The organism is Shewanella sp. NKUCC05_KAH, assembly GCF_019345585.1.
Classification (GTDB): Bacteria; Pseudomonadota; Gammaproteobacteria; order Enterobacterales; family Shewanellaceae; genus Shewanella; species Shewanella oncorhynchi.
Window position 1 is genome coordinate 1 of the sequence record NZ_JAHKQZ010000021.1, and the last position, 57,671, is coordinate 57,671.

General features: G+C 44.9%; 62 protein-coding genes (1 of these 62 running past the window's edge). 40 read left to right on the forward strand and 22 right to left on the reverse strand.

The features are described from left to right. The 5 genes from KO533_RS17665 to hemC form a co-directional block, all read right to left on the reverse strand. Positions 1–1,509: retention module-containing protein (locus KO533_RS17665; RefSeq protein ID WP_219255416.1), on the reverse strand; the 1,509-nt coding region annotated here is incomplete at its 3' end. Positions 1,510–1,942: 433 nt separating this feature from the next. Then, positions 1,943–3,109, reverse strand: coding sequence for a heme biosynthesis HemY N-terminal domain-containing protein (locus KO533_RS17670; RefSeq protein ID WP_219255418.1), 1,167 nt, complete (start codon positions 3,107–3,109; stop codon positions 1,943–1,945). After that, positions 3,106–4,287, reverse strand: coding sequence for a uroporphyrinogen-III C-methyltransferase (locus KO533_RS17675; RefSeq protein WP_219255420.1), 1,182 nt, complete (start codon positions 4,285–4,287; stop codon positions 3,106–3,108). The genes KO533_RS17670 and KO533_RS17675 overlap by 4 nt, the downstream gene beginning before the upstream one ends. A gap of 60 nt (positions 4,288–4,347) precedes the next feature. After that, on the reverse strand, positions 4,348–5,088 hold the full coding sequence (locus KO533_RS17680; protein WP_219255422.1) for a uroporphyrinogen-III synthase: 741 nt from the start codon (positions 5,086–5,088) through the stop codon (positions 4,348–4,350). 4 nt (positions 5,089–5,092) lie between these two features. Continuing rightward, positions 5,093–6,025 carry a hydroxymethylbilane synthase gene (hemC, locus tag KO533_RS17685; protein ID WP_105250441.1) on the reverse strand — a complete coding sequence of 311 codons (933 nt, stop codon included), beginning with the start codon at positions 6,023–6,025 and terminating at the stop codon, positions 5,093–5,095. A gap of 202 nt (positions 6,026–6,227) precedes the next feature. Here hemC and KO533_RS17690 point away from each other — a divergent pair, with 202 nt between their 5' ends. Beyond that, a complete protein-coding gene (locus KO533_RS17690) occupies positions 6,228–8,639 on the forward strand; it encodes a class I adenylate cyclase (protein ID WP_219255424.1) in 2,412 nt (803 codons plus the stop codon). Positions 8,640–8,722: 83 nt separating this feature from the next. On the opposite strand, the gene cyaY is transcribed toward KO533_RS17690, so the two are convergent. Further along, on the reverse strand, positions 8,723–9,052 hold the full coding sequence (cyaY, locus tag KO533_RS17695) for an iron donor protein CyaY (protein WP_105250439.1): 330 nt from the start codon (positions 9,050–9,052) through the stop codon (positions 8,723–8,725). Positions 9,053–9,131: 79 nt separating this feature from the next. Here cyaY and KO533_RS17700 point away from each other — a divergent pair, with 79 nt between their 5' ends. The 7 genes from KO533_RS17700 (at position 9,132) to KO533_RS17730 (ending at position 14,556) form a co-directional block, all read left to right on the forward strand. Next, positions 9,132–9,323, forward strand: a complete 192-nt coding sequence (locus KO533_RS17700; RefSeq protein ID WP_173496190.1) for a lipoprotein — start codon at positions 9,132–9,134, stop codon at positions 9,321–9,323. Positions 9,324–9,380: 57 nt separating this feature from the next. Beyond that, positions 9,381–10,625 carry a diaminopimelate decarboxylase gene (gene lysA / locus KO533_RS17705; RefSeq protein ID WP_168825915.1) on the forward strand — a complete coding sequence of 415 codons (1,245 nt, stop codon included), beginning with the start codon at positions 9,381–9,383 and terminating at the stop codon, positions 10,623–10,625. A gap of 76 nt (positions 10,626–10,701) precedes the next feature. Then, positions 10,702–11,529: a diaminopimelate epimerase gene (dapF, locus tag KO533_RS17710; RefSeq protein WP_105250436.1), complete on the forward strand. Its 828-nt coding sequence runs from the start codon at positions 10,702–10,704 to the stop codon at positions 11,527–11,529. Continuing rightward, the gene (locus KO533_RS17715; RefSeq protein WP_131523371.1) at positions 11,526–12,155 is read left to right on the forward strand and encodes a DUF484 family protein; all 630 of its coding nucleotides are present in this window, start codon (positions 11,526–11,528) and stop codon (positions 12,153–12,155) included. The genes dapF and KO533_RS17715 overlap by 4 nt, the downstream gene beginning before the upstream one ends. A gap of 57 nt (positions 12,156–12,212) precedes the next feature. Then, positions 12,213–13,133, forward strand: a complete 921-nt coding sequence (xerC, locus tag KO533_RS17720) for a tyrosine recombinase XerC (RefSeq protein ID WP_131523372.1) — start codon at positions 12,213–12,215, stop codon at positions 13,131–13,133. Continuing rightward, entirely contained in the window at positions 13,133–13,864 is a 732-nt protein-coding gene (locus tag KO533_RS17725; RefSeq protein ID WP_113940844.1) for an HAD-IA family hydrolase, read from the forward strand. Before xerC ends, KO533_RS17725 begins: the two co-directional genes overlap by 1 nt. A 113-nt stretch (positions 13,865–13,977) precedes the next feature. Continuing rightward, entirely contained in the window at positions 13,978–14,556 is a 579-nt protein-coding gene (locus tag KO533_RS17730; protein ID WP_113940843.1) for a HupE/UreJ family protein, read from the forward strand. A gap of 29 nt (positions 14,557–14,585) precedes the next feature. Here KO533_RS17730 and KO533_RS17735 read toward each other — a convergent pair whose 3' ends face one another. From KO533_RS17735 to KO533_RS17775, 9 genes are all read right to left on the reverse strand, one after another. Continuing rightward, complete coding sequence (locus tag KO533_RS17735; RefSeq protein WP_105250431.1) at positions 14,586–15,089, reverse strand: ATP-binding protein; 504 nt, start codon at positions 15,087–15,089, stop codon at positions 14,586–14,588. Positions 15,090–15,221: 132 nt separating this feature from the next. Continuing rightward, positions 15,222–15,977 carry an iron-sulfur cluster repair di-iron protein gene (ric, locus tag KO533_RS17740; protein WP_219255426.1) on the reverse strand — a complete coding sequence of 252 codons (756 nt, stop codon included), beginning with the start codon at positions 15,975–15,977 and terminating at the stop codon, positions 15,222–15,224. Positions 15,978–16,294: 317 nt separating this feature from the next. Beyond that, positions 16,295–18,376, reverse strand: a complete 2,082-nt coding sequence (gene flhA / locus KO533_RS17745; RefSeq protein WP_113940840.1) for a flagellar biosynthesis protein FlhA — start codon at positions 18,374–18,376, stop codon at positions 16,295–16,297. Positions 18,377–18,391: 15 nt separating this feature from the next. After that, positions 18,392–19,522, reverse strand: coding sequence for a flagellar biosynthesis protein FlhB (gene flhB / locus KO533_RS17750; protein WP_168825897.1), 1,131 nt, complete (start codon positions 19,520–19,522; stop codon positions 18,392–18,394). Further along, positions 19,519–20,298, reverse strand: a complete 780-nt coding sequence (gene fliR / locus KO533_RS17755; RefSeq protein ID WP_198573123.1) for a flagellar biosynthetic protein FliR — start codon at positions 20,296–20,298, stop codon at positions 19,519–19,521. The genes flhB and fliR overlap by 4 nt, the downstream gene beginning before the upstream one ends. Position 20,299: 1 nt before the next feature. Then, positions 20,300–20,569: a flagellar biosynthetic protein FliQ gene (locus KO533_RS17760; RefSeq protein ID WP_006083412.1), complete on the reverse strand. Its 270-nt coding sequence runs from the start codon at positions 20,567–20,569 to the stop codon at positions 20,300–20,302. A gap of 4 nt (positions 20,570–20,573) precedes the next feature. Further along, complete coding sequence (gene fliP, locus KO533_RS17765) at positions 20,574–21,308, reverse strand: flagellar type III secretion system pore protein FliP (RefSeq protein ID WP_131523383.1); 735 nt, start codon at positions 21,306–21,308, stop codon at positions 20,574–20,576. Next, positions 21,305–21,664 carry a FliM/FliN family flagellar motor switch protein gene (locus tag KO533_RS17770; protein WP_131523384.1) on the reverse strand — a complete coding sequence of 120 codons (360 nt, stop codon included), beginning with the start codon at positions 21,662–21,664 and terminating at the stop codon, positions 21,305–21,307. The genes fliP and KO533_RS17770 overlap by 4 nt, the downstream gene beginning before the upstream one ends. Then, complete coding sequence (locus KO533_RS17775; RefSeq protein WP_219255428.1) at positions 21,657–22,538, reverse strand: FliM/FliN family flagellar motor C-terminal domain-containing protein; 882 nt, start codon at positions 22,536–22,538, stop codon at positions 21,657–21,659. The genes KO533_RS17770 and KO533_RS17775 overlap by 8 nt, the downstream gene beginning before the upstream one ends. 1,038 nt (positions 22,539–23,576) lie before the next feature. Here KO533_RS17775 and KO533_RS17780 point away from each other — a divergent pair. From KO533_RS17780 to KO533_RS17810, 7 genes are read left to right on the forward strand one after another with little or no spacing between them, the layout of a single operon-like run. Then, positions 23,577–24,887, forward strand: coding sequence for a sigma-54 dependent transcriptional regulator (locus KO533_RS17780; protein WP_113940835.1), 1,311 nt, complete (start codon positions 23,577–23,579; stop codon positions 24,885–24,887). Positions 24,888–24,915: 28 nt separating this feature from the next. Beyond that, positions 24,916–25,254 (forward strand): flagellar hook-basal body complex protein FliE, encoded by a 339-nt coding sequence (gene fliE, locus KO533_RS17785; protein ID WP_131523386.1) that lies wholly within the window; start codon positions 24,916–24,918, stop codon positions 25,252–25,254. A gap of 12 nt (positions 25,255–25,266) precedes the next feature. Beyond that, positions 25,267–26,943, forward strand: a complete 1,677-nt coding sequence (gene fliF / locus KO533_RS17790) for a flagellar basal-body MS-ring/collar protein FliF (RefSeq protein ID WP_219255430.1) — start codon at positions 25,267–25,269, stop codon at positions 26,941–26,943. Between the two features lie 16 nt (positions 26,944–26,959). Next, positions 26,960–27,946 (forward strand): flagellar motor switch protein FliG, encoded by a 987-nt coding sequence (locus KO533_RS17795; protein ID WP_251073491.1) that lies wholly within the window; start codon positions 26,960–26,962, stop codon positions 27,944–27,946. Next, positions 27,946–28,656, forward strand: coding sequence for a flagellar assembly protein FliH (gene fliH / locus KO533_RS17800; protein WP_113940832.1), 711 nt, complete (start codon positions 27,946–27,948; stop codon positions 28,654–28,656). The genes KO533_RS17795 and fliH overlap by 1 nt, the downstream gene beginning before the upstream one ends. Then, positions 28,634–29,983 carry a FliI/YscN family ATPase gene (locus KO533_RS17805; protein ID WP_113940831.1) on the forward strand — a complete coding sequence of 450 codons (1,350 nt, stop codon included), beginning with the start codon at positions 28,634–28,636 and terminating at the stop codon, positions 29,981–29,983. The genes fliH and KO533_RS17805 overlap by 23 nt, the downstream gene beginning before the upstream one ends. Further along, complete coding sequence (locus KO533_RS17810; RefSeq protein ID WP_168825887.1) at positions 29,961–30,386, forward strand: hypothetical protein; 426 nt, start codon at positions 29,961–29,963, stop codon at positions 30,384–30,386. Before KO533_RS17805 ends, KO533_RS17810 begins: the two co-directional genes overlap by 23 nt. 85 nt (positions 30,387–30,471) lie before the next feature. Here KO533_RS17810 and KO533_RS17815 read toward each other — a convergent pair whose 3' ends face one another. The 3 genes from KO533_RS17815 to flgA form a co-directional block, all read right to left on the reverse strand. Further along, positions 30,472–30,927 carry a flagellar protein FlgN gene (locus tag KO533_RS17815; protein WP_028761850.1) on the reverse strand — a complete coding sequence of 152 codons (456 nt, stop codon included), beginning with the start codon at positions 30,925–30,927 and terminating at the stop codon, positions 30,472–30,474. Beyond that, positions 30,920–31,201, reverse strand: coding sequence for a flagellar biosynthesis anti-sigma factor FlgM (gene flgM, locus KO533_RS17820; RefSeq protein ID WP_113940828.1), 282 nt, complete (start codon positions 31,199–31,201; stop codon positions 30,920–30,922). The genes KO533_RS17815 and flgM overlap by 8 nt, the downstream gene beginning before the upstream one ends. Positions 31,202–31,301: 100 nt before the next feature. Continuing rightward, on the reverse strand, positions 31,302–32,039 hold the full coding sequence (flgA, locus tag KO533_RS17825; protein ID WP_219255432.1) for a flagellar basal body P-ring formation chaperone FlgA: 738 nt from the start codon (positions 32,037–32,039) through the stop codon (positions 31,302–31,304). A gap of 96 nt (positions 32,040–32,135) precedes the next feature. Between flgA and flgB the strand changes: the two genes are divergently transcribed. The 25 genes from flgB to KO533_RS17950 all read left to right on the forward strand — a co-directional run bounded on the left by flgB (position 32,136) and on the right by KO533_RS17950 (position 52,176). Continuing rightward, positions 32,136–32,486: a flagellar basal body rod protein FlgB gene (gene flgB / locus KO533_RS17830; protein ID WP_168825885.1), complete on the forward strand. Its 351-nt coding sequence runs from the start codon at positions 32,136–32,138 to the stop codon at positions 32,484–32,486. 8 nt (positions 32,487–32,494) lie between these two features. Then, on the forward strand, positions 32,495–32,911 hold the full coding sequence (gene flgC, locus KO533_RS17835; RefSeq protein WP_113940825.1) for a flagellar basal body rod protein FlgC: 417 nt from the start codon (positions 32,495–32,497) through the stop codon (positions 32,909–32,911). Positions 32,912–32,913: 2 nt separating this feature from the next. Next, a complete protein-coding gene (locus KO533_RS17840) occupies positions 32,914–33,576 on the forward strand; it encodes a flagellar hook capping FlgD N-terminal domain-containing protein (protein ID WP_113940824.1) in 663 nt (220 codons plus the stop codon). A 22-nt stretch (positions 33,577–33,598) separates the two neighbouring features. Beyond that, entirely contained in the window at positions 33,599–34,801 is a 1,203-nt protein-coding gene (gene flgE / locus KO533_RS17845; protein WP_113940823.1) for a flagellar hook protein FlgE, read from the forward strand. Between the two features lie 14 nt (positions 34,802–34,815). Beyond that, a complete protein-coding gene (locus KO533_RS17850) occupies positions 34,816–35,550 on the forward strand; it encodes a flagellar basal body rod protein FlgF (RefSeq protein WP_219255433.1) in 735 nt (244 codons plus the stop codon). Between the two features lie 11 nt (positions 35,551–35,561). Continuing rightward, on the forward strand, positions 35,562–36,347 hold the full coding sequence (flgG, locus tag KO533_RS17855; protein ID WP_006083393.1) for a flagellar basal-body rod protein FlgG: 786 nt from the start codon (positions 35,562–35,564) through the stop codon (positions 36,345–36,347). 10 nt (positions 36,348–36,357) lie between these two features. Beyond that, positions 36,358–37,020, forward strand: coding sequence for a flagellar basal body L-ring protein FlgH (gene flgH, locus KO533_RS17860; protein ID WP_219255435.1), 663 nt, complete (start codon positions 36,358–36,360; stop codon positions 37,018–37,020). A 14-nt stretch (positions 37,021–37,034) separates the two neighbouring features. After that, positions 37,035–38,147: a flagellar basal body P-ring protein FlgI gene (locus KO533_RS17865; protein WP_113940820.1), complete on the forward strand. Its 1,113-nt coding sequence runs from the start codon at positions 37,035–37,037 to the stop codon at positions 38,145–38,147. Beyond that, on the forward strand, positions 38,147–38,554 hold the full coding sequence (locus tag KO533_RS17870) for a rod-binding protein (protein WP_113940819.1): 408 nt from the start codon (positions 38,147–38,149) through the stop codon (positions 38,552–38,554). The genes KO533_RS17865 and KO533_RS17870 overlap by 1 nt, the downstream gene beginning before the upstream one ends. Continuing rightward, the gene (gene flgK, locus KO533_RS17875) at positions 38,551–39,924 is read left to right on the forward strand and encodes a flagellar hook-associated protein FlgK (RefSeq protein WP_113940818.1); all 1,374 of its coding nucleotides are present in this window, start codon (positions 38,551–38,553) and stop codon (positions 39,922–39,924) included. The genes KO533_RS17870 and flgK overlap by 4 nt, the downstream gene beginning before the upstream one ends. Positions 39,925–39,935: 11 nt before the next feature. Then, complete coding sequence (gene flgL, locus KO533_RS17880; protein WP_219255437.1) at positions 39,936–40,853, forward strand: flagellar hook-associated protein FlgL; 918 nt, start codon at positions 39,936–39,938, stop codon at positions 40,851–40,853. Between the two features lie 12 nt (positions 40,854–40,865). Next, the gene (locus KO533_RS17885; protein ID WP_219255439.1) at positions 40,866–41,879 is read left to right on the forward strand and encodes a hypothetical protein; all 1,014 of its coding nucleotides are present in this window, start codon (positions 40,866–40,868) and stop codon (positions 41,877–41,879) included. Between the two features lie 144 nt (positions 41,880–42,023). Further along, on the forward strand, positions 42,024–42,836 hold the full coding sequence (locus tag KO533_RS17890; protein ID WP_006083386.1) for a flagellin: 813 nt from the start codon (positions 42,024–42,026) through the stop codon (positions 42,834–42,836). A gap of 216 nt (positions 42,837–43,052) precedes the next feature. Then, entirely contained in the window at positions 43,053–43,856 is an 804-nt protein-coding gene (locus KO533_RS17895) for a flagellin (RefSeq protein WP_113940815.1), read from the forward strand. A 220-nt stretch (positions 43,857–44,076) separates the two neighbouring features. Beyond that, on the forward strand, positions 44,077–44,895 hold the full coding sequence (locus KO533_RS17900) for a flagellin (protein ID WP_113940814.1): 819 nt from the start codon (positions 44,077–44,079) through the stop codon (positions 44,893–44,895). Between the two features lie 302 nt (positions 44,896–45,197). Next, entirely contained in the window at positions 45,198–46,544 is a 1,347-nt protein-coding gene (fliD, locus tag KO533_RS17905) for a flagellar filament capping protein FliD (protein ID WP_113940813.1), read from the forward strand. 13 nt (positions 46,545–46,557) lie between these two features. Further along, on the forward strand, positions 46,558–46,938 hold the full coding sequence (gene fliS / locus KO533_RS17910) for a flagellar export chaperone FliS (RefSeq protein WP_113940812.1): 381 nt from the start codon (positions 46,558–46,560) through the stop codon (positions 46,936–46,938). Further along, entirely contained in the window at positions 46,907–47,233 is a 327-nt protein-coding gene (locus KO533_RS17915; protein ID WP_219255441.1) for a hypothetical protein, read from the forward strand. The genes fliS and KO533_RS17915 overlap by 32 nt, the downstream gene beginning before the upstream one ends. Then, a complete protein-coding gene (locus KO533_RS17920) occupies positions 47,223–48,398 on the forward strand; it encodes a flagellar hook-length control protein FliK (RefSeq protein WP_219255442.1) in 1,176 nt (391 codons plus the stop codon). Before KO533_RS17915 ends, KO533_RS17920 begins: the two co-directional genes overlap by 11 nt. A 16-nt stretch (positions 48,399–48,414) precedes the next feature. Continuing rightward, on the forward strand, positions 48,415–48,882 hold the full coding sequence (locus tag KO533_RS17925; protein ID WP_198573110.1) for a flagellar basal body-associated FliL family protein: 468 nt from the start codon (positions 48,415–48,417) through the stop codon (positions 48,880–48,882). Positions 48,883–48,893: 11 nt separating this feature from the next. Beyond that, entirely contained in the window at positions 48,894–49,610 is a 717-nt protein-coding gene (locus KO533_RS17930; protein ID WP_113940808.1) for an RNA polymerase sigma factor FliA, read from the forward strand. 23 nt (positions 49,611–49,633) lie between these two features. Beyond that, complete coding sequence (gene motA / locus KO533_RS17935) at positions 49,634–50,491, forward strand: flagellar motor stator protein MotA (protein ID WP_113940807.1); 858 nt, start codon at positions 49,634–49,636, stop codon at positions 50,489–50,491. Continuing rightward, a complete protein-coding gene (locus tag KO533_RS17940; protein WP_219255444.1) occupies positions 50,491–51,411 on the forward strand; it encodes a flagellar motor protein MotB in 921 nt (306 codons plus the stop codon). Before motA ends, KO533_RS17940 begins: the two co-directional genes overlap by 1 nt. 34 nt (positions 51,412–51,445) lie before the next feature. Then, positions 51,446–51,880, forward strand: coding sequence for a pilus assembly protein PilZ (locus tag KO533_RS17945; protein ID WP_113940805.1), 435 nt, complete (start codon positions 51,446–51,448; stop codon positions 51,878–51,880). 8 nt (positions 51,881–51,888) lie between these two features. Then, positions 51,889–52,176: a hypothetical protein gene (locus KO533_RS17950; protein ID WP_113940804.1), complete on the forward strand. Its 288-nt coding sequence runs from the start codon at positions 51,889–51,891 to the stop codon at positions 52,174–52,176. 64 nt (positions 52,177–52,240) lie between these two features. On the opposite strand, the gene KO533_RS17955 is transcribed toward KO533_RS17950, so the two are convergent. The 4 genes from KO533_RS17955 to prmA all read right to left on the reverse strand — a co-directional run. Further along, the gene (locus KO533_RS17955) at positions 52,241–55,255 is read right to left on the reverse strand and encodes a UvrD-helicase domain-containing protein (protein ID WP_219255446.1); all 3,015 of its coding nucleotides are present in this window, start codon (positions 55,253–55,255) and stop codon (positions 52,241–52,243) included. A 312-nt stretch (positions 55,256–55,567) separates the two neighbouring features. Continuing rightward, positions 55,568–55,873, reverse strand: a complete 306-nt coding sequence (gene fis / locus KO533_RS17960; protein ID WP_006083371.1) for a DNA-binding transcriptional regulator Fis — start codon at positions 55,871–55,873, stop codon at positions 55,568–55,570. Positions 55,874–55,889: 16 nt separating this feature from the next. Further along, positions 55,890–56,858 (reverse strand): tRNA dihydrouridine synthase DusB, encoded by a 969-nt coding sequence (gene dusB, locus KO533_RS17965; protein ID WP_105250428.1) that lies wholly within the window; start codon positions 56,856–56,858, stop codon positions 55,890–55,892. Positions 56,859–57,032: 174 nt separating this feature from the next. After that, positions 57,033–57,671 carry the 3' portion of a 50S ribosomal protein L11 methyltransferase gene (gene prmA, locus KO533_RS17970; protein ID WP_105250427.1) on the reverse strand. Its footprint extends 243 nt past the window's final position, so 639 of the gene's 882 nt are visible here — the last part of the coding sequence; its start codon lies beyond the right edge, outside the window; it ends in the stop codon at positions 57,033–57,035.

Here is a 57,671-nt window from a genome sequence, read left to right on the forward strand (position 1 = left end):
GTCGACGTCGGTGACGGTTAAGGTGCCGGCCACCGTTTGTACTGTGCCTGGCAGGGTGTCGGAATCGCCGTCTTCGGTGACGGTGCCGGCATCGCTGTCGCCGTTACCGACGGTGATGTCAGCGGGATCGTCGACAGGGTTAACATTAATGGTTAGTGTTGCTGTTGAACCAGTGTTAGTGGTGTAGGTAATGACAGGTACTTGGCCATTCCAGTTTGCATTAGGCGTAAAGGTGTAAGAGCCATCGGTATTGATGACTAAGCTGCCGCCTTCAAGTTCAACGGTGGTGCCCGCAGTAACAGTATCGCCGTTCACGGTGAAGCTAACGACCGATAAGGTGTTATCCACATCGCTGTCATTGGTGAGCACGTTACCGGTGGCAACGGTATCTTCATCAACGGTATTGGTGTCGTTGGCTAATACAGAAGCATCATCAACCGGGGTCACATTAATGGTTAATGTGGCTGTTGAGCCAGTGTTAGTGGTGTAGGTGATGACTGGTACTTGGCCATTCCAGTTTGCATTCGGCGTGAAGGTGTAAGAGCCATTGGCATTGATGACTAAGCTGCCGCCTTCCAAGGAAATGGTGGTGCCAGCGGTAACAGTATCGCCGTTCACGGTGAAGCTGACAACGGAAAGGGTGCTGTCGATATCGGAATCATTATCAAGCACATTGCCAGTTGCTGCAGTGTCTTCTGCAACTGTGGCGCTGTCATTTGCAAGGATGGAAGGATCATCGACAGGGCTGATATTAATGGTTAGCGTTGCAGTTGAGCCCGTGTTGGTTGTGTAGGTAATGACAGGTACTTGGCCATTCCAGTTTTCATTCGGCGTGAAGGTGTAAGAGCCGTCGGTATTTAAAACTAAAACGCCGCCTTCGAGAGTCACTTCTGTGCCTGCTGCGTAGGTGGTACCGCTGATTTCGAAGCTCACAACACTTAGAGTGGAATCCACATCAGTGTCGTTATCGAGCACATTGCCAGTCGCTACAGTATCTTCATTGGAAGTGTTGCTGTCATTAGCCAGTGCTGAAGGTGAGTCTGCTGCAATGGTGAATTGTGGAATATTAACCGTCGTTCCAGTCAGTGCTTGGCCGCTTGTTGAGTAGCCTGAAGCTGCAATGGTTTCTGTGCCGCTACGGGCTAGAGTGACATAGCCCGAGTTACCATCACTGCCTGGTGTGTTACCTGCTGCGGTTTCTGGTAGGTTCTGAGTTGGGTCTTCACCGGATGCAATAAGATCTTGTAATGCTTGAATTTCATCTAGGGCTGCTTCGTTAGCCGTGCCAGAGGCTGCTGCAGTAGTTTCGCTGGGCGCGACTTCATTTGATAGCTTAGTGCCATCATCGAAGGTAATTTCATAGGTTGCGTTTTCGCCAATATGGAGCACAGCACCTTTAGGGAGTTGTTCGCCATCCTTAGCGGGTTGATTTGAACCATCAACTTCGACATTGATTTGCCCTTTTACTAACTTAAGCAAACCTTTCTTTGATGTAATTACCGATCCCATAGTAAGCTCCCAACAGCCAAAGTGTGTTAATCCATAGACGCACAAGTCCAACAAATATGTCGCACTGTGATACAAGTGGTGGAATTTTAGCTAACGAAACGACTTAAGTCAATTTTTTGACGCGCTTGTGTTGCCTGCTCTTATGCGGTTTTACGGATCTTAATACGCAAAAGTGACAATTTTTAGACCTGTAACTAGATGTAGTAGCTATATCTATAAAAAGGGCCGTATTTAGTACTTTTTAACTCTAAGATTAAGCATAGTTATAAGAAATTAATCTGGATTGGGAGAGTGGTTTTTACGGAAAAGAAGCGACACGATCTAGTTTTTAACATTTTTGGCAAGTTAAGTGGGTTTTAATATGCCAGCATTGGCAAGTGCCGTGATCTTTCGTTACTCAAATCACGGCGACTAGGTTGCAGGCATTGTAGAACTACAGATTAACCGCCTGACGATAACTTTGATTTGCGTTACCTTGTTCGCCTAACTGTTCTTGAATCCGCGCAAGCGCCAACCAAGAGGCTTTTGTGGGTTCGAGTCGGCAAACATTTTGCCAGCAGGTTCTGGCTTCTTTCATATCCCGTGTTTGCTGATAAAGTTTAGCTAAGCACATCTGGTAGTCGGCATTATTCTCATGGGTGATTTCATGCTTGAGTAACTGCTTACGGATTTCCGTATCTTGGGCTGTCGTTATTTCTGGAATGACTTCTAAAAGTGCAGATTCAGGAGCAGTACGTAATTTTTTCGAGAGTAGCTTCAGCGCTTGCTCTTTGCGATTAAAGCGGCATAAACCCACAGCATAAATCGCCAAAAACTCAGACTGATTGCGCTCACTACGAGATAACCACTGCCAGCATTGTTCTAAGGCTTCTTCGCCTTTAATGGTTGCGGCTTTGAGTAAAGCGCAGTGAGTGATTACATTGAGTTCATTTAGCTGGGTGTCATCTTGGATCTGGCGTTTCTTCAAAATAGGTAATAATAGCTTGAGCGCATCCCAATCCTCTTGCGCTCGATATAACTCGAGGGCGAGTTTGAGTACCGGTGCTTTGCTCTTACTTGTGGGGGCTAATTTATCGAGCTCGGCGCGGGCTAAAGCTAACTCTCCTTGTTTTAACAGATATCGAGTACGCGTGGTTGCGACGGCATTCGCGGCCAGCGGTTGTGTTGCTGCACGGTCAAGATATTGATCACGCTCTGCTATTTTCTGTTGGTACTGGGCAGCACGAGCCGCTGCAAGTAAATTAAGTGCAGGGAGTTCGCCATTGTCGGCGCCTTTTATCATAGCGCGTTCTGCTGCTGGCCAATCTTCTTCTGCCAGAGCCAATGCACCCATTAAGGTATGCTTTTTCGCGGAGCGACGGCGCCAGTGGCGAGGAATAAAACGGCTACGCAGCATGAGATTAATGGCGCTAATCACCAACCATTCTAGTACTTGGAACATGGCATAAAATACAATTAAGGCAATGATCCCAAAGACTAAACTGGTCTCAACCTGGTAGTCACCTGCCGCAATGTATACATAACCTGTGTTGCCCACCAACCAAGGGCTAATGCAGAGCCCTATTAGTATTATCCCTAAGAAAATTAGTATCTTGATCATAATGGCACATCCTCTGATGAGGTCAGCTCACCATAGCTTGTCAGCTGTAATAGCAGAGGTTTTGCGGCAAAGGATTTCAGAGTAATAGGATCAAGTTCTAATGTCGCCAATTTATCGATTTTGGCGATGGCTTCAGCAGTGCTGTGATCTTGAGTATCAAAATAGGTTTGAATCCACTTACGCACCATCATTAATGATTGGTGATAAGCGGCTCTGTCGTAGCGGTATAAAGCAAGTTGAGATTGCAGCAGTTTATGACGAATGTTTTCAACCAGATACCACTGTTGCTCAGGAGCAAGTAAAGCGGGTGCATCGGCGGTTCTATGGCGTATGGTGATAAAGTCTTGGGTTAACGCTTTCCACGTCTTCCCTAAGTTGCTCTGCCAGTCATTTAAATCGCCAGTAATGTTTGTATCTTCAGGGGCATCGGTTTCTGCATCGGTGCGATTAAGTGGCAGCTTATCGAGTTGCTCAATTAAGGCATCGAGGGCTAATACACTACCATCAATATCTGTGGTTTTAATACTTGCAGTCGCGGCGATATCTTTTGCCAGAGCTTTACGAATAGGTAGCAAAGCGGGATTGTTCATGGCGGCGATGGTTTCATCCGCCGACTTTAATAGATCGGTGGCGGTGCGGGGATCTTTTTCTAACCAAAGTTTACGGCCCGCCATGTTTACTAGATATTCGGCTTCTGACGCCATCCAATGCGTTGGACTGCGCTGGGCAAGTTTATTGATCCTGTCCTGCAGTTGATTTTGGTCTTCTGCCAATTTTGTTAATTCTTGATAGGTCTTAGCATCATTCAGTTGTTGCTGTTCAAGCTGGCCAATACGTTGATTGGGTTGTAGCAGGGCTTGCTGTAATTGATCCTGCAGGGCGATATTTTTCGCATTCTGCGCTAGCAGTTGCTGTTGCATCTGTTGGTACAGCATAAAACCACCGCCAAGGGTGCAAGCAGTTAAACCCAGCGCTAATAACACTCCAAAGCGAATCGCCCATGAACTTCTATTGGGTACTGCTGTTTGACTCGGCGTGCTTGAAGGTGTGGCTTTGGCTGTTTGGGATTCAGAAGATGGCGCTGAAGTTACGGGCGTGTCATCAGTCGTTATTGATGGTTCAATAATAGAGGTAGCCTGTAATTCAGGGCTCTTTGCGTCGTGCTTGTTGTTATCCATTTAACAGTCCTTGAAAACATGCTACTGCCGAAATTCGAGTTAAATCGGGCTAAATAGCGCTTAGAGTTTAAGGGCGTTTAGCACGGCTTTGCTGTTGGCGGCATTGGCATTGGTGACTTGGGTTATACCAAAGGCGTGAGCTTGAGCTTCTACTCGGTTACTTGGGACTATGATATGACATGAGCGCAGCCATGCAAATAACTCTTTTGGCACTAGATTAATCAGGTTATCCAGTACTTCACCGCTGGTGACGACAATAGTGTCGATGCCAAACTCTTGCCATTGTTGTGCGATCTGTTGTCCATTGAGTGGTGGACAAGCCCGTTGATATACTTCCCAATAGCGCACTGTTGCCCCGCGCTCAGCCAGTCGTTCAGCTAAGGCTTCACGGCCACCAACGCCACGTATGATCGTAATCTGCTTACCTTTAATATCTTGCAAAGGCGCGAGCGTGAGTAGACCTTCGGTCTGCTGACAATCATCTGGGGCTTCGAGGGCTTTAATGCCGAGTTGATTTAATGCTTCCCAAGTCGCATGACCTACGGCGAAATATTGAGCTTGAGGCCAGCCTTTTATTCGAGAATGAGCGGTTGTTAAGGCATAGTCGGCAAAGCTGACTGCATTAGCGCTGATACAGATAATCATATCGGCGTGTGCCAGTGGGTGCGAGTTATTCGTTGTGATGGGCGGCGTTGCTTCGACACACAGTAGAGGTGTAACCCAATGGCTAATGCCTTGCTGATTCAAGGCATCGATCATGGACTGATTGCGCCCTTCTGGGCGCGTCAGTAAGACTTTCATCGACTTAGGCTTTAGCGTAAACAGCGTCGAGTATGCTTTTTGCGCCTTTGCTCAATAGCTCTTCGGCAAGGGCAACCCCTAATTGCGTGGCGTCGGTTTTTGGACCTGTGATCACGCCTTCGATGATTTCACTACCATCAGGGTTACCGACTAGGCCGCGTAATGTCATCTCATCACCATTGATTTCGGCAAATGCGCCAATCGGCACTTGGCATCCACCTTCTAGGCGCGTGTTCATCGCGCGCTCGGCAATCACACGGTAGCGCGTTTCTAAATGTTCTAATGGTGCCAGTAGGGCCTTAACGCGTTCGTCATTGGTGCGACATTCGATACCCACAGCACCTTGGCCGTTGGCGGGCAAGGATTCTTCAGCAGAGATAAAGCTAGCAATCCGCTCAGACAATTTCAGGCGAATTAAGCCAGCAGCGGCAAGAATAATGGCATCGTATTCGCCGTTATCAAGTTTAGCTAAACGAGTGCCTACGTTACCGCGTAAATCTTTGATAATAAGGTCAGGGCGTGATGCGCGCAGTTGGCATTGACGACGTAGGCTCGAGGTGCCCACAGTTGCGCCTAATGGTAATTCGCTGATCGTTTTATATAAATTCGATACAAAGGCATCGCGGGGATCTTCGCGCTCGCAAATGACTTCAAGGCCTAAGCCTTCGGGGAAGTCGACGGGTACGTCTTTCATTGAATGCACCGCGATATCGGCAAGATCGTCTAACATGGCGACTTCAAGCTCTTTGACGAACAAACCTTTACCGCCCACTTTGGCTAGCGGCGTATCTAAGATAACGTCGCCTTTAGTGCTCATTGGCAGCAATTCCACCACAATACCGGGGTGAATGCGTTCTAATTCGGCTTTAACAAATTCAGCTTGCCACATGGCCAGCGGACTCTTGCGGGTTGCGATACGTATGCGGTTCTCAGACATGCCTAGTTTCCATCAAAGATCTTAGTTGCGCCAATGCTAACATTGGCAAATCGTTTATGTAAGGAAGCCGTATCGATTCTTTGAAGTTGGCGATGTTCTAGATACCGTGAAAGTGTGACGGGCTTCACGTTTAGTTGCTCGAGTTTGTAAAAGTGTTAACATGAGCACATTTCCCATAAGTGCTTAAGTGTTGTGTTTTTGAATGGATCGGCAAATACAGTTTCCTGATATAGCAGAAAGACTTAATAAGGTACGTATTGCACGCGCCCTAGCTTTGCTATCGCCGCTACAAAAACACTTATTCCATTTGATCCCTTTTTTAATTCACCAGAACGGTGTTCAGTATCCTGGCTATCATGCCGCCAATACGCCCTGTGGAATTAACGAGTATCAGGTTGGTGAGACTGAGTCCCAGGCCTGCGATGTGTTCTCGCTGCCTTTTACTACTCAAGAAGCGGATATCAATGCCTTTGAAGGCGTTTATGCGATGGGGAGTACTGGCAGTTTTGGCCAAAATGCCAAGAGCGATGTCGATGTTTGGTTAGTACATAGGGCTGATCTGTGTTCTGAGGATTTGGCGCTAATCAAGATTAAAGCGACTCGATTGACTGCTTGGTTTGCCGAGTATCAGTTTGAGGTGAATTTTTACTTAGTTCATCCGCAGCAGTTTTGTGGCGGTAAAGCCGTTCGTGGATGTCAATCAGCAATGGCCCATGAGCATAGCGGTAGTATGCAACATTGGTTATTACTTGAAGAGTTTTATCGCAGTCAAATTCGTTTGGCGGGTAAAACGATTGCATGGTGGCCTGACGCTAAACTCAATCCTGCGCTCTTGTCCCTAGGCGATGTACATGAATTACCTGCGAGTGAGTACTTTGGTGCTTCGTTATGGCAGCTCTACAAGGGCTTAGAAAAGCCCCATAAGGCGCTGATTAAAGTATTGCTACTCGAGGCTTATGCCAGTGATTATCCCCATTCAACTCTGCTTTGTGATCACTTATGGCAGAAAACGCTCGCCGGTGATTTTTCGACGTCGAATGATGCCTATTACTCTATCTATGAGATTATCGAAACCTATTTACTTAAGCAGAATGATACTCGCCGACTAGAGATAGTGCGGCGCTGCTTCTATTTAAAATGTGGCGTGCACTTGAGTCGAACCCAAGAGGGCAAAGATTGGCGTTATCCTAAACTGCAAAAGCTGGTGCAGGATTGGCAATGGCCAGATAGTCTGATTAGCACTTTAGACAATTGTGAACATTGGCATAGTGGCCAGCTCAATTGGTTTAACGAGCAACTGAATGAACTGTTATTAGCGAGCTACCAAACCTTATTACGCTTCGCATCGACACATGAGTTAAATGAAGGTTTGCGGATTGAAGATTTGGGAATGCTGACTCGCAAGTTGCATACCTATTTTAGTCAAGATGAAGACCAAATCGCTAAGCTGAATCTGCTGTGGAGTGCTTCAGTCGCTGAGTCCGAAGTGACTATGGTCTCAAGCTCCCGCGAGCGTCAATATTATTTGTATCGACAAGGGCCTCAGCCACAAAATTTGTTAGGCGAGTCTGCAATATGCAAGGGAAAAACCCCTTCAGCCTTAATGATTTGGGCATGTTTAAATGGGATCTCGACGCCGAGTACTCAATGGCATGAATATGGTCAGAGTAAGGCAAAGTCGAAACGGCTTACCGAAGCTTCTAAGCGGTTACTGAATTTTATCGACCACGATTGGCGTGTATCTAAACGTGACTTATGCCAGCCATGGCATTTTCGTAAGCTGATTTTCGTGCTCAATCTGGATTGCGATCCCACCATTGAATGGCAAGGACAGGAAATGATGGTCGATGTGATGAATGCGAACGTGTTCTCACTCGGGCGTAAAAAAGCCAATATGCTTGGTGCGTTAGATGCGATTTGCTTGAATAGTTGGGGTGAATGGCAGTGTCATCGCTTCGAAGGCGATACGGCGGTATTGCAAGCCTTAGCCTTTGTGACGCCGGGGCTAAGACGAGCCAGTTTACCTGTGGATATGGATGTGATCAGCTGTTCACAGAAGTTACGCCCACAGCTTAAATTAGCAGTGAAAAATCTACTAAAACAAACCATGCGTTTGTGCCAACAAGTGCAGCAATCCAGCACCTTAGTGCAGCCACTCCAGATAAGTTGTACTCGCTATGGGATCTTTTTTAATCCTTTAGGTATGGCTTATCAGGACTTGAGCGATGCCAAGTCATTTTATCAACAGTTATCCCGCAGTCATCTTGTACTATTGCCGCGGCCTGAATTAGGTGACGATCCCTTTTCGAGTATGCCGAAAGTGGTCCAAAACTATGCGGCTAAAGGCGCGATTCAGTATTTTCTACGCCAACGGGTCGATAACTTGGATGTATTTATCCTCGATGAGGAAAATCAACTAAGCCATTACGTGCAGGCGGGATCAAACATGGCCGAGTTGGTAAATAAAGTGAGCCATCACTATGTGTTCGATGAGCATTATGCTTCACGGGCCCGGTTTAATATTCCGCAATTTTTCCATTTAGTGCGGGTAGCCGGAGAGTTAACGGTGGCGCCTTTCGGTATCGATGTTAGCGATCAAGACACTGAGTTTTAGCTGGTTTTTAACATAAATAATGGGAGCCAAGGCTCCCATTATTGTTTTGTACTATTACGGTTTTGCACTACGACAGGCTTAGATTAGAAGCTAAGCTTAATGCCGCCTTGGCGCTCGATAGACTCTTGCACGAATGGCATAAATTCGCCGCCATTTCGTCCGTCCATCCATTTACCTTCAACAAAACCAAAGTGATATCCACCAAAGCGTGTGGCGACCCAAATCTCATGCAAAGGTTCTTGCTTGTTGATCACAATCTTAGAGCCATCAACAAATTCTAATTGCAATACGTTGCCACTGGCATCGATATCAAGATCGGCATCTTGCTCATCAATCGCAGTTTCAATCGCATTTTCTATGGCTTGGAACATGTCATCGGCGAGCTGGTGAAATTCTGTATCTGTCATGGCCATGCATTTCTGTCCTTTGCTTTCGTCAAGATGGGTGCGATTATAAGGCCATTAGTCACCAGATGCACAGATGTTGAGAAAAATGAGACTGTTTTTATTGTTATTGCTTGGTAGCCTATTCATTACTGCATGCGGCCAGAAGGGCCCCCTCTATCGATCTCCGGCCACAGAGGTGAATCAGCCTAAAAAGGTTGAGGCATCTAAACCTGATCCTGAAGTAGAAGAGATTAAAACCGAAATTCGAGCCATCGAAGTACAAAAAACACAACAATAATAGCAGCTATAACTATCATCACTATCGCAGCGATAAAGCGCAGTAAGGAATCAGACATTGGATCACTTTCTCTACCAACAAAATGCCCTGCACGCCGAAGGCTGCCAGGTCGCCGACTTAGCTCAAACCTATGGCACGCCGCTGTATATCTATTCCCGCGCCACGCTAGAGCGCCATTGGCATGCCTTTAATAATGCCGTGGCAGATCATCCACATTTGATTTGTTACGCGGTTAAAGCTAATTCGAACTTGGCCGTACTGAATGTGCTGGCACGTTTAGGCAGTGGTTTTGATATCGTTTCGGGTGGTGAGTTAGCAAGAGTGATTGAAGCGGGCGGCGATCCCGCCAAAGTGGTGTTCTCTGGCGTGGGTAAAACTGCGGCCGAAATGGAACAGGCACTTAATCTGGGAATTTATTGCTTTAACGTCGAGTCGAGCGCCGAGCTTGAGCAGTTAAATTTGGTCGCAGGTCGTTTAGGTAAAGTGGCGCCAGTTTCCTTGCGAGTCAATCCCGATGTGGATGCGGGTACTCACCCCTATATTTCGACTGGTCTTAAAGAAAATAAATTCGGTATCGCTATGGATGAGGCCGAAACCGTCTTCGCCCGTGCCCATGCTTTGCCACATTTAAAAGTGAAAGGTGTCGATTGCCATATCGGTTCGCAATTGACAGAAATTCAACCTTTCCTCGATGCAATGGATCGTATGCTAGCGTTGATCGATCGTCTGGCTGAACAAGGTATCGTCATTGAGCATTTTGATGTGGGTGGCGGTTTAGGTGTGACCTATGATGCTGAAACTCCGCCGCATCCTGATGTGTATGCCGCAGCCATATTGGCGCGTATGGGCGACCGTCAACTGAAGCTAATCTTCGAGCCGGGCCGTGCGATTGCCGCCAATGCAGGGATTTTTGTTACTCAGGTGCTGTATTTGAAAGAAAACAGCGACAAGCGTTTTGCGATTGTCGATGGCGCGATGAATGACTTAATTCGCCCAGCACTTTACAGCGCATGGCAAAATATTATCCCAGTCGTGCCAAGGGACTCTGAGGCCTATGAGTTTGATATTGTTGGTCCAGTGTGCGAAACCGGTGACTTTTTAGGTAAAGATCGCAAGCTGGCTTTAGTGGCTGGGGATTTACTTGCTGTGCGTTCGAGTGGTGCCTATGGTTTTGCGATGGCCTCTAACTACAACACGCGTCCTCGTGCGGCCGAAGTCATGGTCGATGGTGAGCACGCTTTCTTAGTGCGTGAGCGAGAAAAATTGTCTCAGCTCTGGCAAGGTGAGCAACTCCTGCCGTAAACTAGAAAAATTATATTGATTCAGGCGCTTGGTTTCATACTTAATGAGCGGCGCCTCGGCTTAAAGGATAAGTATCTTGATCCAATTCACTAAGATGCACGGACTGGGTAACGATTTTATGGTGGTCGATGGGGTCACGCAGAACGTGTTCTTTTCGCCTGAGCAGATCCGCCGTTTAGCCGACCGTAACTTTGGCATAGGTTTCGATCAATTACTGTTGGTTGAGCCGCCCTATGATCCCGATTTAGATTTTCATTATCGCATCTTCAATGCCGATGGTACTGAAGTCGAACAATGCGGTAATGGCGCCCGCTGTTTTGCCCGCTTTGTACGCAATAAAGGATTGACCAATAAGAGTAAAATCCGTGTTAGCACTTCATCAGGTAAGATGACTCTGCGTTTAGAGCGAGATGGCACCGTTACCGTGAATATGGGCGTGCCTATTCTTGAACCAAGTCTAATCCCCTTTAAAGCCAAGAAAGCCGAAAAAACCTATTTACTGCAAACACCACTGCAAACCTTTTTATGTGGCGCGGCTTCTATGGGCAATCCCCATTGTGTGCTCGACGTTGAAGATGTGGCGAGCGCCGCTGTTGCTGAAATTGGTGCCATGCTCACTAAGCATGAGCGCTTTCCCCGTGGTGTGAATGTGGGATTTATGCAAGTAGTGGATTCGGGCCACATTAAGCTGCGGGTGTATGAACGTGGTGCGGCCGAAACTTTGGCCTGTGGCACTGGCGCGTGTGCGGCCGTGGTTGTAGGTCAAGTGCAAGGGAAGCTCGGCCAGCAAGTGCGGGTGGATTTACCCGGCGGTACTTTAACCATCAACTGGGAAGGTGAGGGGAAACCTTTGTGGATGACGGGCCCAGCGCAACACGTTTATGATGGACAAATTCAGTTATGACAGAGCCCTTGATGCCGCAGACGAATGTGCCCTTTGATGAGTTGATTATTCGCGAGTATCTGCTGGATAATCCTGATTTTTTCAATCGCTATCCTGAGCTATTGCTGGCAATGCGTCTGCCCCATCTGGAGCGCGGCGCTATCTCTTTAGTGGAACGTCGTCAAGAAATGCTGCGCCAGCGAGTCAGCCAGTTGGAAGAAGAGATCACCAGTCTGTTAACGATGGCAGCGCGCAACGAGAAAATTTACCAATTCAATACTGAGTTATCCTTCCAGCTACTGAATTGTGCCGATCTAGTGTCACTCAAAGAAGTGTTGGCCGATAGTTTGAAATTACAGTTTAATTTCAGTCATGTGCGTTTGATCAGCGTGCTCGATGCCGATATGAAGGCAATATGGGATCAAAGACTGCATAAAGGTCACTATTTTGGTCGGCTAACGCAACAAGAGGCTAAACGCCTATTTGGTAGCGAAGTGGGATCGGTGGCACTGACTAAATTGTCGGAAGACAACCCGGTGATTTTTGCCATTGCTAGCCAAGATGTCACCCATTTTCATCCTGATATGGATAACATGCTGCTGGAACAGTTGCGGCGTTTACTGGCGCATATGCTTGCTAAGCTGTAACAGCCGTAGAGCGATTTTGTTCATCCAAGGCTTGGCAAAACCCATGAGGAAACCGATATGAGTACGCAAACAGGCGAAGTGTCGGCATTAAATACTCAATGGTTACAAACCTTTGAACGTTATCTGAGTACCGAGCGACAGTTGTCTGCCCATACAGTACGTAATTACCTTTATGAGCTTAATCGCGGTAGCGATCTCTTGCCCGAAGGCGTGCATTTACTCAATGTGAGCCGCGAGCATTGGCAGCAAGTATTAGCCAAATTGCACCGCAAAGGTTTAAGCCCGCGATCGCTTTCTCTGTGTTTATCAGCGGTAAAACAATGGGGTGAATTTTTGCTGCGCGAAGGCGTGATTGAGCTTAATCCCGCCAAAGGCTTAAGTGCCCCCAAACAGACCAAACCTCTGCCGAAGAATATCGATGTCGATGCTATCAGTCACTTGCTGGACATTGAAGGTACAGATCCGCTGAGTCTGCGTGATAAAGCCATGATGGAATTGTTTTATTCCAGTGGGTTACGTTTAGCGGAACTTGCCGCGCTCAATTTATCCAGTGTGCAATACGATTTGAAAGAAGTGCGAGTCTTAGGTAAAGGTAATAAGGAGCGTATCGTCCCAGTCGGTCGTTTAGCGATTACTGCGCTGCAGAATTGGCTCAATTGCCGAAAGCAGATCCCCTGTGAAGATAACGCCTTATTTGTGACTGAAAAAGGCAAACGACTTTCCCATCGCAGTATTCAGGCGCGCATGGCTAAATGGGGTCAAGAGCAGGCATTATCGGTGCGAGTACATCCCCATAAGCTGCGTCATTCCTTTGCCACTCACATGTTAGAAGCGAGCGCCGACTTGCGGGCGGTGCAAGAATTATTGGGTCATGCGAACCTAGCGACCACACAAATTTATACCAGTTTGGATTTCCAACACTTAGCTAAGGTGTATGATAACGCCCATCCTAGAGCGAAAAAAACACAGGATAAATAATGCGTTGCTATCTTAGACCTCAACATATTCAAGCGATCAGTTTCGATCTCGACGATACCCTGTACGACAATCTGCCGCATATTTTAAATGCCGAAGCTGAGCTGGCGACGTTTTTGTTGCAGACTTATCCATTATCGCAGGCGTGGCAACCCCATGATTGGCGCAGGCTAAAACTGCAACTTTTGCAGCAAAATCGTGAGCTCGCCCACGACACTAGCGCAGCCCGTTTAGCTACGCTTCGCCAAGGCCTAATACAGCTAGGGTATTCGGCGACTGAAGCCGAACGCGGCGCCGAGCAAGGATTAGCATGCTTTTATTTTTACCGCAGTCATTTCCAAGTGTCTGACGAAGTGCTCTTATTACTTAAGCGCTTATCGCAGCATTTTAGATTAGTCGGGATCACCAATGGCAATGTGGATGCCGAGCGGATTGGTTTAGGTGATGCCTTCGAGTTTGTGTTGCATCCAGGTAATGGCGTGCATATGAAACCCGCTAAAGACATGTTCGAATTGGCCTGCTCGCGGTTAAAGATTGCACCGCAACATTTACTGCATGTTGGCGACAGTATGAATGCCGACGTTCGTGGTGCTCGGTTGGCGGGGTGCCAGTCTGTGTGGCTAAATCCCAGTTTTGGTCGAGTCGATTCCTTACCGATAGCCGCCTTGTTGCCCCATTTAGAAATAGCCTCCCTCGACGCTTTGACAAAAGTATTGGCTATCGACGCAAACTAACTTAGCGTGCATTTTTAATCTGTATCTTTGGGTGATTGAGATCAAGGTTTGCCGGCCAAATTTGCACTAAAGTTAAGTTTTATATCACTAAAGTCACTGACTAAGGCTATTTTATGGCGCGTATCGGGTTGTTATTACTGCTCTCTTTATGTTGGATCGCGCCGGTATCGGCCCATGAGATCCATTCAGGTGGCGGTTTCATGTCGGGTTTTAATCATCCCGTATTGGGCTTCGATCACTTGCTGGCTATGTTGAGTGTGGGCATGTTGAGCACCCAGCTCGGTGGCCGCGCGATTTGGACTGTCCCCTTAGCATTTGTCACCTTTATGTTAGTGGGCGGGATTTTAGGTTTATATGCGATTGCCGTTCCCTTTGTTGAAATTGGTATCGCCCTTTCTGTATTGTTGCTCGGCCTTGCCATCGCTTTTGATCGCCAAATCCCATTGTTATTCGCCATGGCCTTTGTGGGCGTATTCGCGATTTTTCATGGTCACGCCCACGGCGCTGAAATGCCAGAATTAGCAAGTCCGGTCTTGTATGCCCTAGGGTTTTTATTTGGTACAGCAGTCATCCATTTAGGCGGCGTAATGATAGGCCTTGGAATGCAGCGGATGACAGGGCAACGCAATTTAATGCGCGTTACTGGCGTGGCGATTGCGGCCATGGGCGGCTATCTATTAGCAGGTTTTTAACGTAATAACAGGATATTAGATTTACTGGATTAACGCGCCTTGAGTTGCTTCATGCAAAGATGGGCGCGGCGCAGCAGTAGATTGACCTGCCGACGGCTCGCATGCATGTCGGCATCTCCCACCCTAAAATAACTCCCAGTGTAAGGATCGCTGCCGACGTAGATAGGTTTTAGCTGCTCAGGCGCCAGCGGTACGCGGATACGAATGAGTTTTTTGTTCATAATTTCAATAATCTGTACATCTGAAATCGCTAAAAGATTGTGACTCGTGCGACTCGGGTCATCGAGGATTTCCCAAAATTCTTGTAAAACAGGAAGCGGATTGGGAATGCCTTCAATACTGAAATGGCCACGCTCTTCCCGCACACCTAGGATGATTTCACCACCCAAAGTGTTGGCAAAAGAGCTATAAGTAGCCCAAATGTCTTCGGGTAATTGACCTTGGCCATCGCGGCCACCTGCGAGTTTAAATTCTACTTGGGCCGATTCGTGCAAATTGGCAATATCATCGAGTGCAAATGATTGAAATGTCATGGCAGCTTATCCGTCAGCGACACATGACTTGTTGTAGCACGTCAACAATTGAAAGGCCAGACTTAGGTCTGGCCTCAAGGTTAAGCGGAAAATCTGTAATTTGGAGCCGCTACGGGATAAACATTTAATCAATTATTGAGTCAGACCCAATGCCTTAGGAAAAAGAATATTGTTTTCTAAGTGAATATGCTGATGTAAGTCCGCCTCAAATTCCGCCAGAGTGGCATAACAAACACGCCATGTAGTGCACGCATATTCAGGTGGTGTGAAGTCGTTAGTGAGCTCGTGTAATTTTTGCAAAATCAAACCGACTTCTTCATGCTCATGTTGCATCGCATTGATGGGGTTGCCAATATGGCCAAAGCAAGCCTCAACCTGCTCTCCATGACTCATGGCGCGGATCGCCGGAAACAGTATTTTTTCTTCCTTCATTAAATGTGGCATTAAGTCTTCAACTAAGGCTCGTACCCAACCCGCAAAGGGAACGATTTCGGCATAGTGCTCACCGTGAGCGCGAATCATCTTTTCGGAATATTCGACTAATAAAGGGGCTTTTTCGCGCACGTATTGATGGTGCGTTGATTCTATATATTCGATAATTTGATCTAAGGGTAATTGATTTAATTCATCTTCTTTGCTACCGGTAAGTGTTGCGGCATTCAGCGCAGCAACCACTTTTGCGGGATCTACATCTGCACGCTCACAGGCGACCGCCAGTGATTTACCCCCGCCACAACAAAAATCGATACCAAATTGACTAAACACATGTGCGCGGCGAAAGTCTTCTGCCACTAGTTCACCTATTTTTCGTTCTAGCCAATGATTGTGTTGAGAATTAAACCCATGGGGTGGGAGTTGTGCATCTTTTGAGACAGAAGTAGCAGACATGAGTAGCTCCAGAGCAGCAATAAATTTACATTCATATTATTTGCATCTTTTAATTGTGGCAACTAAACCCGACTAAAATACTCAGTATTTGCTGATGATGTCACAGTTAGACGAGCGAAATATCTCTTTAAGGAGTAGAAGGGTATTGCTTTGATTGGAAATGAGATTGGAGCTGTGAGTTATCAATATTCTATAGGAGGTATGCAGTTGTGTTTTGCTGAGAGGCTTAATTTGTTGTGATGAGCGATGCAGTTAAGTTAGAGAGAGGTGTGTTGCACCTCTCTCAGCGGGTCTTGCTAAGCTACTGTGAGTAATGATTACCCTAGTTGTCCCGCAATCATAAGTTCTTTTGTTTCAGGGACTTCATTATAGGATAAAACATGAAGTCCGCGGGCGAAGGCTAATGCGTATCGCGCGAGGAAAGGCCTGAGTTGTGGAGAAACAAGTAGGATAGGGTTATAGCCTTTCTCTTTTGTCTCCGCGAGTAATTGGGGCATTCTTTGTTGTAGCTGCGCCAGTAGATTAGGTTCGATAGGGAAGCTATCCAACGCAACTCGGCCCTGTTGCTGCGATTGATTTAACGCTGTCATTAAGGTTTGTTCTAATTCTGCGGTCAGCGTAAGTACATTCAACTGCGGACTGCTGCCTGCGATTTGATGCAAAATACTATTGCGTAAAGCGCAGCGCACATCGGCGGCGAGTAGAACGGGATCTTTGGTTTGCTCGCTGCATTCCAGCAAGGTCGTTGCTATGGTGCGTATGTCTTTTAGCGGCACTTGCTCTTTGAGTAACAAGCGGAAAACTTTGAGTAACTGAATGGGGGTTAAACAGGTACTGAGTGATTCCGCTAGTTTGGGGGCTTGCTTACTGAGCCTGTCAGTTAATTGCATAATATCATCATGTTGCAATAATTCAGGCAGTGATTCGCGCAATAACTTACTGACATGAGTGGCAATGATTGTCGCATTATCGACGACCGAATAACCTAAATTGAGTGCTTTGGCTTTTAGTTCAGGCGTAATCCAAATCGCATCCATTTGGTAAGCGGGTTCCTTAGTTAAAATCCCATCAATTTTGCCGTACACAGGACCACTTTTTATTGCTAACAGTAGATCAGGCTCTAATTCGGCGATAGCTACTTGAGTGCCCATAAAGTTAATTTGGTATGCATGTGGTGCTAAGGCTAGATTGTCGCGCACTCTTACTTCCGATAGCAGAAATCCGATTTGTTCTGAAAGGGTACGTCTGATCCCTGTTAGGCGTTTTTGTAATTCTGCTCCTTTGGTTTTTTCGACTAGATGAACCAATCTATAGCCTAATCGTACTTCGATGATGTCGGTAAAAGGCAGGGATTCCCAGCTTGGCGCTGAAGGTTCTGTCAGGCTGGTTTCTATGAGTTCTTCAGTTTTCTCTTCAGTAAAGGAGGCCTTATTCTGGTTTTGTTTCCACGCAGCAAAGCCTAGTAGTATTGCAAAAGATAAAAATACCAGTGCTGGCATGCCTGGGGTGATACCGAGAATCGCCATCACAATGGCTGCAGTGGCTAAGGTTCTAGGGTTAGCCAGTAACTGTCGACTCAATTGGGTCGGCATTTCTTCTGCATCGGATACCCTAGTCACAATAATTGCGGCAGCAGTGGCGAGTAGTAATGATGGAATTTGTGCAACTAGGCCATCACCAATGGTTAATAACGCATAGGTTTTAAAGGCTTCTGTTGTACTCAGATCATGCATAAAGATGCCTATGCTGATCCCGCCAATAATGTTGATTGCTAAGATCAAGAGTCCTGCGATGGCATCTCCTCTCACAAATTTTGAGGCTCCATCCATGGAACCATAAAAGTCTGCTTCTCTGGCGACATCTTGGCGACGTAGGCTGGCTTGTTCGTGTGTGAGTGTGCCGGCATTTAGATCGGCATCGATCGCCATCTGTTTACCCGGTAGAGCATCCAATGTAAATCGCGCCGATACCTCAGAGATCCGCTCGCCACCCTTAGTGATTACAACAAAGTTAATAATCATTAGAATTAAGAAGATAACAGCACCGACGACATAGTTTCCGCCAATGACGACTTCACCAAAGGCTTGGATCACTTTACCCGCAGCATCGCCTCCTTCATGACCTTCAATGAGTACTACGCGCGTCGATGCAACGTTTAAGGTCAAACGCATTAAGGTCGCAAGGAGCAATAAGGTTGGGAATACAGAAAACTCTAATGGTCGCCGGATCGAGACGCTCACCAGCAGCACCATGACGGCAAGGACTATGTTAAATGTAAACAAAATGTCAAGTAGCCATGCAGGCAGCGGTAAAATCACCATTGCCAGAATAGCGAGCAGCATGACTGGAATGCCGATATAGCTGTAATTTCCTGAAAAGGTGCGAGAAAGCCAATTCATAGGTTAAGCAATCCTTTAATCGTGACGTAAATTAGGGGGAATAAAAAAATGTGGTAAAGGCTCAGGTTTCTGCTGTAAGCCCTTACGAGATGCTTTTATTTGCATGACATAACTTAATACGTGCGCTATGGCGATAAAAAGGGCACTGGGTATCTGTTGATCGACTTGCGTTGAATGATAAATAGCCCGCGTGAGCGGTGGGATATCAATAATTTCAATATCATGTTTTTTAGCGAGTTCTCGCATATAGAGGGCGAGTTCTTCGGTGCCTTTAGTGATGACGTAAGGCGCATCCGCTAAGTCAGGATTGTATTTTAATGCCACGGCATAGTGAGTAGGATTAACCAAGAGAACATCCGCTTTTGGAATGGTGGTATCTGCCCGAGAGCGAGCCATTCGTTGCTGTATTTGGCGGATTTTAGCTTTAATCTCTGGCTTACCTTCTTGCTGGGTATGCTCGTCTTTGACCTCTTGGCGTGACATACGTAATTCTTTGCTGTTATGCCAATATTGGTAAGGCACATCAATAAAGGCGATCACGAGCAGCCCAGTACCAAGATAAAACATGCCTTGCGACAGTAGATTGATGCCATCACGAACCGCTTCATCAATAGGGCGTTGATTGTAGCTAAGTAGTTCTTGTAAGTGACCATTCAAGAAAACCAACATAATTCCGATCAGTAACACAATTTTTAGGCATGACTTGAGTAACTCAACAAGAGATTGAGCGGAAAATATTCTTCCGACACCGGCAAGAGGATCGATTCGACTGTACTTAAAATTAGCATTTCCAAAATTAAATATCGGCCCCCCAGGTAAGGCTCCTGCAACTGCGGCCAACAGAGCAACCATGATGAATAGTGGGCCTAAGATGCTTAGCATTTCGACTAGGCTGGCGCCAAGATGGCGCATCATGATGTCAGGTTGATCTAACTCTGCCCGCGTGAGCAGCATATTGTATTTAGCTAATCCACTGACTCTCGTCGCAAACCAATCCGCATTACTGGTCAGCATGGCAGAGCAACCAACGACCAGTGCTGCGGAGGCAAGATCTTTAGAGCGTGGAACTTGGCCTTCTTCTCTCGCTTTACGCTTTTTCTGCGGTGTAGCTTCTTCTGTTTTATCTTGTTGGGGCGTTTTACTCATGAGATCCCTCCGATAAATTGGTACATGGCAGTTAATGCGTCTAAGCACAGATTACTGTAACGAGTTGGAATGCCGCTTAACGAAAGGAAGACGCAAATCAAGCCCATCAACAAGGTCATGGGAAACCCGAGCGAGAAGATGTTTAATGACGGCGCAGCGCGGCTTAATACACCAAAAGTGATGTTAACCATTAACATGGCGAGTACTGCGGGTATGGCGAGCATCAGCGATGCAGCAAATAGCCAGCCCATTCGACTAACCAATCCCATTAGCGGTAAGTCAAAAATCCCATTTCCAATTGGCCATAAACGAAAGCTATCAACAATGATGTTGAGCCCGACTAAATGACCGTCAAGAGCCAGAAAAATCAAGGTACCAAAGATTTGTAACCATTCACTGAGAATGGGGTTGGTGTCGCCATTAGCGGGATCGTTCATCACCGCCATCGCTAGACCCATCTGCATCGACATAATAGTGCCAAGCATGGTCATCACATGGATTAAAATGGTTAAAAATAGCGCGAGGATGAATCCAATCAGTAGTTGCTCTATGGCTAAAAATAATGATCCAAGCGAGAGCGCATCGACAGCAGGAACGGGTGGCAGCATAGGTGCAATAAGCGCTGCAATACTTAAGGCAAGAAAAATTCTTACTGTTGCAGGTACATAAGAATTACCTAACAAGGGCATTATCATAAATGCCCCCATGATCCGGCAGAATGGCCACCAAAGGCTGCCGATTAACATGCTGAGTTCGGTTGAGGTGAGGGAAAGCATATCAACCGATAATATGAGGAATATTCATAAACAGCCTGTCAAATAAATCACTTAGCTGTTGTATGAGCCAATGGCCTGAAAACAGAACCATAAGTAGAGTAATGATAAGCCTTGGCAGAAAACTCAAGGTTTGTTCATTGACCTGTGTCGCAGCCTGAAATACCGCAACGATTAAGCCTAAAATGAGTCCCGGTGTCACCAACACAGAAACCATGATGATGACGAGAAACATTGAGTCAGCAAAGAGCGAGGTCAGTTCATTGATGTCCATCTAGCTACCCAAAACTTGCGGTTAAGGTGCTTACCGTCATAGCCCAACCATCGACTAATACAAAAACCATCAGTTTAAATGGGAGAGAAATAATTAACGGTGACAACATCATCATCCCCATAGACATGAGGACACTTGCGACAACCAAGTCGATAACTAAGAAAGGTAAGAAAAGTAAGAAGCCAATTTGGAAAGCTGTTTTGAGTTCACTCAGTACAAATGCGGGCATAAGGACAAAAAAGGGGACTTCCTCTGCTGCTTTCATGTGTGTGGGTTCGTTAGCTATTTTCAGCATTTGCTCAAGATCAGTTTCTCTTGTCTGCGCCAGCATAAATCGAGTTAAAGGGATTTTGGCTATTGAGACAGCCTCCATCAATTCGATCTTACCTTGGTCATAGGGCAAATAAGCTTCCTTATAAATTTTGTCTCCCACTGGGCGCATGATAAAGATAGTGAGTACTAATGCTATCCCAACAAGCACTCGGTTAGGGGGACTTTGTTGTAGTCCGAGAGCTTGTCGGAGAATTGCTAATACAATGATAATACGAGTAAAACTGGTTAGCATCATCAGCATGATGGGCAGGAAACTAATGGCCGTCATGAGCGCTAAAATTTCGAGTTTAATGTTAACTGCTTGACTGTCTTGAGCGCTATCCAGTGTGAATAAGGTCAGTCCTTCCGATGCGAGGGCTTGGGGAGCAAACAATAGAATCGCCAGTAACAATACCCGAACTATCATTCGTTACTTGTCCCATCGAGAGTAATGCTCTCTATTTCCAGCAAACGTACGCCATATCTGCCAGCCACTTCTACGACTTCGCCTCTTCCTAATAGTGCACCATTTACTCTGATATCCAGCGGCTCACCTACCATACGGTCGAGTGCGATAACATCACCTTCTCCCATACGATTTAGTTCGCCTAAAGACATTTCAGCACTGGCCAGTTCGAGAGTAACTTGAACAGGAAGTTGTTGAAAAAAATTATTATTTTTCAATTTACGGTTATGGGTGTCCGGCTTTGAAAATGCTCTCTCAGAGAAAATATCGTCCTCTAATAGAAAATCATCATCCGATAAAATAGATTGTTCAGCCAATGTCATGCTCCTCATGCTGATAAATATCTTGGGTCAATTTCGCTACCATCTGTCCTTCATGACTATGCACAGAGGCATGAAATAGCGGTGTGTTTCCGATTGATAACAAGGTTTTTGGATAGAGATTAATAGGTAAAATATCCCCAGTTTTTAATTGGCTGAGTGATTGCACCGGGATGCTATGTTGCCCTAATGTCAGCTGCATTTTTATGGGGAGACTTTTTAGCCAGACGGCTAGTTTTGCGGGTAAATCCGCAGATACTTCAGATTTCTTAGGCTGTTCGGCCAGATGCCCCAGTAAATGCTCAGTTAAGCAAAAGAGCATTGGAGGGGTTAGTGGGCCATTGGTAAAATTGAACGACCATACTGCCGATACTGCGAGTGGCATATGGCCTTTTATGAGCTCAACTTCAAGATTATTGGTTTCGATCGTGCTATTAGGTAGCTCCTCCACTACGGAAAGTAGCAACTTTTTGGCTAACCTAAATTCAGATTGGCTGGGGTTTCTCAAAGGAGAACTTAATGGTGTTGAGGTATTACCGTAATAATTACTTGCCAATTGATCGAGCGTGCAGCGATCAATTCTCCAATAACCGAGGGTATTTTGATGATGTTTTAATACAAACCATGAATAGCAATGTTCTGGAACGACAGGTGTTCTAGATTCTGTTAACGTTGACCCCGAAACAGCGGGATGACCCTGTCTTAGTAGCGGAGATAGGATATTATTTATGGCATCGATAAGTGGACGATGTAGCTTTTCTAGCTGTTGCAATAATCGCGTTCTCGCTAGCTTTTCTTGAACTAGCATAATAGGTCTAATTATTTCATTGGAATTTGATTTTATAAGCCTAGCTTTCGCCGTCGTCTTCATTGTTCTTCCTATTAAACGTGTTTTTACTACTAGAATGCTGCTTGGCTACCTCCGTGATTCAGTTGGCGCATAAAAAACATACACAAACAGAGTGCCTAAATATTTATTTCTTTATCGTTAAGGATTAATGAATTTCTTAAAACAGTTAAGCGTTGAACTTTAGGTTCGACTCTGTTTTAAACGACGAGGATGATAAGTTAATAAGGCTTAAGTATTCAATAATAATTATAAGAAATGCTGAAATATATGTGAATAGAATTGTAGGGTAAAGTTGGTTGTGAACAAAATGTTTGTTTTGAGATTGTGTAAGAAGATATTAATGCTTTAGGTTTTGCATTTTCGCGTCAATAAAAAGGCGGTTAGATATTATTTTGACATTTGTCGATATTTTGGCGGGCAATATTTATGTCAGCATTTACATATTGATTATTAATGATGATATTGTGTTGCAAATCTGTTTGTCTTTGATTTTCATTGTTTTTTGTGCGCTATGGTTTGTGATTTATTTAATATTAAACATTGGCGGTTAAATTTTTTCACTATTTTAAAAGTATCGATGGTGCATTTTTATCATTGTCATATATTATTTTACAAATATATTTGGTATAAGTCAGTCCTAAGTTATATGCATCACTTTTTTGCGGTTTTTCTTTTAGACCTTTCATGGTTGATAGCAATTGATTCATATAATTCGGTGATACCTTAAACTTTGTTGCTGGTCACATTTCTTATCGATGATTGCACTAGAACACGTTTTAACCTTATTTAGTTGAGGGCATATCCTTAGCCATTGTCAATGTGGATACTCATTGTGTGTAGTTCTCTATCGCTGGCTTTGATATTACATGCGGAAATATATCTTCCGCATTCAGCTTCCGCATTTGTTTTTACTGTTCTTAATGGCTTGAGTTATTTATTGCTCATTCATCTAGATGGATAAGTAAGTAGTAATAGATTTTATATACACTCAAACACAAAGACTTATAGGTCTAAATTAAGGTGTTATTTAATGTACTGTAAACGAAAGGGAGTTAGTGAGTGGGTGGCCTAAGTATACGGATTGAAGGGTTAAACATATCTGCGGAACTTGCATGCAAAATAACACATGAGGATTTTTATCTGTGGAGTGATGCAATGGAATTACCTTGGCTCACTATCGTTAACTTATCGGATTGTAGTCCTTGTGATGTGAAGTCCTATCTTGCCCGTTTTCCTGGCCGTAATATCGTCGCCTTATTAGCACCAGAGCAAGGTGAGTTGGCAGCCGCAGCAATGCGAGCTGGCGTACAGGATTATCTATTAATTCCCGTAGAAACTGAGCAGTTACTTGCCTCCATTCAACGATTACACCGTTTAGAGTTACCTGATTCTAGTTTGGTTGTCGCGGCTTCTGTTAGTCGACAATTGTTGATGTTGGCCCATCGCGCCGCAACCACTGAGGCCAGTGTTTTATTATTGGGTGAAAGTGGTACTGGTAAAGAACCGCTTGCTCGTTATATTCATCGCCACTCCTCCCGTTCACATAAGCCTTTCGTTGCGATTAACTGCGCTGCCATCCCTGAAAGTATTCTAGAGTCCGTTCTCTTTGGGCATGTCAAAGGTGCCTTCACTGGTGCCATTTGTGATAAGGCAGGAAAATTTGAGCAGGCCAATGGCGGTACTTTATTACTCGATGAAATTGGTGAAATGCCCTTGCCGTTACAGGCGAAGTTACTTCGGGTGCTACAGGAGCGTGAAGTCGAAAGACTTGGTGGCCAGCATGTTATACCACTGGATATCAGAGTCATTGCCTCTACCAATCGCGACTTAAGACAAGCCGTGGAGTTTGGACATTTTAGGGAGGACTTGTTCTATCGATTAGATGTTTTACCTCTGAAAATTAAGCCTTTAAGAGAACGAAAGGCTGACATCCTGCCTCTAGCTGAACATTTCTTAAATTTATATGGCCAATCTGATTGCTCAAGTCGCTGTTATTTCAGTGAGCACGCAAGACAAGTGCTCGTTAACTATGATTGGCCCGGAAATGTAAGAGAGCTAGAAAATTGTATTCAACGTGCATTAGTGATGCGTAGAGGTCAGGCGATTCAAGTTGCGGAACTCGGGTTAAACATTCAAGAAGAGATGCTTGAGTTGGAGCCTTTAGGCGCCTCAGATGGGCTTAAAGCGTCAAAACAACAGGCAGAGTTTCAATATATTATTGATGTACTTAAACGTTTTAATGGACAACGCACGTTAAGTGCAGAGGCGCTAGGGATGACGACTAGAGCCTTAAGATATCGCCTCGTACAAATGCGGGAAGCGGGTATAGATATCGAAATGTTATTAGAGCAAGCGGGTCGAGCAGCTTAGAGCAATCAAAAAGTAATAGGAATGGAATATGTCTAGTGGAGCGATTGTTAGCTCAAATATGTTAATGGAAACCTTAAACATTCATCGTGAAGTGGCTAAAGGGGCGATCAACATCACTTCAAATCCTGCCGATAATGGTATGGCTTATGGGTCATTCACTGACTTGATTAAGAGTAAAGTTTCTGCCGTTAACCAAGATCAGAACCAATCCTCTATGGCGATGGCGGCTGTCGATAGTGGAAAAAGCGATGATCTCGTCGGTGCTATGGTGGCTTCGCAAAAGGCCAGTTTGTCCTTTGCGACTATGCTCCAAATTCGTAATCGTCTTGTGCAAGCATTTGACGATGTAATGAAGATGCCTATTTAAGGAATTGTGTGAATGTCTACCACTTTTGTTCAATCAGGTCAGGATATTACCGGGACTGAATCTTCGTCAGGATTCATTGCTGGCATGACCCAAAAATGGCATCGTTTTAACCGTGGTGATCGTCAAGTTATCGCCTTAGCTTTACTTGCGGTGGTTGTCGCCAGTGTCATAGTGTTGATGTTATGGACTGCTACTGCAGGGTATCGACCTTTATATGGCAGCCAAGAAAATGTCGATACCTCTCAAGTGTTAAATGTCTTGGATGCAGAAGGCATTGATTATCGCCTCGAGGCAAATACTGGGGCAGTCCTCGTTGCAGAAGAGCAAGTCGGTAATGCGCGTATGCTTTTGGCCGCAAAAGGGGTAAAAGCGAAAGTACCTTCGGGTATGGAGGCACTCGACAATACCGCGCTCGGTACGAGCCAATTTATGGAACAAGCTAAGTATCGCCATAGTTTAGAAGGTGAATTAGCTCGCACTATCATGTCGTTAAAGTCGGTCCGTGCCGCAAGAGTTCATTTGGCGATACCTAAACAAACTTTGTTTATCCGTCAGGAGCCTGAACTGCCGACGGCTTCCGTCATGCTGCAGCTAGACCCGAATACTCGACTCTCTGAAACACAAGTTGAGGCTATTGTTAATTTGGTTGCTGGCAGTGTGACTGGACTAACGGCCAGTAATATCAAAGTTGTCGATCAAGATGGTCGATATTTAAGTGAGAACATTTCAGGCAATCAAGACCTTAGCCAGTCTAGAAACAAGCAGTTACAGTACACGCGTGAACTTGAGAATAGCTTAGTGGCTAATGCCGCCTCTATGCTCGAGCCTGTGCTTGGTCAAGATAATTTCCAAGTGCGGGTGACTGCAAAAGTAAACTTCAATCAGGTGGAAGAAACTAAGGAGTCACTCGATCCGCAAAATGTCGTGACTCAAGAGCGTACGAGTGTCGATGATTCAAGTAATAGTATTGCCGCGGGAATTCCCGGAGCTTTAAGTAATAAGCCACCCCAAGCAGGCAAAGAGGCGACGAATGATAAGACCCGTAATTTGAAGCAGGAAGAAAGTCGTCAATATGACGTTGGTCGTTCTGTGCGTCATGTTCGTTATCAACAAATGCAGCTCGAAAACCTCTCAGTTTCAGTGCTTATTAATAGTGCTACGGGTCAAGGAGCATTTAATGAAGAGGCTCAACTGGTTAAGTTTGGCAATATGGTTAAGGATGCTATCGGCTTTTCGGCGGCGAGAGGTGATAGTTTTACCATTAATGCCTTTGAGTTTACCCCAACCGTCGCTGCCGAATTTACGCCGTCACCTTGGTGGCAATCAGAAAATTATCAAGCCTATTTACGCTACATCATAGGCGGTATCCTTGGCTTTGGACTTATTTTGTTCGTATTAAGGCCGCTGGTTAAGCACTTGACCCGAACCGCTCAAATTACCGCGCCTAGAATTGAGCCCGTTGCATTAAGTGCCGCTTCCGCTGCTGCACTCGATGGGCATTCCGCCGATACTTTACCAAATCAAGCACATCAGTTACCGAGTGCCGACTGGCTAGGCAGTCAAGGTTTACCCGAGCCCGGCTCACCTTTGACCGTTAAAATGGAGCATTTAGCCTTGCTCGCAAACAAAGAACCCGCGCGTGTTGCAGAAGTGATAGCTCATTGGATAGGCGATAAAGACGGTGAATAATTCAATCGAAATTAAGATGGACAATTACGCCCAAGCGGCCATGTTATTACTGAGTATGGGAGAAGAAGGTGCTGCCATGGTCATGGCGCATTTGGATCGTAACGATGTGCAACACTTAAGCCATAAAATGGCGCGGTTATCGAGTATTACCCAGCAAGAAGCCGAGGCAGTACTCAGCCGTTTTTTCCAACGCTATAAAGAACAATCGGGTATCGCCAGAGCCTCACGGTCCTATTTGCAAAAGACGCTCGATATCGCTTTGGGAGACAGAGTCTCTAAAAGTCTTATCGATAGTATTTATGGTGATGAGATTAAAGTGCTCGTTAAGCGTCTCGAATGGGTTGACCCACAATTACTTGCCCGTGAAATCACCCATGAGCACTGCCAGTTGCAAGCGGTATTGTTGGGATTATTACCACCAGAAAGTGCCGCTAAAATCTTAAAAATGTTGCCCACTGATAGCCAAGATGAGGTGCTCGTTCGTATCGCGCAACTTGGCGAATTGGATCGTAACGTTGTTGAGGAACTGCGAGAACTGGTTGAGCGTTGTATGTTGATGGCAATGGAGAAAAGTCACACGCAAGTGGCGGGTGTCAAACAGGTTGCCGATATCCTCAATCGCTTCGAAGGTGACAGAGAACAACTGATGGAAATGATCAAACTCCATGATAAGCAGATGGCGATCGATGTCACCGATAATATGTTTGACTTCATTATTCTTGGGCGACAAAAGCAAGAAACGTTGCAGACCTTATTAGGACAAGTACCTTCTGAAACCTTATCGTTAGCATTAAAAGGCATTGATTTTGAATTAAAAGATGCCTTGCTCAATGCCTTGCCTAAACGTATGTCGTCAGCGATTGAAACACAAATAGAAGCGTTAGGTGGTGTACCTGTTAGCCGAGCGAGTGGGGCGCGTAAAGAGATAATGGAACTGGCGAAGCAATTAATGCAAGAAGGTGAAATTGAATTGCAGCTATTTGAAGAACAGGTCGTTGTTTAATGGAAAACAAGCATTCTCGTTGGCGTCTAAATACCAATCTCGCTCGTCGTTATCGTTTTCCCGCATTACACGATGCGGTTGAATCAAATTCCGATGCGGGCAGTGATTTTCAAAGTTATCAACAAGCATTCGATGAGGGTTATGACGAAGGTGTTATTCAAGGTAAGAGTGCGGGTTATGAGGCTGGCATAGAAGAAGGGCGCATTGCTGGACATGCAGCTGGTTTTCATCAAGGTCGGTTAGATGGGCAGTCAGCGGGTAGAGCATCCATCGATGAGCAGCTCAACAGTTTACTCGTACCGCTAGGTGCCTTGAGAGAACTACTCGAAGACGGTCATGCAAAGCAGGTTCGTGAACAGCAAAATTTGATCCTTGAGTTAGTACGCCGAGTGTCACAACAAGTGATCCGCTGCGAGCTAACCCTGCAGCCACAACAAATACTTAAACTCGTTGAAGAAACCTTGAGTGCGTTGCCCGATGATCAAGCGGATATCAAAATCCATTTAGAGCCGAGTGCCGTGACTAAATTAAAAGAGCTCTCGGAAGATAAAATCCGTGGCTGGAATCTCATCGCTGATAGCAGTATTTCAGCGGGCAGTTGTCGAATTGTGAGTGATAAATCCGATGCAGATGCTTCAGTCGAGACACGACTCGATGCTTGCATGAAGCAGGTTGAAACCAAGTTGAATGAGGCTGAGATTGGAGTCTGATGTATTTCATGACGATTGGCCTCAGGTTCCAGTTGCAAGGGTTTATGGACGTCTCATTCGAGTCAATGGTCTATTGCTTGAGGCTGTTGGCTGTCAGCTTGGCATGGGGGATCGTTGCCAGATTGAAGGGCGAAATGGTCGTTTAATTGAGGCTGAAGTCGTTGGCTTTCATCGGGACGTATTGTGCCTTATGCCGATTGAGCCTACACAGGGCTTGATGCCAGGTGCCAGAGTGCTGCCTATTACGGATGAGCAAACAATTGCTATTGGTGATGGTTTGCTTGGCAGGGTGCTTGATGGACTTGGACAGCCACTCGACTTACTGGGCGATTTAACCGGTGTTTCACAAGTCCCGCAATCTCACACGAGTTACAACCCTTTGCTGCGCCAGCCTATTCGGCAGCCGCTAGATGTCGGTATTCGCGCTATCAATAGTTTGTTGCCCATTGGTAGAGGCCAGCGACTCGGGCTCTTTGCGGGCTCTGGTGTGGGTAAGAGTGTGTTATTAGGCATGATGACTCGTTTTACTGAAGCAGATGTCGTGGTGGTTGGCTTAATTGGTGAGCGTGGCCGTGAGGTCAGGGAGTTTATTGAAGAAACACTCGGTGAAGAAGGGCGTAAACGGGCTGTGATTATTGCAGCCCCTGCAGATACCACACCGCTGATGCGATTACGTGCAATGCGGTTATCCCACTCCATTGCCTGTGCTTTTAGGGATCAGGGCAAGCAAGTACTGTTATTAGTAGATTCATTGACTCGTTATGCTCAGGCACAGCGTGAAATCGCCTTGAGTTTAGGTGAGCCTCCAGCAACCAAAGGCTATCCGCCATCGGCATTTGCACAGTTACCTAGACTGGTGGAAATGGCGGGCAATGGTGAACATCCGACGGGAACGCTAACCGCGTTTTATACCGTATTGGCCGAGGGCGATGATCAGCAGGATCCTGTTGCAGATGCAGCGAGAGCTATTTTAGATGGCCATATAGTGCTAAGTCGTAAATTGGCCGAGCAAGGACATTTCCCTGCGATTGATCTTAATGCGTCTGTGAGCCGCTTAGCCATGCACATAGCGACCTCTAGCAGTATTGAACAGAGTCAGATCTTTAGACATCTTTTGAGTCGTTACAATGAGGTCAGAGACTTATTACCTTTAGGTGGGTACCAAGCGGGCCAAGATCCTGAAATGGATCTTGCTGTGCGAGTGTATCCAGAAATGGCACGATTTTTACGCCAGACTACACACAGTAAAGTCAATTTGGCTGAAAGTTTAGTGCAATTGGAACAGTTGATGGGAGTTATGGGATATGAGCCAGCGTCATCTCTCTAAGTTACGTGTTCAAGCTGAAAAGAAATTAGCGCAGCTAGGGCAAAAACGCGATGATTCCAGCCTAAGCGTTCAACTAAATCAACAACAAAATCAAGCCTTAGCCCAAATGATATTGACTTATCGTGGTGCGAAAGAGGGCTCAAATGTTTTGCTCTGGCAAAATTCCGCAAGTATGGCGCAAGTGTTAGAGCCTATGCGGGTGAAGTTAGCTCAAAAGGAGGTTTTTCTACAACAGGAACAACTGCGCATTGATCGCCTATGGCGTAAGCAATTAGGGCGTCAGCAAGGTTTGAAGTGGCTTGAAAAACAAACACATATACAAGAACAAGCACAAGTGGCACGTCGTGAACAGGCTGTTGTTGATGATATGGCGGGTTTCTATTACAAGAATAAAGGCCAATAAGCGCTGTGTCATTACAGCTGAGAGCCACCTTTTAAACTATGTCCCATTAGCGAGGGCTTTGGTAACTCTCAATAATTCAGTTTGATTAGCGTTTGGCACCGTAATCAATTTCATGGTGTTGGCCATCTTGATTCAGGATACGGTTAATCGTCTCTTGCTGTATTACTAGCAATCTGCCGTTGGTTTCATTGGCTGTTTGGCTATCTTTCACTAACAGCTGCAAGTTGTCCCATGACATTTTTATTTGCGGTCTTAGGTGATCAGGTAGCGCCGTGATTAAGCGTCTCATGCCACTATTGTCACTATTAAAACCTAGTGTCGCGAGATTTTCGCTTCGCTGTTTGGCTCTCAAAGCTAACTTGTTACACAGTGCAGTTTGACGCTCGTTATGGGCTAAGAGCGCATCATTATCCCTGCGTTGCATTAATTCACGTTGGTGCTTAAGCATTGATTTTAATTGACTATATCCCTCAAGATCTTGACGAATATCGCGAATTAAACTTTGAACAAGTTCGCGCTTATTTACTTGACTATTATCCATGCTGTATCAATATCTTATCTGCAATTTTATCTAAGCTCAGCTCAAAGCTGCCATTACTTAAAGCCTGACGTATAGCAGCAACTTTATCTGTGTCAACGTCGGAGATGGTATGTAACTCTTTCTGGGTTTGTTCTAACAATTGCCAGTCGTGACTAATATCTTGTCGTGTTGGCGTTGATAGATTTTCTGATTCAACGGGCTTTCTGGGCGTATTAGCGCTCTTACTCGTGCTGAACTCAGTGCTCAAGGCACTACTAATTTTATTAATTTCCATAGATGTTCATCGTCATAAATGGCTAGATATTAGATATAGGCGACCTAAATAGGATAAATCTAAAATAAATTTTTAAATTTATCCTCAGGTGACCTGAATGTTAAAAACGGGTTTCAACTCTCCCCTTAGCTATGGGGTAGGCGGTAATGATTTTCCCTGAACTACTATTCCTCACTCTAATGGCATCACCTTGTTTACCCGCATCCATAGCAATCCCAATCATATTGGCATAAAAGGTGGCACTGACTGCTTCAATAATCACTTCATCTCCTATGCTCACGAGTTCTGGTGCACTTAAATTGCTTGCTCTTATGGGTTTGTTTTTGATTATTTTTCTGGCAACCGCTTGCCCTAAAATGTGTTTTTCATCAGTAATAATGTCTTGATCTGACGCAGTTAAGGGCAGCATTTGCCATTGTAGATTTTCTGATGTGACAACTTCATCTCTCTTAAGCGTTTTGTTGGCAACAGGAATGTAGGCGCTGAGAGCAACCTTGGCCCGAACATAGAGTGACCAGCCTTCAGAGGCACAGCTTATTTTTCGTTGGATCCGACCGAATGGGAGCCCTTTAGCAGCCTCGACTTGGAGCGCCGTGCTACACGTTTTTAGCTTGGCTGTGCTGGAAGGAATGTGCAGTGTGATTTTTTTGCTGACTTTTTTGATCTCTTGCGATTGTTGCCACTTAGCTATCTCTGCGGCTACGGAGTTTGTCATTTGCTGAGATATTTGTTCTGTCGCCGTGATCTTCCCTTTCGCGTGCACATTGAGCGGAAGTAACCCTATGCTCAGTAAGAAAGTGAGGGAAAAGAACTTTCCGTATATCAATAGCAATTTCATTTAACCAACTGTTTTATATGAATAAGTATATTGGCATGCTAATTGTAAGCTGCTCGACCATCTAAATTAATTACGCATACAGTACTAGGAGTTGAGATGGCTATCAACCTTGATAAAGCATTAGGAATACATCCTCAGACACTCGATTTTAGAGTGGAGAGAAGCAAGGTATTAGCGAGTAATTTAATCAATGCCGAAACTCCGGGGTACAAAGCGAGAGATTTGGATTTCAAAGCGGCCATGAAGCAAGTTGAAGCAGGCATGCAGATGAATCAAGAGTACAACCTCGCTTATCGCATGCCTTATCAAAATTCTGCCGATGATAATACCGTGGAACTCGGTAAGGAACAGGCAAGATATTCACAGAATGCGATGGATTATCAAACGAGTTTGACATTTTTAAACATGAAAATAGCCGGTCTAAAGTCTGCTATTGAAGGTCGTTAGGAGCCTGTATGTCATTTGGCGATATTTATCAAATAGCGGGTGCTGGCATGAATGCTCAGACCATACGTTTAAATACAGTCGCGAGTAACTTAGCTAACGCTGGAACTGCCGCCGAAAACCCTGAGTCGGCCTATCGAGCATTAAAACCCGTATTTGCGACTATTTACGATGCGACTCAACAAGGTGCGATTGGTGCTTCGATTGAAGTGAGTGACATAGTCCAAGCGGATGCCCCATTGGATATGCGTTATGAGCCGAATCATCCCTTTGCCAATGAACAAGGCTATGTTGCTTACTCTAATGTGAACACGATTGAAGAAATGGCTGACATGATGGCGGCAAGTCGTTCATTTGAAACCAGTGTTGAAATCATGAATCGTGCGCGTTCTATGCAGCAAGGTTTATTGCAACTAGGGAATAAATAGCAATGGAATTGGCTCGCTCTGGTAACAACTCGATTCAGAATCCTGCAGGTGCATTAGCGGCACCAGGGAATGATGCTGCGTCATTAAAGAATGAATTTATGACCTTAATGATCGCGCAAATCAAGAATCAAGATCCCACTAAACCGCTTAACAGTGCTGAGTATATCTCTCAATTAGCGCAGTTTTCGCAGGTCGAAAGCTTAGAGGGAATGCGGAAGAATCAATCAAGCCAAATGGTCATGATGGAAAATTTGGGCATAGTACAGTCGGCATCTTTGATTGGTAAGAATGCCATGGTGCCTGTGTCTGAGTTTCAGCTCGATGGTGAAGCGGTTGAAGGCAAAGTGTATTTAGAGAATGCAGCTGAAGGCTTAGATCTTGAAATTATCGATGCACAAGGTCAGGTCGTTAGCACTATTCAACTCGGTGCTCAGGATGTTGGCGATGTTCGGTTCTCTATTGATCCTGCTGAGCTGGGGTTGTCTGCAGGCCAATATGAAATCAAAGCTAAGGCGACACTAGGTGAAAATAGTTTAGTTGCGCCAACGTATATTAAGGCACCGATTGAGAGAATCCATTTCTCCAGTGCATCCGGCATGATGATGGCTGAAATGGGCCATGGTGTTGGTGTTGTTTCTGTGCTCAATATTTCTGAAGTTTCGTAAATTATTTTTATAGGATATTAAGATGTCATTTAACATAGCTTTAAGTGGTTTACAGGCGACAACTCAAGACCTCAACACTATCAGTAATAACATTGCTAACGCATCAACGAGTGGTTTTCGCGGTGGCCGTAGTGAATTTGCATCAATTTATAATGGTGGTCAGGCGGGTGGCGTTGGCGTGATGTCAACGAGCCAAAACTTCTCTAAAGGTGGCAGCTTAACTTATACCGGGCGTCAGCTTGATATGGGGATCCAAGGCGAAGGCTTTTTTGTTCTCAAGGGGAATGATGGCGGCGCCATGTATGCTAGAGCTGGGATGTTCCATAAGGACAATCAAGGCTTTATAACCGATCCAGTCGGTAATCGTTTACAGGGATATTCTGTGAATGCGACGGGAAGATTGCAAACAGGTAATGCGGGTGATTTACAGGTACAAACGGCTTCTTTAGCGGCCAAAGCCACAACGAATGTCAGCATGGTTTCAAATCTCGATGCGAGAGTCGATGTTATTCCTCCAGCTGTCCCAGCCGTGCCATTTGATCCTAAAAATATTGATAGTTATCACTCTATTGGTACCACCAGTGTCTACGACTCTTTGGGTACAGAGCATGTGGTGACTCAGTATTATGTAAAAACAGCGCCGAATGAATGGACGGTTAATTACACCTTGGATGGGACTCTTCTGCCAGACCAAACAACATTAAAATTTGATTCAAAAGGCATTTTAGATCCAACTACGACAAAGGATACCTTCGACCTTACATTGGGTAATGGGGCATCACCGCTTAAATTTGATATCAATTTTGATAAAAGCACTCAGTATGCCGCCAAATATAACAACTCCAGCTTATCTCAAGACGGTTACACCTCGGGTGAATTGAAAGGTGTGCGTCTGGATGACAATGGCATGTTGTATGGCACTTATACTAACGGCCAAGATCAATTACAGGGTCAGGTCGTCCTCGCAAACTTTAGTAATCCCAATGGTTTATCTGCCGTGAGTAACAATGCTTGGGTGGCTACAAATACCGCTGGGCAAGCGATTATGGGGGCGCCATCTACAGGCACTATGGGCACTGTAACGGGGGGGTATTTAGAGGGCTCGAATGTGGATACGACCGCTGAAATGGTTAACCTCATGTCGGCACAACGTAATTATCAATCTAACGCCAAAGTTCTCGATGTGAACTCGACTATGCAACAAGCATTACTTAATGCCATTTAAGAAGAGACACTGATATGGAGAAGATGCTTTATACCGCCGCCAGTGGTGCAGTTCGTATTCTTGAGGCGCAAAGTATTCGCGCGAATAACTTGGCTAACGCTGAAACCGCAGGGTTTAAAGCCGATCTTGAGCGCGTGAATGCCGTGCCTTTAGCTGCCCAAGGCAATAGTTTGAATACAAGAGTCATGGCACAGACTGAGAGTAGTGGTTTTAGCCAGCAAAGTGGGGTGATCAATCCTACGGGCCGTTCATTGGATTTAGCGATCCGCGATCGTGGCTTGTTCAGTGTGGCTGTTGACGGTGTTGAAGCATACACCCGTTCAGGTGCAATTGAGACCAATGCCGAGGGGCAACTGACTATCGATGGCCGACCTGTATTAGGCGTTGATGGGCTGATAGCGTTGCCTGAGCATAAAGATGTCTTTGTGGGTGAAGACGGCACAGTCAGTGTTTTACCCTCTGAAGGCGGGATCATTGAGGAAGTGGGCCGATTAAAGCTAGTGAATCCTGACTTTGCCTTAATGCAAAAGGGGCAAGATGGGTTGCTCTATCGTCGTGATGGCCAAGCAGTGCCACAAGATGAAGGTGTGTTAGTGGATAGTGGCTTCCTTGAGTCGAGTAACGTGCAGGCCGTGTCAGAGCTTATTGCATCTATGGATTTGAGTCGTCAATTTGAGATTCAAGTTAAGTTAATGAAAAGTGCAGAAAAGCTAGCCGAGGCTGGTAATCGTCTGCTGGGCAATGTTTAAGGATTATTGGTATGCAATCAGCGTTATGGGTAAGTAAAACCGGCCTAACAGCACAAGATACGAAAATGACTGCGATTGCCAACAACTTGGCAAACGTGAATACCACTGGTTTTAAGCGTGACCGTGTTGCGTTTAATGATCTGTTTTATCAGGTTCAACGTCAGCCAGGTGGACAGGTTGATGCACTGAATAATCTGCCATCGGGTCTGCAATTAGGTGCAGGAACGAGAGTCGTTGGTACTCAAAAAATATTCACTACTGGGGATATGCAAAATACCAGTCAGCAGTTGGATTTAGCGATCGAAGGTCATGGTTTTTTCCAAGTAGAAGAGCCAAATGGCGATCTTGCTTATACCCGTGACGGTCAGTTTTATCGCAGTAGTGAAGGCATGATGGTCACGTCACAAGGTTTACCTTTAGTGCCCAATATCGTGATCCCTGAAGATGCGCTAACCGTTACCATTGCTAACGATGGTGTTGTCACAGCGAAAATGGCGGGTGAAGCTGAACCTCAAGATTTAGGTCAAATCACGCTTGTTAACTTTACTAATCCAGCAGGGTTAGAAGCTCGAGGTGACAACCTTTACCGTGAAACGGCGGCATCGGGTGTGGCGGTTGAAGGTGTGGCGGGTGATCAAGCTTTAGGTGCTTTAAGACAGGGTGCGCTAGAGGGCGCAAACGTCAACGTGGTGGAAGAAATGGTCGAAATGATTTCCACGCAGAGAGCATATGAGATGAATGCCAAAGTTGTGTCAGCCTCAGACGATATGCTCAAGTTCCTCAATCAATCGGTTTAGAGAGGCAATCATGCGTTGGTTATGGTTTTTATGGCTTGCACTGTTATCGGGTTGTATGTCGCATATTCCAGATAAGGAGACTAAACCTGGCACTAAAGAGTGGGCACCGCCTGAGATTGACTACAGCCTGCCAGATGCAAAGGATGGCAGTCTTTATCGTCCCGGTTTCATGTTGACACTTTTTAAGGATAAACGTGCTTTCCGTGAGGGCGATATTTTAACCGTCGCGTTAGATGAAAAAACCTATTCGAGTAAGAAAGCGGATACCAAGACCAACAAAGAACAAGATATGGGTATGGGACTTGCGGGCAATATTGGTGATAAAACGGCCAATGCTGACGGTAAAACCTCTTTTTCGAGAGGGTTTAATGGTGCAGGCTCAAGTACACAGCAAAACCAGTTATCAGGTTCAATCACTGTAACTGTTTCTAAGGTTTTACCTAATGGTACCTTGTTGATACGTGGTGAAAAATGGCTGCGATTGAATCAGGGCGATGAGTATTTACGCTTACTTGGCATTATACGTGCTGATGATATAGGTAATGACAATACGATATCGTCGCAACGTATTGCCGATGCCCGAATTATCTATGGTGGTCAAGGTGCCATTGCCGACAGTAATGCTATGGGATGGGCTTCTCGCTATTTCAATAGTCCATGGTTCCCGCTCTAGCAAAGGATATTTTGATGCTACGTTGTTTATTATTGTTACTTTTGGCTACTGGTACACTGCAAGCGGAAGAGCAAAGCCGCTACTTGATGGATATTGTCGATGTGCAAGGTCTGCGTGATAACCAACTCGTGGGTTATGGCTTAGTCGTCGGATTAAATGGAACGGGTGACCGCTCTCAAGTTAAATTTACCAGTCAATCTGTCGTCAATATGCTTAAACAGTTTGGTGTACAGATTGATGATAAAACCGATCCTAAGTTAAAGAACGTCGCCGCTGTTGCTGTGCATGCGACTATTACTTCTCTGGCGAGCCCAGGACAATCCTTAGATGTGACGGTTTCATCCCTTGGTGATGCAAAAAGTCTTCAGGGCGGAACCTTATTAATGACGCCTCTTAGGGCTGTCGATGGTGAGGTTTACGCGGTAGCGCAGGGCAACTTAGTGGTTGGCGGTATTTCTGCCGCCGGTCGTAATGGATCATCTGTGACTGTGAATGTGCCAACTGTTGGCACTATCCCCAATGGTGCCTTACTTGAGGCACCAATCAAAAGTAACTTTAGTGATAATGAAGACATCATATTAAACCTTAAGGATCCTAACTTTAAAACCGCCCGAAATATCGAACGGGCTGTGAATGAACTATTTGGCCCCGATGTTGCACGTGCGCAAGATCATGCCAAGGTTCTGATACACGCGCCTAAGTCGAATCGAGAGCGTGTGACTTTTATGTCAATGCTTGAAGAACTCAAGATTGACCAAGGCCGACGTTCACCTCGAATCGTGTTTAATAGTCGTACTGGCACTGTGGTATTAGGGGGAGATGTTGTGGTTCGTAAAGCCGCTGTGAGCCATGGCAATCTGACAGTGACTATTGTTGAACGGGAAAACGTGAGCCAGCCTAATGGCGCTTATCTTGGTAATGCCGCAGGGGAAACCGTGGTGACTAATGATAGCCAAGTATTAGTCGAGCAAGGTAACAAACGTATGTTTGTTTGGCCCGAGGGCACGGCAATTGAAGAAATCGTGCGTGCCGTAAATAGCTTAGGTGCGACACCAATGGACTTGATGGCAATTTTAGAAGCTTTGGCGGAAGCGGGCTCTTTAGAAGCTGATTTGGTGGTGATTTAATGAAAGTTGAAAATACGGGCGGTTACTTAAATAAGCTGAATGCCGATGATTTGATTAAGGCGAATGGCGAGCAAGGTGCACTTAAATTAGTCAGTCAACAATTTGAGGCGCAGTTCTTGCAAACGGTACTTAAGCAAATGCGCTCAGCCACCGACGCTATGGCCGATGAAGATAATCCTTTAACTTCCAAAAGCAATAATGGCCTTTATCAAGATTTACATGATGCGGAATTGGCAAGTCGTTTAAGCCAAGTCAATGGTATGGGCTTGGCTGACGTGATGACTAAGCAGCTATCACGTTCATTTCAGTCTGAGAAAGATCCGGTCGCCTTTGATCCTCAACAGATGACAACAACAGCGATGCAGCCTGCACTTATTATGCGGCCCGTTGTGAAGGATTTTAAATGAGCATGTTGAACATTGGTAAGTCTGGCTTATTGGCAAGCATGGCCGCATTGAATGCAACCTCAAATAACGTTGCTAATGCTATGGTTGCAGGCTATTCACGTCAGCAGGTGATGTTAAGTTCGGTTGGTGGCGGTGCTTATGGCTCCGGCGCGGGCGTGTTTGTTGATGGTGTTAGACGGATCTCTGATCAATACGAAGTCGCGCAGTTATGGCAAACAACGAGTGCTGTTGGTTTTTCTAAAGTGCAAAGTAGTTATTTGCGTCAGGCTGAACAAGTATTTGGTGCCGAAGGGAATAATATCTCAAAAGGCCTAGATCAATTATTCGCCGCCCTTAATTCATCTATGGAACAACCTAATCTCATTGCCTATCGACAAGGTGTACTTAATGAGGCTAAGGCCGTTGCCCAAAGAGTGAATGCAATCAACGACAATATTGATTCGCAACGTAATCAGATCAATGGACAGCTTGGTTCATCCGTAAAAGAGATCAACTCACAACTAAATATTATTGCCAGTTTCAACCGCGACATTCAGGCGGCGAGTGTGACAGGAACGATTCCCCCTGCACTGCAAGATAGTCGAGATGCTGCGATTGATGACTTAGCGGCGATTTTAGATATTCGGGTTGTTGAAGATAGCCAAGGCATGGTCAATATCTCGCTGGCCCGAGGTGAGCCGCTATTGACGGGAAATACTGCTGCTAAGTTAACGAGTAATCCCGATCCTACTAATCCTAAGAACGATTTGGTGACTATCCAATTTGGTGCTAGCCAGTTTAATGTTGATGAAACCGCTGGTGGCAGTTTAGGTGCCTTGCTTACGTACCGTGATGTACAGCTCGCGGATTCGCAACAGTACATAGATGAGTTAGCGGTCATGTTAGCGACCGAGTTTAATTCTATTCTTGCTTCTGGCACTGACTTAAATGGTGCGACACCGTCACAGGATTTATTTACTTATCAAGCTAATAACCCAGGAGGAAGCTTATCTCTAACGGCCGGTTTTACGCCTGATAAACTTGCCTTTGGTAAAGATGGCACCCAAGGCGATAACGCAAATTTAAAAGCTTTAGTACAGCTAGCGAATAAAGAGCTGAGTTTTACTAGCCTTGGCAGTAATACAAGCTTAGCGGAATCCTTTTCCAGTAAGGTTGGCCAGTTAGGTTCTGCTTCTCGCCAAGCGATTTCATTTGCTAAAACCAGTGTAGATTTGCAAAAAGATGCGCAGTCCCAATGGGCGAGTACCAGTGGTGTAAATCCCGATGAAGAAGGGATTAATTTGATCATCTATCAGCAGTCATATATGGCGAATGCGAAGGTGATTTCCACCGCAGATCAACTGTTTCAAACTATGCTTAGTAGCTTTTAAGGACTTTATTCATGCGTGTAACAATGCAAAATTTATACACTAACAATTTAAACAGTTTGCAGAACACGACCTATGATGTGGCACGTTTGAATCAAATGCTCTCTAAAGGTGTCTCAATACTATCGCCTTCGGATGATCCTATTGGTGTTGTTCGGGTAATGGATAACCAACGCGATTTAGCACTAGTACAGCAATACATTAAAAATATCGATTCCTTAAGTACCAATATGAGCCGTGCTGAAACCTATTTATCCAGCATGGTTGAGACGCAGCAGCGGATGAAGGAAATCAGTATTGCGACTAATAGTTCGAATCTCTCTAAAGAGGATAGAGCATCCTATGCTTCTGAAATGGAAGAACTCTTAAAGGGGTTAGTGGATAATATTAACGCCACCGATGAGTCGGGTAATTATCTCTTTTCCGGTAATGCGATTGAGAAAGCTGCGGTAGTTAAGGATGCGGCTGGGCGATACGTCTACCAAGGTGATGCTAGCGAGAGAACGGTACAAACGTCTAACTCTTCATGGACTACGGCTAATGTCACCGCCGAAAAAGTCTTGTTCTCCAATGCTGGTCAAGATATTTTAAATCAAGCAATGGACTATATTAACGTATTAAATGATCCAAGCTTATCACCAAGCGATCCTGCTTTTAGTGCAGCCGCGAGTGGAATACAAACAGCGTTAAGTGAAACCTTAGATAGCATAGGTGCGGCTATTACCGATTTTGGTGGCAAACAAAATAATCTCGCTTTAGTTAAAAGCTCCCATGAAGAAATGGTGTTGTTTAGTAAACAAGTGATAGGTGAAACGCAGGAACTCGATTATGCCGCAGCCACTGCCGAGTTCAATGTCAAATTAACCGCATTAAAAATTACCCAGCAAACTTTTGTACAGATAAGCCAGCTGTCCCTTTTCAATCATATGTAGGTAATGAGTTAAATGATCAAAGGGATAGGTGAGTCACTTAGTCAGTTACGTCAAAGTCAGACGGTAACGTCTCATTATGTTGCTCCGATATCAGGTGCGCCCCGCAGTGCACCGAAAGCGAGGCCCATACCTAAGCATAGATTGGAAGCCTACGGACGTTGGGCCAAGGTGACTCAAGAGCAACATAATATTAGTGCATCACAAGTGGTGTTACAGAGCTTGATTTCTGCCAAGAGTATCCTAGGTCAACTGAACAAACAGCTACAAACCTGCTTGTTCAGTAAACACACAGTTGTTGAAGATGCATTACATAAAGCGGAGGAGTGTCGAAGACAATTAATCGAGATTAGGCCTTATTACCAAGGAAAGCGTTTACTCGATCATCACTTGAATTTGATTTCAGCATCCCAGCCTGCGGCATTACATTTTTTTAGGTACCGACGAGTCGATCTCACATCACCTAAGAACCGCGATGAGCGGATTACGCTTTTTACAGAGAAGCAAACATTGCATTTGCTTTTGCCTGCCAATAAAAATCGCTTAGAGCTACAAGATATCATAGAGCCTGTTTTAGCTTCGATTGGGATAAGTATCGACCGCTTATCGACCAATGACACAGTGTTTACAGCACCGCATGAGACTTGGAGGAAGCTCAATGGGGGGATTTTAATGGTCGGCGAAGGGCAAAGGTTGCCCGCGGGTGAGCCGAGGAATATACCATTAGAAGAGAAATTTAGTTGGCAGGATCCCCGTGAATGGAATTTTACGGATACTGAAAAGTTAAAAATGACATTGGCTAAAGTGTCAAAGGTAGATAAAAAAGTCACAGTGCAAATTGATGATATTAAAGCATCCCACCGCTTACTGCTGGTGAAGGTTAAGCAATTGACCGCATCTAGTCAGCCCAAATTTGAACTCCAGCATTTGCATAAATTTATGCAACCCTATCCTTTTGCCTATCAAGTAACATCTTTGATGGCGCAGGGAAATACGAACCGCGAACAGGTTAGCGCTCTGCTGCTCTAATTTTTGAAGCAAACCCTAAGTGTGATTATTTAATTTTTGAAAATAAGCTATTTGGCTTCAGTGATGAGCTTTTCATGTCGCCTTAATGAGTTATGCCTGGATTCAGGCCTAACCAAAACAATCGTTATTTTCTGGAGAACTACTATGTTAGGTGTTCATACTAATTACGCTTCAATCGTTGCGCAGGGTGCTGTAAATAAAAGCAATAACCTTTTAACTAATGCTATGGAGCGTTTGTCGACTGGTTTACGTATTAATAGTGCATCTGATGATGCTGCTGGTCTGCAAATTGCTAACCGCATGAGCGCTAACGTAAAAGGTATGGAAACGGCTTCACGCAATATTTCTGATGCGACCTCTATGCTACAAACCGCTGATGGTGCGTTAGAAGAATTAACGACCATTGCTAATCGCCAGAAAGAATTGGCTACTCAAGCCTCTAACGGCGTTAACTCTGCGGCTGATTTAACGGCATTAAATGATGAGTTCACGCAATTGAACGCCGAAATAACGCGTATTGTAGAAAATACTACTTATGCCGGTAATAAATTATTCGATACTGGTGTATTGACCTCTGGTACGGGCGTGAAATTTCAAATTGGCGCCGGAACAACGGAAACAATGGATGTTAAATTAGGCGCAATTCCTAAAACTGTCGCAGGTACTTTAACAGGTGGTACCGCCAATGCTGCGATTGCCCTTGTGGATACCTTCTTAGCCGCTGTGGGTACTGAGCGTTCTACCTTAGGTGCCAACATTAACCGTCTTGGCCATACTGCCGCTAACTTAGCGAGCGTTACCGAAAACACTAAAGCCGCTGCAGGCCGTATTATGGATGCCGACTTTGCGGTTGAATCTGCCAATATGACCCGCAATCAATTATTAGTTCAAGCAGGTACAACGGTACTGTCTTCAGCTAACCAAAATACGGGTTTAGTGATGGGCTTACTGCGCTAATGTTATTCAATTAGTCAGTGTTAGTTTTAATGCCAGTAAGCTTAGCTTGCTGGCATTTTTTTATGGTGTGCATGCCATTTCAGTCTAGTTTTTACAGTGCTATACACTCTATTTTTTAAATATCGATTTTAGTTGTGGGCTTGTGTAGTCGCTTTAGTTAGTTATGCCTGAACTCAGGTCTAACCCAAATGCTCGTTATTTAATGGAGAACTACATATGTTAGGTGTTCACACTAATTACGCTTCAATCGTTGCTCAAGGTGCTGTTAACAAAAGCAATAACCTATTGACTAATGCAATGGAGCGTTTATCGACAGGTTTACGTATCAATAGCGCATCTGATGATGCTGCTGGTTTGCAAATTGCTAACCGCATGAGCGCTAACGTTAAAGGTATGGAAACCGCTTCACGTAATATTTCTGATGCGACCTCTATGCTACAAACTGCTGATGGTGCGTTAGAAGAATTAACGACCATTGCTAATCGCCAGAAAGAACTCGCCACTCAAGCGGCAAACGGTGTGAACTCTGCTGATGATTTAACGGCTCTGAATGATGAGTTTACTCAATTAAACACCGAAATTACCCGTATTCTCGATAATACAACTTATGCCGGTAATAACTTATTCACCAAGTTGGAGGCTGGTGTTACCTTCCAAATTGGTGCCGGAACGGGTGAAAAATTGGTTGTTACAACAACAGCCATAGATGATGCTGCGCTGGCGGCTGGTGATTTAACTACTGGCGCGAATGCGGCAATTGCCCTTGTTGATACTTTCATCGCAGCAGTCGGTACAGAACGTTCTACACTAGGCGCCAACATTAACCGTCTTGGACATACTGCAGCTAACCTTGCCAGTGTGACTGAAAATACCAAAGCTGCCGCTGGACGTATTATGGATGCCGATTTCGCGGTTGAATCTGCCAATATGACCCGCAATCAATTATTAGTTCAAGCGGGTACAACGGTACTGTCTTCTGCTAACCAAAATACAGGTTTAGTGATGGGGCTACTGCGTTAATTACGCCGAGTTGAGTTAGTTTTAAGTGCCAGTAAGCTTAGCTTGCTGGCATTTTTTATGGCGTTTTGTGGATGCCATTTAAGTCTGTTTTTATAGAGGTGATCCCATCTATTTTTAAATAAGTTTTAGTTTTGCGCTGTTGCTGTCGCCTTACTTAGTTATGGAGCTATACCGGGATTCAGGCATAGCCAAGATAACTGTTTTTTCTAGGAGAGCTGATATGTTAGGTGTTCACACTAATTACGCGTCAATTGTTGCACAAGGTGCTGTTAATAAAAGCAATAATCTATTAACTAATGCTATGGAGCGTTTGTCGACGGGTTTACGTATCAATAGCGCATCTGATGATGCAGCGGGTTTGCAAATTGCTAACCGCATGAGTGCTAACGTAAAGGGCATGGAAACGGCTTCACGCAATATTTCTGATGCGACCTCTATGCTGCAAACCGCTGATGGTGCGTTAGAAGAATTAACGACTATTGCTAACCGCCAGAAAGAATTGGCGACTCAAGCATCAAACGGCGTTAACTCTACAGCAGATTTAAAAGCGTTGGATGATGAATTTAAGCAATTAAATGCAGAAATTACCCGGATTGTAGAAAATACAACCTATGCGGGTAATAACTTATTTAAAGATGCTACTGATGGTGTACTCGTCAAAGGTGTGACCTTTCAGATTGGCTCGGATGGAGCAGAGCAAATGTCAGTTACCTTAGGTGCTATTGATAAGACAGTTACTGGTGATTTGTTGACTTCTGCAGCCGCCAATACGGCTATCGGGGCTGTTGATACCTTCTTGGCGAAAGTGGGGACAGAACGTTCAACCTTAGGTGCCAACATTAACCGTCTTGGCCATACTGCGGCTAACCTTGCCAGCGTAACTGAAAATACTAAAGCCGCTGCCGGCCGTATTATGGATGCCGATTTCGCGGTTGAATCTGCCAATATGACACGTAATCAATTATTAGTTCAGGCGGGTACAACGGTACTGTCTTCAGCTAACCAGAACACGGGTTTAGTCATGGGTCTATTGCGTTAATGCTATTGGGCAAGTGATGTTATTGGTCACGGCTAAAATGCCAGTTAGTTGCGCTGACTGGCATTTTTATTTTAGCCACGGTTTATGTATTGGTCGGTAGTCGCTAAACCCGAGATTGAAACCTATAAGGTTCATGTTTTAGTGGGTAATTTTCGATAACACAAAGTGGAAGATGGTTTTCCTGTTTAAGTGTTCATGCGGAAGTATTTAGCTGTGTTTGGGCCAGTTAATTATTTAATTTTCTTTAAAAACAGTGACTTGTTTTTGGCATGCGTTTTGCTCTAGAACGAGTGGAGGTAGTCATGATTTCAGGTATGAATGCAGCACAATTTGCTCAGCAACTGATTGGCGCAGACCGCGCAGGTAAAGATACGCTTTACAAAGGCAAGCTAACTGCCAGCAAAACACAGTTAGATGCCTATACATTGCTCGAAAATAATATGAAGAAGATGGCCACTAAGCTGAGTGAAATGGGTGGCGATGCAGCTAAAGGCAAAATTGCTACGGTTACGGGCGAGAATGCGACCGCGACAGTTAAATCTGATGCGCCTAAGGGCAACTATGATTTGAGTGTGCATAAACTTGCGCAAGCGCATCAACTGACTAAAGCCTATTCCTCTGAAAGTGAATTGTTGCCAACGTCGGGCATTATCAGTATTCAAGTCGGTAGTGATCCGACTAAGCGTATGGAAATTGATTTGGCAACGGTTAATGGCGGTGCGGCTATTTCTGTGTCTCAGTTACGCGATGTGATCAATAAACAAGTGGGTAATCCTGGTGTACAAGCGTCATTAGTGCGCACAGGTAACCAAATCGAATTTATGCTGTCTTCAAAGGAATCGGGTGTCGCGAATCAAGTGAAGGTAGAGTTTAACGGTGCCGATTGGGGCATGACAGAACGTCGTGCAGCACAAGATGCGGAACTCACATTAAACGGTATCAGTATTACCAGCAGTAGTAACTATCTAGAAAATGTTGTTGATGGTGTCAGCCTCGAATTAGTCAAGGTGCATGCGGCTGGTGAAAGCAGCATGATTAAAGTCACAGACGATTTTGAAGCGAATAAGAAAGCGGTTAAGGATTTTGTCGATTCATTTAATTCTTTAATGACGCAAATTAATCAATTAACTCGTTCTATGGGCGTTAAGACCTCTGACTCTGGCTCTTCCGATAAAGATAAGGAAGACAAAACCACTGCAGTGAGTGAAGCGCAAATTGGTGTGTTGAAGGGGGATACCTCTATTCGCCTTCTCCAGTCTAAATTACGTGATTCTGTATTTGCAACGGCTGCTAACGGCATGCGTTTGTCTGATATCGGGATTGAGATTGGACGAGACGGAAAACTAAAAATTGATGATGCTAAGCTGACCGATAGCTTTAAAAGTGATCCAGAAAAAGTACAAGCCATGTTTACTGGTCCTGACAGTTATATCAAAAGCATAGAAAAGACCCTAAAACCTTTTACACAGTTCAATGGCTATATCGATCAAAAGCAGGAAGCGCTAAATAAGCAGATTAAAAGTGTGAATGACAGTATGGCGCGCCATGATTATCAAATGAATCAAAAGTATCAGATTTATTTAACCCAGTTTACGGCAATGGAATCCACCATTAATCAGTTTAATTCCGCAAGTCAGTTGTTTTCATAGGAAGCAGTAAAAAATGTTAAATGAGTACGATCCATTTAATGCCTACAAGCAAACCGCTTTAGATGCACAAGTAGCGGCAGCAACAACCCATGACATGGTGCGTATGTTACTTGATGGTTTATTGGAAGAACTAGAGCGGACCGCTGGCCATATGGAATACCAAAGGTTTGAGGCGAAAGGAATGAGTATCCATAAGTGCCTTAATATCGTGCATGGCTTGGACTCTATGCTTGACCTTGAAAATGGTGGTGAGGTTGCCGTGAGTTTACATCGTCTCTATGACTTTTGTAGCCGTCAGCTTGTCAGCGCCAGTGTCGAAAACAGTGCTGAAGCGCTAGTTCCAGTGACTCAGGTGATTACGAATGTCAGAGAAGGATGGACAAATCTCAATTAAGCAGTGGGCGCGTTTTGCGAATGCTTTACGCCAATATGCAGATGCTCAGGATTGGGAAAGCGTCCGAAAAGTGAACATCGCTTTGATCAAAGCACTGCAACAGGCTGGTGAGGCTCATGATATTGAGCAGAAATTAGCACGTGCAGAATTAAAGCGGGTTCATTCCCAAGTGCTACAAGAGTTGATCTTGGCTCGTGATGAATTAGCTGCTGAAATGGGCCGCTTTAAGGCGCAACAACCAGGTTTAGCCGCCTATCAATTAACACAAGTAAGTGGAGCTTTGGATGATATCTGATCTTCTTTCAACTCGTCCTGTTGGCACAAATACCAGCTTGACGACTAAAGTGGCAAGTGCAGTTGATCAAGATAAATCAGAGTCATTTACCTTGTTGGGGTTGCCAGTCGGATTGTCTGCAGCACCTCTCCCGTTAGAGGGAGCTCTGTGGACTCAGAATGCCGAACATACTTTAGAAAGAGATGTTGATACTCTTTCAAATCAATATTTTAATAGCAATTTATCTGACTCAGTATCTTTTGTTCCTGTTGTACCAGTATTGTCTCAGCCACTGTTAAATACTGAGATCAACTCAGCGCCTATTATTCAAGATGGCTTAGCCGCCACGCCTCAGGCTAGTCTCGTTTCACCGACTGCTGTCGCGCCGTTTGTTCCTGTGATTTTTCCTGCGGAAACTGTTAAAGCGGATCCGATAGGTCGAACTCCTGCGTCTTTAATTGGGCTCTCAGCCACAGAGCAACGAGGAATCCTATTTAGCTCAGGGATGACCTCATCTATGGCTCTTACAGGAAGTCGTACTCAGCCTGTGGGCATGAGTGGCGAATCCTTGAAAATGAGCGGCGTATTTACGCAGGATTCAACGCTGGCAACTTTCTCTGGGGATTTTGAGCATTTGAAATCTGACTCGTCAGTGTTTCAGCGTGTGTTGGCAGAACTTAGGGGGCATGAAGTTAAAGATATAAATGCGATAGGATCTCAGCAGGTTGCGGGTACGCAGGCTGCAAGTGCTACTCAATGGGGCCCTGTATCTCTCACTCCCATGGCTTCTTTAGCGCAGCACTCTCAGGAGATCCTTACTCCCTTAAGAGAGCATCTTCGTTTCCAAGTCGATCAACACATTAAGAAAGCCGAATTAAGGTTAGATCCGCCAGAACTCGGCAAGATTGAGCTCAATATTCGTTTAGAGGGCGATCGTTTACAGGTGCAAATGCATGCAGTAAATCCGGCAATTCGAGATGCATTACTCAATGGTTTAGATCGTTTGAGAGTGGATTTGGCAATGGATCATGGCGGTCAAATTGATGTCGATATTGGCCAAGGAGAATCGCAACAGCATCAACAGGAAACTGCATTATTCTCCTCGTCGATAGCGGCTGAAACTACAACGGATAATGTAGTCGATGTGATGGCGAGAGAGAAATCCCAATTAGATTTATTGGCTTAGGTGCCGGAGTCGTTTCATGGCAATTTTAAAATCTCGTTTAGTAAAGGTAATTTTAGCGTTACTTGTGCTCATTAGTTCGACCGCAGGTGCATTTTGGATTGGGACAAGTAGTGGAGATTGGAAGCTCGCAGAGCTTTTTGCATCGGAACCCGAAGTCGAACCTGTACCTGTGGCAAAGTTTTACCCCTTAGAAAAGTTTGTCATATCGATTCCTGGGGATAAGTATCCCCATTACATGCTGCTTGAAATGTCATTAAAAAGCCGTAATCCCAATATGAAAACGGTGTTGCTGGAGTCAGATCCACTTATACGAAACGCTATGATGAAGATGTTCTCACGTAAAACATTTGAGCAGTTGAACCACTTAGATCAGCTTGACAGTTTACAATCAGAGGCGTTGATATTGATGGTTAAAGTGCTGTCAGATAACCAATTACCGTCAGATATTGATGAAGTACTCTTTACTCGCATGGTGATCCAGTAAGAGGCCTTATCATGACAGCAGCAGGCCAACTCGCATATCAACAAACCTGTGATTATCCAGTCGAAGAGCGTCAATCTGAACAACAGATTATTCGACAATACTTGCCATTAATCAAACGTATAGTCTCGCAGATGCGCAGTCACTGCGGCGTGATGTTATCCCTCGAGGATATGGAGCAAATTGGCATGATGGCCTTGCTTGAGTCATCACGTCGGTATCCTGGCGAGCTGGATAATGGATTTATTTCCTTCGCAGGGCAACGTATTCGCGGTGCCATACTCGACGAGTTGAGGCGGCAGGATTGGCGCCCTAGGCCTGTTAGACAGCAGGCCCATGAGCTTAATGATGTAGTTAGACGTTTGAGTCGAGAGATGGGACGTGAACCAAGCGATCTTGAAGTGGCCAGTGCGCTTGGGCTTAGCGCGGAGGATTATCGGGAACGTTTATACTCGACGCAAGCAGAGTCGATGAAAAGCTTAGATGAGTTGCTATTGGGCGGTGATCATCCAGTAGATAGAAGCAATGATGTTGAGCGGTTAATGCTGAAGCAAACTTTGATCAAAGTTATTTCAAAATTAAATGAAAGAGAACAGCTAATTCTGTCGCTTTACTATCATCATGAGCTGAATTTAAAAGAGATAGCTATGGCATTGGGATTGACTGAAACGCGTATTTGCCAGCTGCATAAATCAGCTATTTCACAGTTAAAAACAATATTGCAGCGCTAAAGTTTAAAAGTGAGAAGATCGTAATGAGTAAACTAGTTGGGCTGTTAATCATTTTAGCTTCTGTGTTTGGTGGATATGTTTGGGCGGGTGGAGCTTTGTCTGCATTGTGGCAGCCTGCTGAAATTTTAATCATTATGGGGGCCGGAGTTGGAGCGCTTATTATTGCTAACCCACAATCAGTATTAAAAGAAATGCTTGAGCAGTTAAAAGAATTATTTAATAAGGGCAAAGAAGATCCTGAATTATATCCTCAGTTATTTCCTTTGATGGGCACTTTAATGGCTCAGATCCAATCTCAAGGCTTAAAAGTGCTCGATGAACATTTAGAAAATCCTCATCAGAGCTCTATTTTTCTAATGTACCCAGCCGTGCTCAATCACCCAAATGTTTTACAGTTTTTAATTGATAACTTACGAGTGCAGTCTATTGGGAAAATATCTCCCCATGACTTAGAGCATATCCTAGAAGAAGAAATTCATCGTATAGAAGAGGACAGATTACGGCCATCGGAAGCTTTTAGTAAGGTGGGAGAGGCTATGCCTGGCTTTGGTATTTTAGCTGCTGTACTCGGTATTATCATTACTATGTCTAATATTGATGGCCCAATTACTATGATTGGTGTCAAAGTTGCCGCGGCATTAGTCGGTACATTTATTGGTATTTTCGCGTGTTATTGTTTCTTTGACCCAATGTCAAAGGCATTAGAACATCTAGTTGATCGCAAATCGGCACAGCTTCGGTGCATAGCCGCTATTTTAGTGACCTTTTCAAAAGGTAAACCACCAATGATGGCTATTGATGCGGGACGGAAACAAATACAAAGTGAAAATCGTCCTTCATTTATCGAGTTAGAACGTTGGATGGAAGGGCAGAGAAGCTAATGCTCCATAAAAATGAGCCGATTATTATCAAGCGGCGAAAGCGAGGAAAGCGTAATCATGGGCATGGTGGTGCGTGGAAAGTCGCTTTTGCCGATTTCACGCTTGCCATGATGGCGCTCTTTATGGTGCTGTGGATCATGCAAATCGCTGATCAAAAAGAGCGAACCATGATAGTGCAGTATTTACGTGGAGATATGAATCCCACTGGTCCAATGAATCCATTTGAGCTAAGTCAGTCATCTTCAATTATTGATTTAGAAGGTAATATGTCTATTGCCCCTCCAATCATACCTTCCAATTCTATGCCTAGAGGTTCAGAGTCAGAAGGATTAGATGAAGGTGCGCTCATCCCCGGGCAATTTGATACTCAGGCGCAATTAACTGTGCTCGCCAGAGAATTGAATCGAGTCGTGCAAAGCTCAAGTATGGCTGAAAATATTGCCGTGACGATTGTGCCTCAAGGCATACGCATCTTAATTCACGATAATGTGAATCAATTTATGTTTACGCGGGGCAGTGCACAGATGCAGCCCTATTTTGAAGAATTACTTTTATCTTTAGGGCCTATTTTAAAAAATATAACTAATAGCATGGTTATTTCTGGTCATACGGATTCAACGCCTTATGCGGGCAGTTTATTTACCAATTGGGAATTATCGAGTGAAAGAGCACTATTAGCACGAAGAGTGCTTGAGCGTGGCGGTGTTAAACGCGATCAGGTTATTCAGGTGACGGGTATGGCTGATCAGGTTCCTTACATCACTTCGGATACTGCTGCGGCGGCTAATCGTCGGATTGAGGCGCTTATTTTAACCTCCTCTGCTGAACAGTTATTAAGAGGCATGATTGGCGCTCCGATCGATACAGTCCCAAGTGGCGTTACAATCAACGAAATTAAGCGCCAAGCAAACACTCGCTAGTGTTAATACCCGCTCTCATTTGTTAGGGATGACTATGAATCTGTATGAAGAGTTTGTACATTCTGAGGATGAAGTTGAAGCGACCCCTGAGTATCAGATTATTGAATTTGATAATCGTCGAACTCATCAAAGATTTAGCCTGAGACGAAATAAAAGAGCGCCACTCGCATTTGCATGCGATGGCCTGACAGTAAATTTATCAACAACTCGCTGGTTTGTTATTACGCCGATTGGAACTGCAAATATAAAAGATATTAGCATTGGCGGTGTTGGGATTTTGTGCAATGAACCACTGCCAGTAGGGAGGAGATTCTATATTGAACTTGAGCAAACACGAGTCTTATGTGAGGTAACTCGAGAACACACGATTAAAGGTCGATTGAAGTTCTTAGGCGCTCGCTGGATTTATCGTGATAAAGCTGAAGTCCAGAACTTGATTGATGCAATTAGACTACGGGCGAAAATATAGGATATGCAATGGCTGCATCTTTTCATCGAAACGGCTCGGATAAATTACAGAAGGTCTTTCTGTATCTTATTCTGCTGAATTGGCTATTGCTTATTATTGTTGCACTCAATATGAATACATTACGCTTTAGCCATGGTGTTATGATTTCAATTATGATTTTTATCTATAATTATTTTCTGGCTCATTTATGTTTTATTCGTGCTGCCAGAGCGCAAGATGCTTATCTCATTTACCCAGTGGTTATTGGCGCACTCAGCTCCTTTTTCCTCGTTGTTTATTTCTTCTTTTTACTCTAAATCCCCTGCCTATAAAAATGAGTTGCGACTCATTCTTATAGGCTTTTGTTGAGCATTCTTGCATCTAGCTCACATGCTTTTTGGGTCGCTCGCTTGGGAGCGATAACTTGGCCTTGTTTAGAATATTCATGCAGCTGGGTAGGTTTTGCCCGCGGTAATTGCGACAAGCCCAAAAGGGGCCGAATCGCCCATCCTTTAACAGCATATCGCCACCACAGAGGCTACAAAGTGGTGCTATATGACCACAGTTCTCATTCAAACATACCTTAAAGCCAGCAAAGCGTGTGCGGGTCATTGGGCTATCACAGAGCTCACAACCTTCTTCCTTGTGATCGCAAAGGGGAAAATGTGAACAGGAATAAAACGATTTAAATTTTCCCGTTCTAGGCTTAAGCGTTCCCGTGCTACAACGCACGCATTTTATGTCTTCAAATAACCTTTGTACTAAAGAGGTGCTGAACTCATCTTGTTCAATTGCGTAGCCTTTTGTAAGCAGTTCGGTGACGAATGCGCTCACATCTGTCATATCGGCAATCACATAGGCGCGGTGTTTTGCCCGCGTTAACGCGACATAAAACAGTCGACGTTCTTCTGCAAATTCAAACGCTTCCGTTTTTGGTAAAAATGCATCTAGTATCGGAGGAGTGACTTTCATTGAAGGGAAGCCATGCATTCCCGTCTTCATCCCCATGATCACCACATAATCGGCTTCTTTTCCTTTCGAAGCATGAAAAGATTGGCACTCAATCTTCAAGTTGGGATATTTAGCTTTAAGTTGGTTAACTTGGGTGTTATCGGGTAACTGAAACCAAAAACGTGCCAGTAAATAGACGCTTGCTACGCTGTTAAGTTTGTCACTTCTAGCGCTTATCCTTGCACTAATGGCCGTTAATGCTTGTTCCAGTGCATTTGGGCTTGGTTCATTTAGGCTTGACTGCTCGTTTTCTCCGCGGCGTAATATTGAGACTGCAGGGGAGGCGACCTGCATGAGGGAGCGAATGTCCTTCCTCAATTGCGTGGGATTCTGGGTGACAAACTGAGTGGCGACTTGCCCAATACTACTGTTAAACCTAAAAGTCAGATCCAAATAGCTTTGGGCTGTTGGGCCAAAATATTGGCTAAATTGCGTGGTTAAACTTACATCTGCACCGCTAAAACGGTAAATTGCCTGCCAGTCATCCCCGACACAAAATAAAGACGCCAGCGCTTTAGAATGAGGGGCACAGGAATCCCTCAAGGCACGCACTAAGCGGGCACGTGGTTCTGAAATATCTTGGAACTCATCCACCATAATAAAACGCCACGGGCTAATAAATTGCCCGCGTTGTAAATACGTCAACGCTTTGCCTATCATGTCCTCAAAATCAATGTCGCCATTTATTGCTAAATGCTGCTCATAGCGCGTGAGTATAGGCTCAAGCAGTTCGAATGCCTTGCGGGTCTGCTGAGCATCGGCGGCGCGAGCAAATACACCCTCAAGCCCATGTTCATCAAGGCAAGCCGCTTTATACAGCCCTATCAGCTGACTAAACATTTTTGCCAATTCGGTCACGCGGCCAAGTTCATGTAGGGTTGCTAGTATGGCTTCATCGGGTAAGGGCGCATATTGTACTTTAAAGACCTGTAAAGCTTGCTCAAGCTTACTGATTAACAACCCTTTTTTATGTTGGTAATAAAATAGCTCAACACACTTAGTGCCATGCTGTTGATGTAGCTGGCGTTTCCATGCCATCGATTCCAAGTATTTCTGGTTATTGATATAAGGAGCGGTATGCTGGTGTTCATCAATACCATAGTATTCAAGATAAATTTGGTATTCAGGCAGATAGAAATCGGATTGATACTGACGAAAATCAATACTGCGCACATCATGCTCATACTTAGCTTCATAGACATATTCGATGCCATTGCTAAATAGCCAGTTGGCAATGTAGAGCTCACCAAAGCTTTTGACTCGCTCACCTTTAAGACTGCGAATATCGTTATCATTCAAGTATTGAAAATACTCGCCTTCCATATCGAACTCGAATGGGCTTTTTTCAACATAATAGAAACGACTGAAGTACTCGAAAAGTTGTTTACGGTAAGCCTCATTTTCAATCAAAGTCTCAAGGGTATTGTGCACCCACAGCTCTTTGGCTTTGTCATCCTCCGCCCAAGGGGACAAGCTGGGTTTAGCGCGCTCAACGTCGGCAATAATTTTTGAGCCTAAACTGTGGAAGGTGCTCGCCTTGATATCATCCGTACCAAGCCTGTTTTTAATCCGCTCATCCATCTCGTCAGCCGCTTTACGGCCATAGGCTAATAGCAATATTTCATCGGCTTTTGCTTGACTACTCTTAAGCAAATATCCTGCTCGACCAACCATCACACTGGTCTTTCCCGTGCCTGCGCCTGCCAATAACAAGTTATTGTTATCATCGATAATACAAGCTCGGCGCTGTTTTTCGGTTAAGGGATTAGATTCTACATGCTCAAAATAGTCAGCAAATTTAACGAGCTGAGACTGAATGTAATCTTCACGCAGCTGCTTTATATCGGCGCGAGTCCAGCGGTGGATTTGCTTAAGCCTCGCTAACACTGTGTGTAAATGTGCAGACAATGGCAGGTTTTCACACCAAGGGAACCAGCGCTGGTATTCGCGCGCGACTCTGGCTTGTATCATTTCTAAACGTGATTCACGTAAATAAGTGTGTGTCAGTGTCTTATCCACTTTCGCCATTAACTCAGCAACGCGCGGCCCATTGGCATTTGCCCAATACTGTGCGATTTGATTGCTAAATTGATGCTGTGCAAAATAGCTGAGAAACGGCAGTTGATAGGCTTTGCCTAATACCGTGAAACCGAGTAGATAACCTAGTGGACTTAAGGTAAAAAATGGTGGGGAATCGAGCTGTTGCCAGGTAAAACATTCGTCAGCTTCTACTTTGTTAGCGCTGCGAGAGTGAGCAAAAAAGCCGCCTTTAGTGCGATTAATGCTAATACCACTCGTGGTGAGTTTTACCGCATCAGCTTTGCCAATAAAGAAACGGCCAAACCAACTGTGTTTGATATCTTGTTCAGAGTGATTCAATGACAATGTAAAACCTACGGCTAAAAAGTTTTAGAATTAACAGACTGATTTTTAAATGTATTATAACTTAAAAAACGATGGCTTGTGTCAAGGTTGTGCTATGGGCTGTATGGATTATTTATTAATTTTTGGTCGCTAGATGGAGCAAAACTTAGGTATTCGTTAACTAGGTCTTAGTTTGAAGTGAGATGAATGATAAACCAAGCATGATTTTGACTGTGTGTAACTATGTATTAGAAAGGCGTGTATCAGAAAGCAAAAAAGCCTGAATCTCTTCAGGCCTTTTCTTTTTCAATACAACAGTTTAATCCTTGCGGATTAATTCATGCCGTATTTTTTCAATTTTTTACGCAGAGTACCACGGTTGATACCTAGCATGTTTGCTGCGCGGGTTTGGTTGCCACGAGTGTGTTGCATGATGATGTCAAGCAGAGGCGCTTCAACTTCGCTTAGCACCATTTCATAAACTTCTTGTGCTTCCTGACCGTCCAACTGTGCGAAGAAGTTAGTTACGGCACGCTTAACGGCGTCACGTAATAACTGGGGCTTGATAGTGCCGTTTGCGGTTTCGATTTTGCCAACGGTAAGCTGGTGAACTTCTGTGTTAGTTGTCTGATCAAACATTCTATTCTGCTCTTTATTAATTCTGTACTAATTCATCAAAATAACATTCCACGAGGGAATACTGTTCTGCAGCGGTTTCCAGCCGATTAAAGTCAGCCCTAAATTGGCGCTGAGCTTCTTGGTCTAGGTACCATCCCATATGTTTTCTGGCGAAGCGGATACCCTTGTATTCACCATATAAGTCATACAGTTTGGTGAGGTGTTCCAGCATCACTTGACGCTGTTCGGCAACCTCAATGGGCGCTAGCTTATTACCCGTTTCCAAGTAGTGCTGGATTTCTCTGAAAATCCAAGGCCGTCCTTGAGCACCCCGTCCTATCATCAAGGCATCGGCACCGGTGTATTCCAGCACAAAGCGGGCTTTCTCCGGACTGTCGATGTCCCCATTGGCGACAACAGGAATCGAGACATTCTGTTTGATTGCTTTGATCGTGTCGTACTCGGCGTTGCCTCTGTACATACATTGTCTCGTGCGGCCGTGAACGGCGAGCGAGGCTATGCCACAATCCTCTGCAATCTGGGCGATTTGAACACCATTCTTGTGCTCTGGCTCCCAGCCGGTGCGAATCTTTAACGTGACAGGCACGTTCACTGCGGCGACCACGGCTTGTAAAATCTCTTTTACCAGCGGTGGATTTTGCATTAGCGCCGAGCCTGCCAGCTTTTTATTCACTTTTTTCGCCGGGCAACCCATGTTGATATCAATGATGTGAGCACCTTGTTCGACATTGAACAAGGCGGCTTGCGCCATTAAATCAGGATCAGCCCCTGCAATTTGCACTGAGCGGATGCCTTCCTCGCCAGAATGCGTCATGCGCTGGCGGCTTTTATCTGTATCCCAAACCTCGGGATTGGATGAAAGCATCTCGGAAACCGCTAAGGCTGCGCCATAACGAAGACAAAGATTGCGGAAGGCTTGATCGGTGACACCTGCCATTGGTGCCACGATCAGCTGATTGTTCAGTTGATAGGGTCCAATCTGCATTTTATGTTTCACCTTAGCTCTTCAAAGGGGCGCTATAGTAGCCCTTTTTGTTGGCCGTGAAAAGGTCAATAAATGACCTAGAGGTAATTTTTTTTCTTGACTTTTAATCGACGAGAAGTCAGAGGCCAAATTGTTGGAAGCCAGCGGTGGCGCATGTTGCGCCACCCTTTAGCGCTATTTACGCTTACCTGTCAAGCGGCTCCAATCTTCTTTGTGAGCCGCTGCGTCCATATCGAACCATTGGCTATAAAAGTCAGAGATTTCTTGGGCTTGTTCTTTGAGGAGACCGGAAAGGGCAAGTTTGCCACCGGTTTTTACGCGTTCTGCGATCAAAGGCGCTAATTCTCGCAGAGGGCCTGCAAGAATGTTAGCGACCAGTACGTCGGCTTTGAGATCGGCGGGTTGGTCTTCTGGTAAGTACAACGCCAGCTTGTCAGCGACATCATTGCGCTCGGCGTTGGCACGTGAGGCGTCTATGGCTTGATAGTCGATATCGATACCTGTGACTTTTTTCGCGCCCAGTTTCAGTGCGGCTACGGCTAAGATGCCTGAACCACAGCCAAAATCGATCACTTCTTCATCGCTTAAATCTAAGCTGTCTAGCCACTCTAAACACAGTGCTGTCGTGGGATGAGTGCCAGTACCGAAGGCAAGACCCGGATCTAAGATCACATTAACCGCGGTTGGATCAGGGATTTCGCGCCAGCTTGGGCAGATCCATAAACGTGTGCCGAATTGGATGGGGTGGAAGTTATCCATCCATTCGCGTACCCAGTCTTTATCTTCAATTTGTTCGACTTTATGGCTGAAGTT

Coding starts and splice junctions, on each gene's coding strand:
- KO533_RS17915 (WP_219255441.1), top strand. CDS start 46,907: ATGTCAGAGAAGGATGGACAAATCTCAATTAAGCAGTGGGCGCGTTTT.
- KO533_RS17725 (WP_113940844.1), top strand. CDS start 13,133: ATGCGTTGCTATCTTAGACCTCAACATATTCAAGCGATCAGTTTCGAT.
- KO533_RS17775 (WP_219255428.1), bottom strand. CDS start 22,538: ATGAAGACGACGGCGAAAGCTAGGCTTATAAAATCAAATTCCAATGAA.
- fliF (WP_219255430.1), top strand. CDS start 25,267: ATGTCTACCACTTTTGTTCAATCAGGTCAGGATATTACCGGGACTGAA.
- flgC (WP_113940825.1), top strand. CDS start 32,495: ATGTCATTTGGCGATATTTATCAAATAGCGGGTGCTGGCATGAATGCT.
- KO533_RS17890 (WP_006083386.1), top strand. CDS start 42,024: ATGTTAGGTGTTCATACTAATTACGCTTCAATCGTTGCGCAGGGTGCT.
- KO533_RS17805 (WP_113940831.1), top strand. CDS start 28,634: ATGAGGCTGAGATTGGAGTCTGATGTATTTCATGACGATTGGCCTCAG.
- fis (WP_006083371.1), bottom strand. CDS start 55,873: ATGTTTGATCAGACAACTAACACAGAAGTTCACCAGCTTACCGTTGGC.
- KO533_RS17675 (WP_219255420.1), bottom strand. CDS start 4,287: ATGGATAACAACAAGCACGACGCAAAGAGCCCTGAATTACAGGCTACC.
- KO533_RS17850 (WP_219255433.1), top strand. CDS start 34,816: ATGGAGAAGATGCTTTATACCGCCGCCAGTGGTGCAGTTCGTATTCTT.
- xerC (WP_131523372.1), top strand. CDS start 12,213: ATGAGTACGCAAACAGGCGAAGTGTCGGCATTAAATACTCAATGGTTA.
- KO533_RS17900 (WP_113940814.1), top strand. CDS start 44,077: ATGTTAGGTGTTCACACTAATTACGCGTCAATTGTTGCACAAGGTGCT.
- KO533_RS17870 (WP_113940819.1), top strand. CDS start 38,147: ATGAAAGTTGAAAATACGGGCGGTTACTTAAATAAGCTGAATGCCGAT.
- flgL (WP_219255437.1), top strand. CDS start 39,936: ATGCGTGTAACAATGCAAAATTTATACACTAACAATTTAAACAGTTTG.
- KO533_RS17700 (WP_173496190.1), top strand. CDS start 9,132: ATGAGACTGTTTTTATTGTTATTGCTTGGTAGCCTATTCATTACTGCA.
- KO533_RS17735 (WP_105250431.1), bottom strand. CDS start 15,089: ATGACATTTCAATCATTTGCACTCGATGATATTGCCAATTTGCACGAA.
- KO533_RS17895 (WP_113940815.1), top strand. CDS start 43,053: ATGTTAGGTGTTCACACTAATTACGCTTCAATCGTTGCTCAAGGTGCT.
- flgA (WP_219255432.1), bottom strand. CDS start 32,039: ATGAAATTGCTATTGATATACGGAAAGTTCTTTTCCCTCACTTTCTTA.
- flhB (WP_168825897.1), bottom strand. CDS start 19,522: ATGAGTAAAACGCCCCAACAAGATAAAACAGAAGAAGCTACACCGCAG.
- flgH (WP_219255435.1), top strand. CDS start 36,358: ATGCGTTGGTTATGGTTTTTATGGCTTGCACTGTTATCGGGTTGTATG.
- KO533_RS17730 (WP_113940843.1), top strand. CDS start 13,978: ATGGCGCGTATCGGGTTGTTATTACTGCTCTCTTTATGTTGGATCGCG.
- fliD (WP_113940813.1), top strand. CDS start 45,198: ATGATTTCAGGTATGAATGCAGCACAATTTGCTCAGCAACTGATTGGC.
- cyaY (WP_105250439.1), bottom strand. CDS start 9,052: ATGGCCATGACAGATACAGAATTTCACCAGCTCGCCGATGACATGTTC.
- fliE (WP_131523386.1), top strand. CDS start 24,916: ATGTCTAGTGGAGCGATTGTTAGCTCAAATATGTTAATGGAAACCTTA.
- ric (WP_219255426.1), bottom strand. CDS start 15,977: ATGTCTGCTACTTCTGTCTCAAAAGATGCACAACTCCCACCCCATGGG.
- KO533_RS17670 (WP_219255418.1), bottom strand. CDS start 3,109: ATGATCAAGATACTAATTTTCTTAGGGATAATACTAATAGGGCTCTGC.
- KO533_RS17815 (WP_028761850.1), bottom strand. CDS start 30,927: ATGGATAATAGTCAAGTAAATAAGCGCGAACTTGTTCAAAGTTTAATT.
- KO533_RS17945 (WP_113940805.1), top strand. CDS start 51,446: ATGAATCTGTATGAAGAGTTTGTACATTCTGAGGATGAAGTTGAAGCG.
- KO533_RS17885 (WP_219255439.1), top strand. CDS start 40,866: ATGATCAAAGGGATAGGTGAGTCACTTAGTCAGTTACGTCAAAGTCAG.
- flgE (WP_113940823.1), top strand. CDS start 33,599: ATGTCATTTAACATAGCTTTAAGTGGTTTACAGGCGACAACTCAAGAC.
- KO533_RS17840 (WP_113940824.1), top strand. CDS start 32,914: ATGGAATTGGCTCGCTCTGGTAACAACTCGATTCAGAATCCTGCAGGT.
- dusB (WP_105250428.1), bottom strand. CDS start 56,858: ATGCAGATTGGACCCTATCAACTGAACAATCAGCTGATCGTGGCACCA.
- flgK (WP_113940818.1), top strand. CDS start 38,551: ATGAGCATGTTGAACATTGGTAAGTCTGGCTTATTGGCAAGCATGGCC.
- fliR (WP_198573123.1), bottom strand. CDS start 20,298: ATGCTTTCCCTCACCTCAACCGAACTCAGCATGTTAATCGGCAGCCTT.
- KO533_RS17795 (WP_251073491.1), top strand. CDS start 26,960: ATGGACAATTACGCCCAAGCGGCCATGTTATTACTGAGTATGGGAGAA.
- KO533_RS17680 (WP_219255422.1), bottom strand. CDS start 5,088: ATGAAAGTCTTACTGACGCGCCCAGAAGGGCGCAATCAGTCCATGATC.
- KO533_RS17940 (WP_219255444.1), top strand. CDS start 50,491: ATGCTCCATAAAAATGAGCCGATTATTATCAAGCGGCGAAAGCGAGGA.
- flgM (WP_113940828.1), bottom strand. CDS start 31,201: ATGGAAATTAATAAAATTAGTAGTGCCTTGAGCACTGAGTTCAGCACG.
- motA (WP_113940807.1), top strand. CDS start 49,634: ATGAGTAAACTAGTTGGGCTGTTAATCATTTTAGCTTCTGTGTTTGGT.
- hemC (WP_105250441.1), bottom strand. CDS start 6,025: ATGTCTGAGAACCGCATACGTATCGCAACCCGCAAGAGTCCGCTGGCC.
- KO533_RS17920 (WP_219255442.1), top strand. CDS start 47,223: ATGATATCTGATCTTCTTTCAACTCGTCCTGTTGGCACAAATACCAGC.
- KO533_RS17690 (WP_219255424.1), top strand. CDS start 6,228: ATGGATCGGCAAATACAGTTTCCTGATATAGCAGAAAGACTTAATAAG.
- KO533_RS17925 (WP_198573110.1), top strand. CDS start 48,415: ATGGCAATTTTAAAATCTCGTTTAGTAAAGGTAATTTTAGCGTTACTT.
- flgG (WP_006083393.1), top strand. CDS start 35,562: ATGCAATCAGCGTTATGGGTAAGTAAAACCGGCCTAACAGCACAAGAT.
- KO533_RS17865 (WP_113940820.1), top strand. CDS start 37,035: ATGCTACGTTGTTTATTATTGTTACTTTTGGCTACTGGTACACTGCAA.
- KO533_RS17760 (WP_006083412.1), bottom strand. CDS start 20,569: ATGGACATCAATGAACTGACCTCGCTCTTTGCTGACTCAATGTTTCTC.
- flhA (WP_113940840.1), bottom strand. CDS start 18,376: ATGAATTGGCTTTCTCGCACCTTTTCAGGAAATTACAGCTATATCGGC.
- fliS (WP_113940812.1), top strand. CDS start 46,558: ATGTTAAATGAGTACGATCCATTTAATGCCTACAAGCAAACCGCTTTA.
- flgB (WP_168825885.1), top strand. CDS start 32,136: ATGGCTATCAACCTTGATAAAGCATTAGGAATACATCCTCAGACACTC.
- KO533_RS17810 (WP_168825887.1), top strand. CDS start 29,961: ATGAGCCAGCGTCATCTCTCTAAGTTACGTGTTCAAGCTGAAAAGAAA.
- fliP (WP_131523383.1), bottom strand. CDS start 21,308: ATGATAGTTCGGGTATTGTTACTGGCGATTCTATTGTTTGCTCCCCAA.
- fliH (WP_113940832.1), top strand. CDS start 27,946: ATGGAAAACAAGCATTCTCGTTGGCGTCTAAATACCAATCTCGCTCGT.
- KO533_RS17930 (WP_113940808.1), top strand. CDS start 48,894: ATGACAGCAGCAGGCCAACTCGCATATCAACAAACCTGTGATTATCCA.
- KO533_RS17715 (WP_131523371.1), top strand. CDS start 11,526: ATGACAGAGCCCTTGATGCCGCAGACGAATGTGCCCTTTGATGAGTTG.
- KO533_RS17950 (WP_113940804.1), top strand. CDS start 51,889: ATGGCTGCATCTTTTCATCGAAACGGCTCGGATAAATTACAGAAGGTC.